The organism is Agrobacterium larrymoorei (assembly GCF_037722385.1).
Classification (GTDB): Bacteria; Pseudomonadota; Alphaproteobacteria; order Rhizobiales; family Rhizobiaceae; genus Agrobacterium; species Agrobacterium larrymoorei_C.
In genome coordinates, this window is the sequence record NZ_JBBKAQ010000006.1 from 287,600 (window position 1) to 345,270 (window position 57,671).

General features: G+C 58.4%; 50 protein-coding genes (2 of these 50 running past the window's edge). 32 read left to right on the forward strand and 18 right to left on the reverse strand.

Going from position 1 to position 57,671, the window contains the following annotated elements; translation table 11 throughout:
- From WKI41_RS11040 to WKI41_RS11065, 6 genes are all read right to left on the reverse strand, one after another.
- Positions 1-853 carry the start of a HAMP domain-containing methyl-accepting chemotaxis protein gene (locus tag WKI41_RS11040; protein ID WP_340193528.1) on the reverse strand. It extends 1,073 nt beyond the left edge of the window, so only the first 853 of its 1,926 coding nucleotides appear in the window; its start codon is at positions 851-853; the stop codon falls past the left edge of the window.
- Positions 854-1,672: 819 nt separating this feature from the next.
- The gene (locus tag WKI41_RS11045) at positions 1,673-2,593 is read right to left on the reverse strand and encodes an SMP-30/gluconolactonase/LRE family protein (protein WP_340193529.1); all 921 of its coding nucleotides are present in this window, start codon (positions 2,591-2,593) and stop codon (positions 1,673-1,675) included.
- A gap of 33 nt (positions 2,594-2,626) precedes the next feature.
- Positions 2,627-3,574, reverse strand: a complete 948-nt coding sequence (locus tag WKI41_RS11050; protein WP_340193530.1) for an ABC transporter permease — start codon at positions 3,572-3,574, stop codon at positions 2,627-2,629.
- Positions 3,571-4,512: an ABC transporter permease gene (locus tag WKI41_RS11055; RefSeq protein ID WP_340193532.1), complete on the reverse strand. Its 942-nt coding sequence runs from the start codon at positions 4,510-4,512 to the stop codon at positions 3,571-3,573. The genes WKI41_RS11050 and WKI41_RS11055 overlap by 4 nt, the downstream gene beginning before the upstream one ends.
- Positions 4,509-5,972, reverse strand: a complete 1,464-nt coding sequence (locus WKI41_RS11060) for an ATP-binding cassette domain-containing protein (protein ID WP_340193534.1) — start codon at positions 5,970-5,972, stop codon at positions 4,509-4,511. Before WKI41_RS11060 ends, WKI41_RS11055 begins: the two co-directional genes overlap by 4 nt.
- Positions 5,973-6,062: 90 nt before the next feature.
- Positions 6,063-7,076, reverse strand: a complete 1,014-nt coding sequence (locus WKI41_RS11065; RefSeq protein WP_340193535.1) for an ABC transporter substrate-binding protein — start codon at positions 7,074-7,076, stop codon at positions 6,063-6,065.
- A 293-nt stretch (positions 7,077-7,369) separates the two neighbouring features.
- Here WKI41_RS11065 and WKI41_RS11070 point away from each other — a divergent pair, with 293 nt between their 5' ends.
- Together WKI41_RS11070 and WKI41_RS11075 are read left to right on the forward strand one after the other, a co-directional pair.
- Positions 7,370-8,608 (forward strand): GAF domain-containing sensor histidine kinase, encoded by a 1,239-nt coding sequence (locus WKI41_RS11070; RefSeq protein ID WP_340193536.1) that lies wholly within the window; start codon positions 7,370-7,372, stop codon positions 8,606-8,608.
- 1 nt (position 8,609) lies between these two features.
- A complete protein-coding gene (locus WKI41_RS11075) occupies positions 8,610-9,332 on the forward strand; it encodes a response regulator transcription factor (protein WP_296015490.1) in 723 nt (240 codons plus the stop codon).
- 119 nt (positions 9,333-9,451) lie between these two features.
- Here the strand turns inward: WKI41_RS11075 and WKI41_RS11080 are convergent, their stop codons facing one another.
- From WKI41_RS11080 to WKI41_RS11090, 3 genes are all read right to left on the reverse strand, one after another.
- Positions 9,452-10,027 carry a hypothetical protein gene (locus WKI41_RS11080; protein ID WP_340193538.1) on the reverse strand — a complete coding sequence of 192 codons (576 nt, stop codon included), beginning with the start codon at positions 10,025-10,027 and terminating at the stop codon, positions 9,452-9,454.
- Positions 10,028-10,250: 223 nt separating this feature from the next.
- Entirely contained in the window at positions 10,251-11,687 is a 1,437-nt protein-coding gene (locus WKI41_RS11085; protein WP_340193539.1) for an NAD-dependent succinate-semialdehyde dehydrogenase, read from the reverse strand.
- A 236-nt stretch (positions 11,688-11,923) separates the two neighbouring features.
- Entirely contained in the window at positions 11,924-13,111 is a 1,188-nt protein-coding gene (locus tag WKI41_RS11090) for an acyl-CoA dehydrogenase (RefSeq protein WP_340193540.1), read from the reverse strand.
- 97 nt (positions 13,112-13,208) lie between these two features.
- Here WKI41_RS11090 and WKI41_RS11095 point away from each other — a divergent pair, with 97 nt between their 5' ends.
- From WKI41_RS11095 to WKI41_RS11185, 19 genes are all read left to right on the forward strand, one after another.
- Positions 13,209-14,123: a LysR family transcriptional regulator gene (locus WKI41_RS11095; protein WP_340193541.1), complete on the forward strand. Its 915-nt coding sequence runs from the start codon at positions 13,209-13,211 to the stop codon at positions 14,121-14,123.
- Positions 14,124-14,355: 232 nt separating this feature from the next.
- Positions 14,356-15,411 (forward strand): dipeptidase, encoded by a 1,056-nt coding sequence (locus WKI41_RS11100; RefSeq protein WP_340193542.1) that lies wholly within the window; start codon positions 14,356-14,358, stop codon positions 15,409-15,411.
- Positions 15,412-15,446: 35 nt separating this feature from the next.
- The gene (locus WKI41_RS11105) at positions 15,447-17,087 is read left to right on the forward strand and encodes an ABC transporter substrate-binding protein (protein WP_340193543.1); all 1,641 of its coding nucleotides are present in this window, start codon (positions 15,447-15,449) and stop codon (positions 17,085-17,087) included.
- An 18-nt stretch (positions 17,088-17,105) separates the two neighbouring features.
- Positions 17,106-18,173 (forward strand): ABC transporter permease, encoded by a 1,068-nt coding sequence (locus WKI41_RS11110; RefSeq protein WP_340193544.1) that lies wholly within the window; start codon positions 17,106-17,108, stop codon positions 18,171-18,173.
- Positions 18,170-19,096: an ABC transporter permease gene (locus tag WKI41_RS11115; RefSeq protein WP_340193545.1), complete on the forward strand. Its 927-nt coding sequence runs from the start codon at positions 18,170-18,172 to the stop codon at positions 19,094-19,096. Before WKI41_RS11110 ends, WKI41_RS11115 begins: the two co-directional genes overlap by 4 nt.
- A complete protein-coding gene (locus tag WKI41_RS11120; RefSeq protein WP_340193546.1) occupies positions 19,093-19,941 on the forward strand; it encodes an ABC transporter ATP-binding protein in 849 nt (282 codons plus the stop codon). The genes WKI41_RS11115 and WKI41_RS11120 overlap by 4 nt, the downstream gene beginning before the upstream one ends.
- A complete protein-coding gene (locus WKI41_RS11125) occupies positions 19,938-20,687 on the forward strand; it encodes an ABC transporter ATP-binding protein (protein ID WP_340193547.1) in 750 nt (249 codons plus the stop codon). The genes WKI41_RS11120 and WKI41_RS11125 overlap by 4 nt, the downstream gene beginning before the upstream one ends.
- Positions 20,688-20,774: 87 nt before the next feature.
- Positions 20,775-21,674: a LysR family transcriptional regulator gene (locus WKI41_RS11130; RefSeq protein ID WP_340193548.1), complete on the forward strand. Its 900-nt coding sequence runs from the start codon at positions 20,775-20,777 to the stop codon at positions 21,672-21,674.
- Positions 21,675-21,805: 131 nt separating this feature from the next.
- Positions 21,806-23,341, forward strand: a complete 1,536-nt coding sequence (locus WKI41_RS11135; RefSeq protein ID WP_340193549.1) for an ABC transporter substrate-binding protein — start codon at positions 21,806-21,808, stop codon at positions 23,339-23,341.
- A 217-nt stretch (positions 23,342-23,558) separates the two neighbouring features.
- A complete protein-coding gene (locus WKI41_RS11140; RefSeq protein ID WP_340193550.1) occupies positions 23,559-24,509 on the forward strand; it encodes an ABC transporter permease in 951 nt (316 codons plus the stop codon).
- The gene (locus tag WKI41_RS11145) at positions 24,506-25,330 is read left to right on the forward strand and encodes an ABC transporter permease (protein ID WP_340193551.1); all 825 of its coding nucleotides are present in this window, start codon (positions 24,506-24,508) and stop codon (positions 25,328-25,330) included. The genes WKI41_RS11140 and WKI41_RS11145 overlap by 4 nt, the downstream gene beginning before the upstream one ends.
- A gap of 72 nt (positions 25,331-25,402) precedes the next feature.
- Positions 25,403-26,356: a sugar-binding transcriptional regulator gene (locus WKI41_RS11150; protein ID WP_340193552.1), complete on the forward strand. Its 954-nt coding sequence runs from the start codon at positions 25,403-25,405 to the stop codon at positions 26,354-26,356.
- A 141-nt stretch (positions 26,357-26,497) separates the two neighbouring features.
- Complete coding sequence (locus tag WKI41_RS11155) at positions 26,498-27,811, forward strand: ABC transporter substrate-binding protein (protein ID WP_340193554.1); 1,314 nt, start codon at positions 26,498-26,500, stop codon at positions 27,809-27,811.
- A gap of 120 nt (positions 27,812-27,931) precedes the next feature.
- Positions 27,932-28,804, forward strand: a complete 873-nt coding sequence (locus tag WKI41_RS11160; protein ID WP_306928961.1) for a carbohydrate ABC transporter permease — start codon at positions 27,932-27,934, stop codon at positions 28,802-28,804.
- Positions 28,805-28,815: 11 nt separating this feature from the next.
- Positions 28,816-29,640, forward strand: a complete 825-nt coding sequence (locus WKI41_RS11165) for a carbohydrate ABC transporter permease (RefSeq protein ID WP_306928959.1) — start codon at positions 28,816-28,818, stop codon at positions 29,638-29,640.
- Between the two features lie 11 nt (positions 29,641-29,651).
- Positions 29,652-30,656, forward strand: a complete 1,005-nt coding sequence (locus tag WKI41_RS11170) for an ABC transporter ATP-binding protein (protein WP_340193555.1) — start codon at positions 29,652-29,654, stop codon at positions 30,654-30,656.
- Positions 30,657-30,753: 97 nt separating this feature from the next.
- On the forward strand, positions 30,754-32,238 hold the full coding sequence (locus WKI41_RS11175) for a mannitol dehydrogenase family protein (protein ID WP_340193556.1): 1,485 nt from the start codon (positions 30,754-30,756) through the stop codon (positions 32,236-32,238).
- A gap of 4 nt (positions 32,239-32,242) precedes the next feature.
- Positions 32,243-32,947 (forward strand): HAD-IA family hydrolase, encoded by a 705-nt coding sequence (locus WKI41_RS11180; RefSeq protein ID WP_340193557.1) that lies wholly within the window; start codon positions 32,243-32,245, stop codon positions 32,945-32,947.
- Positions 32,948-33,015: 68 nt separating this feature from the next.
- The gene (locus tag WKI41_RS11185; protein WP_340193558.1) at positions 33,016-34,590 is read left to right on the forward strand and encodes an FGGY family pentulose kinase; all 1,575 of its coding nucleotides are present in this window, start codon (positions 33,016-33,018) and stop codon (positions 34,588-34,590) included.
- Between the two features lie 32 nt (positions 34,591-34,622).
- On the opposite strand, the gene WKI41_RS11190 is transcribed toward WKI41_RS11185, so the two are convergent.
- The 8 genes from WKI41_RS11190 to WKI41_RS11225 form a co-directional block, all read right to left on the reverse strand.
- On the reverse strand, positions 34,623-34,811 hold the full coding sequence (locus WKI41_RS11190; RefSeq protein WP_340193559.1) for a hypothetical protein: 189 nt from the start codon (positions 34,809-34,811) through the stop codon (positions 34,623-34,625).
- A 144-nt stretch (positions 34,812-34,955) separates the two neighbouring features.
- Positions 34,956-36,083: a pyridoxal-phosphate-dependent aminotransferase family protein gene (locus WKI41_RS11195; protein WP_340193560.1), complete on the reverse strand. Its 1,128-nt coding sequence runs from the start codon at positions 36,081-36,083 to the stop codon at positions 34,956-34,958.
- Positions 36,076-36,864, reverse strand: coding sequence for an ABC transporter ATP-binding protein (locus WKI41_RS11200; protein WP_340193561.1), 789 nt, complete (start codon positions 36,862-36,864; stop codon positions 36,076-36,078). Before WKI41_RS11200 ends, WKI41_RS11195 begins: the two co-directional genes overlap by 8 nt.
- A complete protein-coding gene (locus WKI41_RS11205) occupies positions 36,861-37,667 on the reverse strand; it encodes an ATP-binding cassette domain-containing protein (RefSeq protein WP_340193562.1) in 807 nt (268 codons plus the stop codon). The genes WKI41_RS11200 and WKI41_RS11205 overlap by 4 nt, the downstream gene beginning before the upstream one ends.
- Positions 37,664-38,491: an ABC transporter permease gene (locus tag WKI41_RS11210; protein WP_340193563.1), complete on the reverse strand. Its 828-nt coding sequence runs from the start codon at positions 38,489-38,491 to the stop codon at positions 37,664-37,666. The genes WKI41_RS11205 and WKI41_RS11210 overlap by 4 nt, the downstream gene beginning before the upstream one ends.
- On the reverse strand, positions 38,491-39,480 hold the full coding sequence (locus tag WKI41_RS11215; protein ID WP_340193564.1) for an ABC transporter permease: 990 nt from the start codon (positions 39,478-39,480) through the stop codon (positions 38,491-38,493). The genes WKI41_RS11210 and WKI41_RS11215 overlap by 1 nt, the downstream gene beginning before the upstream one ends.
- Before the next feature lies 1 nt (position 39,481).
- Positions 39,482-41,089, reverse strand: a complete 1,608-nt coding sequence (locus tag WKI41_RS11220; RefSeq protein ID WP_340193565.1) for an ABC transporter substrate-binding protein — start codon at positions 41,087-41,089, stop codon at positions 39,482-39,484.
- A 191-nt stretch (positions 41,090-41,280) separates the two neighbouring features.
- Positions 41,281-42,513: an AGE family epimerase/isomerase gene (locus WKI41_RS11225; protein ID WP_340193566.1), complete on the reverse strand. Its 1,233-nt coding sequence runs from the start codon at positions 42,511-42,513 to the stop codon at positions 41,281-41,283.
- 270 nt (positions 42,514-42,783) lie between these two features.
- On the opposite strand from WKI41_RS11225, the gene bcsN reads away from it, so the two are divergent.
- The 6 genes from bcsN (at position 42,784) to WKI41_RS11255 (ending at position 52,467) form a co-directional block, all read left to right on the forward strand.
- Positions 42,784-43,764: a cellulose biosynthesis protein BcsN gene (gene bcsN / locus WKI41_RS11230; RefSeq protein WP_340193567.1), complete on the forward strand. Its 981-nt coding sequence runs from the start codon at positions 42,784-42,786 to the stop codon at positions 43,762-43,764.
- A 108-nt stretch (positions 43,765-43,872) separates the two neighbouring features.
- Positions 43,873-46,065, forward strand: coding sequence for a UDP-forming cellulose synthase catalytic subunit (gene bcsA / locus WKI41_RS11235; RefSeq protein WP_340193568.1), 2,193 nt, complete (start codon positions 43,873-43,875; stop codon positions 46,063-46,065).
- The gene (locus WKI41_RS11240) at positions 46,065-48,590 is read left to right on the forward strand and encodes a cellulose biosynthesis cyclic di-GMP-binding regulatory protein BcsB (RefSeq protein ID WP_340193569.1); all 2,526 of its coding nucleotides are present in this window, start codon (positions 46,065-46,067) and stop codon (positions 48,588-48,590) included. The genes bcsA and WKI41_RS11240 overlap by 1 nt, the downstream gene beginning before the upstream one ends.
- The gene (locus tag WKI41_RS11245) at positions 48,587-49,636 is read left to right on the forward strand and encodes a glycosyl hydrolase family 8 (protein ID WP_425341016.1); all 1,050 of its coding nucleotides are present in this window, start codon (positions 48,587-48,589) and stop codon (positions 49,634-49,636) included. The genes WKI41_RS11240 and WKI41_RS11245 overlap by 4 nt, the downstream gene beginning before the upstream one ends.
- Positions 49,633-51,897, forward strand: a complete 2,265-nt coding sequence (locus WKI41_RS11250) for a tetratricopeptide repeat protein (protein WP_340193570.1) — start codon at positions 49,633-49,635, stop codon at positions 51,895-51,897. The genes WKI41_RS11245 and WKI41_RS11250 overlap by 4 nt, the downstream gene beginning before the upstream one ends.
- A gap of 126 nt (positions 51,898-52,023) precedes the next feature.
- A complete protein-coding gene (locus WKI41_RS11255) occupies positions 52,024-52,467 on the forward strand; it encodes an Rrf2 family transcriptional regulator (RefSeq protein WP_340193571.1) in 444 nt (147 codons plus the stop codon).
- A 27-nt stretch (positions 52,468-52,494) separates the two neighbouring features.
- Here the strand turns inward: WKI41_RS11255 and WKI41_RS11260 are convergent, their stop codons facing one another.
- On the reverse strand, positions 52,495-53,016 hold the full coding sequence (locus tag WKI41_RS11260) for a flavin reductase family protein (RefSeq protein ID WP_340193572.1): 522 nt from the start codon (positions 53,014-53,016) through the stop codon (positions 52,495-52,497).
- 281 nt (positions 53,017-53,297) lie between these two features.
- Here WKI41_RS11260 and WKI41_RS11265 point away from each other — a divergent pair, with 281 nt between their 5' ends.
- From WKI41_RS11265 to WKI41_RS11285, 5 genes are all read left to right on the forward strand, one after another.
- A complete protein-coding gene (locus tag WKI41_RS11265) occupies positions 53,298-54,365 on the forward strand; it encodes a LacI family DNA-binding transcriptional regulator (RefSeq protein ID WP_340193573.1) in 1,068 nt (355 codons plus the stop codon).
- Positions 54,362-55,384, forward strand: coding sequence for an ABC transporter substrate-binding protein (locus WKI41_RS11270; protein ID WP_340193574.1), 1,023 nt, complete (start codon positions 54,362-54,364; stop codon positions 55,382-55,384). The genes WKI41_RS11265 and WKI41_RS11270 overlap by 4 nt, the downstream gene beginning before the upstream one ends.
- An 85-nt stretch (positions 55,385-55,469) precedes the next feature.
- Complete coding sequence (locus WKI41_RS11275) at positions 55,470-56,297, forward strand: ABC transporter permease (protein WP_340193575.1); 828 nt, start codon at positions 55,470-55,472, stop codon at positions 56,295-56,297.
- On the forward strand, positions 56,294-57,073 hold the full coding sequence (locus WKI41_RS11280) for an ABC transporter permease (protein WP_340193576.1): 780 nt from the start codon (positions 56,294-56,296) through the stop codon (positions 57,071-57,073). The genes WKI41_RS11275 and WKI41_RS11280 overlap by 4 nt, the downstream gene beginning before the upstream one ends.
- On the forward strand, positions 57,066-57,671 hold the 5' portion of the coding sequence (locus tag WKI41_RS11285) for an ABC transporter ATP-binding protein (protein WP_340193577.1). It continues 420 nt past the right edge of the window; only the first 606 of its 1,026 coding nucleotides appear in the window; it begins with the start codon at positions 57,066-57,068; its stop codon lies off the right edge, out of view. The genes WKI41_RS11280 and WKI41_RS11285 overlap by 8 nt, the downstream gene beginning before the upstream one ends.

The following is a 57,671-nucleotide window of genomic DNA, read 5'->3' on the forward strand; positions in this document are numbered from 1 at the left end:
TGCCAAGCGTGTCCTTGTCGGAGAGAGGCTTCACGTCTTTGGAGAGGTCACCAGCGGCGATCAAGCTGGCAATCTCGGCCGTCCCGCGAAGATTCGTGGTCATGCTGTTGACGGTCCCGACGAGATCCTTGATTTCGTCGTTGGTTTTGACAGCCACATCATTATCGAGATTGCCGATCGCGACGCTTTGCAACACCGCCTTGATCTTGCCGAGGCCACTGCTGATGCCGATCGCGATCCATGCCGCGATAATCAGGCTGATGATGATAGCTACCCCGACGGCAACGATCAGAGTCATACGCACCTGCTCGTAAAGGCTGTTGGAATCTGCGAGCATCGACGCTACGCGCTCTTCCTGAATCTTGACGAGTTGTTGCGTCCCTTTGCCCACCTCTCTTGCCAACATTCGCATTTCACCATTGGAGAAGGCGGTTGCGCCAGCCGCGTCGCCGGCAAGAAGCATTTGATCGTGCTTGGTAGAAGCCACATCGAACTTTTCGAAGTCGGCGGCCGTTTGGAGCCAGTACGGCTTGCCCTCCTGGGAAACCCCATCAAGGCCGGTCTTAATGGTTTCGGTGGTATCGCGCATAAGGTCGGTTACGACTTTCAGGAAGCCATTCGCCTCTTCCATGGACCGTGCCATGACAGCGTTCTTCTGTTGCCGAATAATTTCCGAAAGGTTGCGGTCGATCTGAAGCGCTATCTGCAGACGTTTCTCCGGCCCGCTCACCACTTCACTAAGAGCTTGATTAACTGTCCCCAGGCTCAGGATGCTGTAGGTCGAAATCCCTGCGAGAACGAGTAGGATGAAGGCAAATGCCAAGATCAGTTTTAGCTTAATCGTAAACCGCATATTAGATGTCCCTTGCGCGCTTTATGATGGTGTCGCGGCCACCAGCGACGATCGAGTGCCAATCGACATTGCCGGCCGCTCTTGATGAGATGAGATTTTGGCACGAGCCGCGGGTAGGTGTGAGTAACGTTCGCCATGTCAGGCTGCAGCAAACGATGCTACAGGACGGCTTCGAGACGTTGCTCTGGGGATAGCCGGCTCGCGAGACGTAAAACTAAGGGCCTTCGACGAAATGGCTGAGATGAAGAGTTGGTGGTTGCAACTTGCCGAGCGCGAGGCCGAACGTAGCGCGACGTGCAAGGGAATTGTTTATAGCGACCAATTTGATCCGCATAATTTTCTCATCAGCAAGGCTTAGTGGAATTCCCGATCAAAGCCAGTGGCAGCAGTTGTGGGGCTGGTCGGGTGTAACGACATCTTTCGGGAAGGCCCGCGCATCATGCGGTGGGAAAGACTTAAGTCTTCTGAAGCTCAAGATCGAAGCTTTGATGAAAGACAAGCTAGGTCGATATGGTAAAAATTACGTTACTGCTTTTGAGAAATAACGATTATTTTAATCGCATGAATTGTTGAGATTACAATTGCGCGAAAATCCCCTGCCTAGCGCTATGTAAGGCAATGTGTTGCAAATCCAAGCTGCCAATCAACAGGTTATTTGCTGATATCTGCAGACATACAAAGATTGATAGATATATCGACAGTTAGATCGTGGCAGCGTCAGTACCGCGATAAAGTAAGGTAAGCCTCCGCAACTGCCGGAGGTTCAACGTTGGGCGCTGATCACCAGCGACCATGGATTTGATCGCCTCGGAGCCACTGTTACGGCGTTTGCGCACCCGTCGTTGCGAGATAGACGGAGTACAGCGATTTGGTCGCGGTGATGAAGAGCCGGTTCTTCTTTGGGCCGCCAAAGGTCAGGTTGGCCACCGTCTGCGGCACCTTGATCTTGCCAAGAAGAGTGCCTTCCGGCGAAAAGCAATGGACGCCGTCGCCGGCGCTGGTCCAGAGGTTTCCGGCTGTGTCGATACGGAAGCCATCGGGTAAGCCGCTGTCCAGGTTGCAGAACTCCCGACCATTCGTCAGCTTGACGCCATCGACTACGTCAAACACCCTGATATGGCGCGGGCGCGAAACGTCGTGACTATAGGAGCTGTCGGCGACGTAGAGCTTCGTTTCGTCGGGGGAGAACGCTAGTCCGTTCGGCTGCACGAAGTCGTCGACGGCGATCTGCACCTCGCCGGAGATAGCATCGATCCTGTAGACATTGCGGGTCTTCTGCTCAGGTTCAGACTTGTAGCCCTCATAATCGGAGAGAATCCCGTAGGTGGGATCGGTAAACCAGATGCTGCCATCGGATTTGACCACCACATCATTGGGTGAGTTCAATCGCTTGCCGTTATAGCTGTCAGCCAGCACCGTGATCGAACCGTCCACTTCGGTCCTCGTCACGCGGCGACCGCCGTGTTCGCAGGAGACCAGCCGGCCCTCGCGGTCGCGGGTGTTGCCATTGGCGAAGTTGGAGGGCTGGCGGAAGACGGAAATTCCGCCATCCGGCACCCACCGAAGAATACGCTGGTTGGGGATGTCGCTGAAGAGCAGGCAGTTGAGATCGGCAAACCAGACCGGACCTTCGCTCCATCGGCAGCCGGAATAGAGTTCTTCGAGTTCGGCGTTGCCGACGATCAGGTGACGGAAGCGGTCGTCGCGAATGTCATAAACGGAGCTTTGATCTTTGGTCATGAGCGTCAATCGGCTTGAGAGTGGTGAGTTGATTCAGCGAGTAGCCTTCGGGCCGCTCGCCAGGAAAATCACGGAAATGATAATCAGGCCAGTGAGGATAAGGCGGGCACCTGCTCCAAAGCCATAGGTGTTCAGCATCGAAACGACCAGGAACATGAAGAGCGACGCCCCCCAGATGCCGGGCACGTTGGAATCGCCGCCCGCAACCGCCGTACCACCAATGACGACGACGGCGATCGACATCAGCAGATATTCCGACCCCATGTTGAGCGCAGCACCGCCCGAGAAGCTTGCCAGAAGATAGCCGGCGATGGCTGCGAGAACCGAGCAGAAGACGTAGGTGATAAAGCGTGTGCCATCGACGGGGATGCCGGTCATGCGGGCTGCAAAGGTGCTCTGGCCGATCGCCGAAATCCAGCGTCCGTAAAAGGAGCGGTCAAGCAGCACCCAGGCAATCACCGAGAGTAAAAGGGCGACGAGCGCGACATTCGGTATGCCGAAAGTGCTGGAGATGGCGAAGTTCGCCAGCATCTCCGGCGGCTTGATGCGAAGTCCGCGATTGGACCAGATGGCGATCGACTGGACGATAAAGCTCATTGACAGTGTCGCGATGATCGGAGGGATGCGCAACAGCTTGATCAGCGTGTAATTGCCGATACCGATGGCGATGCCGATCAGGATGGCAACGATCAGCCCGGGCAGGATGAGACCGTCGGAGACATCCATGAATTTCAGCGCCAGCGTGCCGGACAGCGTCATCGTGGCCGGAACGCAGAGATCGATATTGCCTGGCCCAAGCGTGATGACAAACATCTGGCCGATGCCGACGATGACCGAAAACGCGGCGAATGTCAGTGCCGCATGGGAAAGACCGAAGGAGCTTGCGCCGCCGGTGAACATCACGGTGATGATCCAGACGGCCACCGTCGCGGCAAAGGACCAAATCCACGGCTTTTTGGTGAAGGCAGCGAGGCGGCTCATTGGTTTTTCTCCCGCTTTTCAAGACGGTTGAGCAGAATGCGCAAGGCAAGCACGATGATGAGGATCGCGCCCTGCGCACCGATCTGCCAGTCCGGCGAGATGCGCATGAAAGACAGGAAAGAACCTGCAAGCGTCAGCGTCAAGGCACCGATGACCGCGCCGATCGGAGACACACGCCCGCCGACAAACTCACCGCCGCCCAGGATGACGCCGGCAATCGACAGAAGAGTATAGCGTAAGGCAATATTGGCATCGGCTGACGTCGTCAGGCCAACGAGTGCGATGCCTGACAGTATAGCAAAGAAACCGGCCAGCGCAAAGGTCGCAGCACGAATGCCGACGACCGACCAACCGGACCGCTCGACCGAGCGCAGATTGCCGCCAACGCCGCGCATCAGAACGCCAAAGGAAGAGCGCATGACGATGTAATGAGCGACAAACGCGATAACGATGCTGGCAATGATGGCGATCGGTACCAAAGGCGGCTTTGCCGTCATCAGGGCGCGGATAAAGGCGGGTGCCTGTCCGCCGGGCGAGGGTAGGATCAGCACGGCAAGACCGCCCCATACGAAGCTCATGCCGAGTGTCACCACGATGGAGGGCAGGGCGCGCAAGTGAATGACGGCGCCAAGCACCGCATAGACGGCGATGGCTGCTGCAAAAATACCGATGCCGACGACCGGGGACTCCTGCAGAAACGTCGCGGTCACGCAGGCACAGAAACTAACGAAGGTACCCATCGATAGGTCGAGGTCGTTGACCGACATGATCAGCATCTGCGCGATGGTCGCAAGCGCGATTGGGACTGCCAGATTGAAAAGCAGATTCATGCCCGTGTAGCTCATCGCCCGCGGCTGCATGTAGAAGACGGCAGCGAGCAGGAAGGCAAGCGATGCGGCGGGAATGATCAGGCGAAGCGTGTTGGCCGAGATCTTCATGCATGCGCCTCCCCGGAAAAGGATGCAGCCAGCACATTCTGTTCGGTAATGTTCTCGCCAACAAGCTCGGCCTGGATGGCGCCGTCGCGGAAAACGTAAACGCGGTCGCACAGGCGAATTTCGTCCATTTCCGTCGAGTACCAGATGAAGGTCCGACCGTGTGCCGCTTCCGTCCTCAATATGTCGTAGACCTCCTGCTTAGTGCCGATATCGACGCCGCGCATCGGGTCGTCCATCAGTACGGTGCTGGCCGTTGTCGCCAGTGCACGGGCAAAGAGCACCTTCTGTTGGTTGCCACCAGATAGGGATAGGATCTTGTTGCCCATATCGGGCGTGCGGATTTCGATCCGCTTCTTCCACTCAGTGCCGAGTTCGGTCTCGCGTGATCTGTCGACCATTCCAGCAGATGAAATATCCCGAAGCGATGCTATGGAGAGGTTTTTTAGAATGCTCCAGAGCGAGAAGGTGCCGTTGAGGCTTCGGTCTCCCGCAACGAAGGCAAGGTCCGCCTTGCGGCTGGGCAGCCAGCTGTTGTTCTTTGCCAGATACAGATCGAGCAGCGCTTCTGTCTGTCCGTGGCCGCCGAGACCGGCAAGGCCTATGATCTCGCCGCGATAAGCCTCAAAGGTAATCTCCGAACCGCGACGCGGCGCCATGGAGAGGACCTTCTCGCTGGAGCGAAGACGGGTGATCTTCTGTTTGTCCTGATCCTTGACGACACTGCCCATGGCTTCGACCAGCGTGCGGGTCGTAAAGTCGCTGGCCGCCCGATTGGCAACGACGCGGCCATCCTTCATCACGACGATGCGGGTGGCGGTCGAGAGGATTTCGCCGAGAATATGGGAGATCAATAGTACAGAGCCGCCGTCGCCCACGAAACGGCGCACATAGGCCATGAGCCGTTCGGCAAGACCCGCGTCGAGCGAAGAGGTGGGTTCATCGAGAATGACGAGCCGCGGCGCGTCCGGCGTTCGGCAGAAGTTGATCGCAATTTCCACCATCTGGCGTTCGGCAATCGTGAGGTCTGAAATCGTCGCTTCGCAGTCGATGCCGTTGCCGGGAAAGATCTCATCGATGGTCTGGCGTATCGCGGCAAGCGCACGGCCGCGCCAGTTGCGTCCGCTCATCCCGGGATGCATGATCCGTACATTCTCACTGATCGTCAGGTTGGGGCAGAGCGACAGTTCCTGGAATACGCAGCGCACCCCACCGGCGCGTGCTGCCGAAATGCCTAAGCGTCCTGGCGCACCGCCATAGGCAATCGTCCCCTCATGCGGCGTCAATCCACCATTGATGACATTGACGATGGTGGATTTGCCTGCGCCATTATGGCCGACAAGACCAAGACATTCGCCTGCGCGAATGATGAGATCGGCGCCGTCCAACGCCTTGACGGCGCCGAAGACGACTTTGACGTCGCGTACGGCGACGACTTCTTGCCTCTCGATGATGTCATTCATGAGCAACGCCAATGGTCTGAGATAGTCGATAAAATGGATGCCCGCTGCGGCGACAAGTAAGCCGCAGCGGATAGGAGGTGATGCCTGGCCTTACTTGCCCGCAATTACCTTCTGCGCATCAGCCTGGGAGTAATCCACATTGGCAACGCCACCCTTCTGGGTGTTCTTCAGGTTCTCTTCGAGATTGTCCTGATCGATCCGGAGGAAGGGAACGGTGAGGTCCTTCTTCACCTCCTTGCCGTCGAGAATCTGCTGCGCCACCCAGAAGGCGAGCGTCGAGACACCGGGCGCAATCGAGACCGACATGGTCTTGTAACCGCTGGCGTCCTTCTGTTGCTTCCACCATTGCAACTCATCTTCACGGTTGCCCATGATGATGGTCGGTGTCGGGCGCTTGGCAGCCGCAAAGGCCTGGGCCGCGCCATAACCGTCTCCGCCCTGGGTAACGACAGCCGCAATGTTCGGAAGGCTCGGCAGAATGCCGGCGACAGCGCGCTGCGCAACGTCCTGTGCCCAATCGCCATTGACGGAGCCAACGATCTTGAACTGCGGGTTCTTGGCAACGCCGGCTGCAATGCCGGCATGGATTTCGTCATCGACAGACACGCCGGCGAGACCGCGGATTTCAAGAAGGTTGCCACCCTTCGGCATGGCCTTAGCCAGATAGTCGATCTGACTTTCACCCATGGCCTTGAAGTCGACGGCGATGCGCCATGCACAAGGCTCGGTCACTGTGCCGTCGAAAGACACGACGATGATACCTGCATCGCAGGCTTCCTTGATCGCGCCGTTCAGCGCCGTGGGAGAAGCAGCATTGATGACGATGGCGTCATAGCCCTGCAGAATGAGGTTCTGGATCTGTGCGGCCTGTTCCGTTGCCTGATTTTCGGCAGTCGTAAAGGCGTCCGCGGCTGCAACCTGCTTGTCGGCGACCGCCTGCTTGGTGATCTTGTCCCAGCTCGTCAGCATCGCCTGACGCCAGGAGTTGCCGGCATAGTTATTGGAAAGCGCGATTTTCTTCGCCGAGGTATCGGCATGAGCGGTGATCGGCATCGCGGCGCATAGGACAGCCGCCGACGCGAGAAGCATCTTTCTAAAAGCCATTGATTTTCCTCCCTGTGGCTTGCTCTTTTGGAGCCTGGAATATGTTTCGCCGCAAACCTTCCCCACGGCGCAAACGCAATTCCGTTGCACTGGAGCTCCTTTCCCCAGTAAGAGCTAAAATGACCAAGAAGGGCCGGCTTGTATAGGCGCATCACGGCAATCTTCGTGCGGATTTACGCATAAAGCTTGCGGGTTCCCGCAAGACGGAAAGCCTCGCGGGGCGCAGAATGCCGAGCGGGCTCGTCCTATACGTCGCCGCCCGTTATGGGAGATGCTTGGGAGGGCATCGGTACATGCTGGATACACCGAGCAGCACGCTGTTTCACCACTATATGGGCATATCGCGTCTGCTCGCCGGGCAGCTCGAATTCAACGCCATCATTCAGGCGGTAGCGACCGAGATCAGTCATATCATCCCGCACGACCATATGGATGTCTGCATCAAGCAGCTCGATGACAAATACCACATTGCCTATGAAAGTGGCCTCGCCAGTGCCTGGAGCCGCCAGCCGCCGGCGCTTCTGACTGGCAGCCCAATACGGTCGGTCCTGTCGGGAGAGGTCGATTATCTCTTAAGCGGTGATGCCTGCGCCGATCCACGCTTTCATTTCGACGGCGCGTTCTCCAGTCCGATCCACGACCTCGATTTGCATAGTCGTCTGCACGTGCCGATGAAAGTGCATGGCGACATCATCGGAGCACTCAGCTGCTCCTGCCATCAGTCCAACGCCTATGCGATGGATGATGTGGCCAATGCGCGCGCCGTTGCCGATCTTTTGGCGCCGTATTTCTACGCGATCCGCGCGGCGGAGCAAGCCAAGCGCTCGGCCATCGAAGAAGCGCAGGCCAATGCCCGCGAAGAGGGTTTGCGTCTGGGCGCGCTGCAGCTGACCGAAGCTCTGGAGGCCGAGCGTCAGCGCATCGGCATGGATTTACACGATCAGACGCTCGCAGATCTGACGCGGCTTGTCCGTCGTATCGAGCGCATGAGCCGCGCGACCGAGGTGTCGGGCGAAATGCTGGAGCCGGTCATGCGAAGCCTGCAACAATGCATGCAGGACCTGCGCGGCATCATCGAGGAAGCCAAGCCTTCCATTCTGCAGCTTTTCGGTCTGGTGCAGGCGATCGAGACCTATCTCGACCGGTCTGTGAGAGACAGCGGTTTGGCGATCGACTGGTCTGTCGCCGACACCACGAATGGCCTTGTCGATACCCTCGATAACTCGGTGGCCGTCTCATTGCTGCGCATCGTTCAGGAGGCGGTCAACAATGCCATTCGCCACGCACAGCCGACGAAGATCGAGGTCGAGCTTTCGCAGGCCCATGACGCCCTGCGTGTCACCGTATCTGATGATGGTTGCGGCTGCCCCGCAGATATCAGCTCAGGTGGCGGGCTCGGGATTGGCAACATGAAAACCCGTGCGCGACTGATTTCTGCGGATTTTCATCTCGGCTCTCACCTGGAGGGGACTGGCACCTGCATCACCCTGACGTTGCCGATAGGGACCAGCGAAAGGCCGGAGGAGGCATAAGATGGATGTTTTGATCATCGAGGACGACGTTCTGCATCGCGCCTATCTCAACGAGGCGGTGAGGGCGGCTTTGCCGGAATGCGGTACGGTGCTGGAAGCGGAAAATGGCCGTGCAGGTGAGAAGCTGGCGCGAGAAAATCGCGCTGCCCATATCGTCATGGACCTGCAGATGAATGAGCGAAACGGAATTGAAGCAGCCCGCACCATCTGGAAAGAGAGACCGGATACCCGCATCCTCTTCTGGTCCAATTATTCGGATGAGGCCTATGTTCGCGGCGTCTCGCGCATCGTGCCCGAAGGGGCGGCTTATGGCTACGTGCTGAAATCCGCCTCCGATGACCGCTTGCGGCTGGCGCTGCGCAGCATCTTCATCGAGGCCCAATGCGTGATCGACCGCGAAGTCCGCGGCTTGCAGGAAAAGAGCCTTGGCAAGGCGCATGGTTTTTCTGACACGGAATATGAAATTCTGATCGATATGGCGCTGGGGCTGACCGACAAGGCCATTGCAAAGCGCCGGAATCTCTCGCTGCGCAGTGTCCAGAACCGCTTGCAGAGCCTTTATGAGAAGCTGAACGTGCATCAGTCGACGGGTGAGGACGATGCCGAAGGCCGATATAATTTACGCACACGGGCGATCACCATCGCGTATCTGCGCAAGCTTTTGAATTACAGCGCGTTGGAGAGAGCGGAACGCGAGTTGGCCGAGTGGCATGGGGGGAAATGACAAAGGCCCGGCTAGTTTGCCCCACTTCTTCAGATAAGGAATATTCTGCTATGGCGGAATTGGTCGTTAAACTCCGAGCACTACGGCCGATCTTCTCAGCGCTGTTTAGCTTTCTAATGCTAAATGCCGCGTGTTGAACTGGCATCTTCCAGCGCCGCCGCTCCAGTTTCTAATCTCAATTTTTTCACTTCTCCCATGATATCCAGGTCGACATTCTTATCGGAGACCCTGAAATTCCACGGTGGTTCAACACAGGTTGACCAGAGCTTTTCGCCGGTCTTTCTCCAGACCCCGAACTCCAACTCCGCAGACATGAGAACGTAGTCCTCATGCCGTGTCCAGCGCAAGAAGCCGTAATCGGTGCGATCCTCGAAGATCCTTTCTCGTTTATGGATGTTATAGCCCAAGAGACGCTCTCCCGCTCCGATGAATAGAATCGAGGTCTCCGGAACGACGAGGAAGCCGGGATGGAATGTTCCACTGGCATCCTCATATTTCTGAGTAATGACGATCTCAGGTAACCTGTGCGGATTGCCTCCATCGCATAACACCCCCAAGAACAGATCGCGTCCTTCTAGCGCATTCGGCTCAATTTGATCCACGAAGGCGGCACTTTTCACATAGCTGTCGTAAATTGGCGGAAGGCTTCCGTCTTCGATCAACAACGTCCAGGTTCCGACCGCAACCGAATGCAACTAGCGCCTCCTGTAGATGACTGTTCTGCGCCTTAATCGACGAGGTGGCAAAAAATTGAACAATTGCTTCCTTCGCGCGATGGTTCAAGAAAATATTTGCAATGAGAAAAGCGCCTTCAATGTCGCCACTGTAGGCGCTTCAGCATCATTGTTGGTTCCACCCTCAAGTCTCGGTAGGTGGTTGGAGTTTGAATCAGGTCTGCCGGTTTTCGATCAGTAAGGATCAGTTCATCTGGCTGACGAAGCGGGTTTCGAGATAGGCCTCGACCGCTTCCGAACCACCTTCCGTGCCGTAGCCGGAATCCTTGACGCCGCCGAAGGGCACTTCCGGAATGGCGAGACCATTGTGGTTGATTGTCAGCATGCCGGCTTCGACGCGCTGGCCGAGAGCATGAGCCGTCGTCACCGAACCGGTAAACGCGTAGGACGCCAGGCCGAAGGGCAGGCGGTTTGCCTCTTCGATCGCATCTTCCATCGTGGAGAAGCGGTTGACGATCGCCACCGGACCAAAGGGCTCTTCGTTCATGATCTTTGCGCTTGTCGGAACATCCGTCAGAACGGTTGGCTCGAAGAAGTTGCCCTTGTTGCCGATACGCTTGCCACCAGTCTTCAGCGTGGCACCATGCGAGACGGCGTCATGGATCAGGTCCTCCATCGCGGGGATACGGCGCTCATTGGCCAATGGTCCCATGCCGGTGTCGGCATCGAGACCATTGCCGACCTTCAAGCCCTCGGCATATTTGACGATGCCGTCGATGAACTTGTCGGCAATGCTATCCTGAATGAGGAAGCGTGTGGGTGCAACGCAGACCTGTCCCGCGTTACGGAACTTGGCTGCAGCCGAGACTTCGACCGCCTTTTCAAGATCGGCATCCTCGAACACCAGCACGGGTGCGTGGCCGCCGAGTTCCATCGTGGCGCGCTTCATGTGCTTGCCCGCGAGTGCCGCAAGATGCTTGCCGACGGGAGTGGAGCCGGTGAACGAGATCTTGCGGATGACCGGATGCGGAATGAGATATTCCGAAATCTCGGCCGGAACGCCATAGACGAGGTTGACGACGCCAGCTGGAACGCCCGCATCGGCAAACGCGCGAATAAGTTCTGCCGGCGAGGCTGGTGTCTCTTCCGGTGCCTTGACGATGATCGAACAGCCGGTTGCGACCGCTGCCGAAAGCTTGCGCACCACCTGGTTGATCGGGAAATTCCAAGGCGTGAAAGCCGCGACCGGGCCCACGGGGAATTTGATCGCCAGGTTGGAGACGCCGCCGAAACGAGCCGGGATAACTAGGCCATATGTCCGACGCGCCTCTTCGGCGAACCAGTCGATGGTGTCGGCAGCATTATTGATTTCGCCTTTGGACTGAGCGATCGGCTTGCCCTGTTCGCGGGTCATCAGCCAAGCGATGTAGTCAATGCGCTCGCGCAGAAGATCGGCAGCCTTGCGCATGATTTTCGAACGCTCGAAGGCGGAGGTGTCGCGCCAAACCTTGAAGCCCTTATCAGCTGCGGAAAGTGCCAGATCAAGGTCTTCCTTCTCCGCATGCGCGATGGAGCCGATGATTTCATCGGTTGCTGGGTCGGAAACGGCGATTGTTTTGCCCGAGAGCGCGTCGCGCCACTCGCCATTGATGAAGAGTTTAACGTCGGGATAGCTGTGCATGTGAGGACCTTCGCGATTTTTTCCGGCCGGCAGGGCGCCGGTGCTATTCGTCAATCAGCAAATCGATTGCCGCATGAAGCGGAACGGGATGTCCTCGGCGAAACCAAGGACGGCGGTGAGCCCCTTATATTATTTCGCTGGTCGCCGGTTTCAACCGCTAAGGTCTAAAAGTATGACTTATTTTGCAATGCAAAAGACCCGGCACAACGGCCGGGTCTTGAGGATAATGGCCATGCTTAGAAGAACGCCTGAAGTCCCGTCTGCGCTCGGCCGAGGATCAGCGCATGAACATCATGCGTGCCCTCGTAGGTGTTGACCGTTTCCAGGTTCTGCGCGTGGCGCATGACATGATACTCGATCTGAATTCCGTTGCCGCCGTGCATGTCTCGTGCTTGGCGCGCGATGTCGAGCGCCTTACCGCAATTGTTGCGCTTTATGATGGAGATCATTTCCGGCGCCATGCGATGCTCGTCGAAGAGACGACCGACGCGTAGCGATGCCTGGAGACCAAGCGCGATTTCCGTCTGCATGTCGGCAAGCTTCTTTTGATAAAGCTGCATGCCAGCCAGCGGCTTGCCGAACTGCTTGCGGTCAAGCCCGTATTGTAGTGCGCGGAACCAGCAGTCTTCCGCGGCGCCCATCACGCCCCAGGAAATGCCGTAACGCGCCCGGTTCAAGCAGCCAAACGGACCCTTAAGCCCAGAGACGTGGGGCAGCAGCGCATCTTCGCCCACTTCCACACCATCCATGACGATTTCGCCGGTGATGGAAGCGCGCAGCGACAGTTTGCCGCCGATCTTCGGTGCCGATAGGCCTTTCATGCCCTTTTCCAGCACGAAGCCGCGGATCTCATTGTCATGCGCTTCCGACTTTGCCCAGACGACGAAGACATCGGCGATCGGTGCGTTGGAAATCCACATCTTCGAGCCGCGCAGACGATAACCGCCGTCGATCTTCTCAGCACGCGTCTTCATGCCGCCAGGATCGGAACCGGCATCTGGTTCGGTCAAGCCGAAGCAGCCGATGAGTTCGCCTGAAACCAGACCCGGCAGGTACTTGTCCTTCTGCTCTTCCGATCCGTAGGCAAAGATCGGGTAGATGACGAGCGACGACTGAACGCTCATCATCGAGCGATAACCGCTGTCGATACGCTCCACTTCACGCGCAACAAGACCGTAGGCGACGTAGCTTGCATCGGCTGCGCCGTATTTTTCCGGTAGCGTCACGCCGAGCAGACCGGCCTGCCCCATCAGGCGGAAAAGTTCCGGCTCCGACGTTTCGGACAGATAGGCTTCCTGAACGCGTGGAAGAAGTTCGGCCTTGGCGAAAGCGGCGGCGGAGTCACGGATCATCCGCTCGTCGTCGTTCAGTTGATCCTCAAGCAGAAAAGGGTCCTGCCAGTTGAATGATGCACGTTCGCTCACGGTGAAGTCTCCACTTTTGTTGAAGCGATTATTGGCAATCGATCGTCGCGGGGCAAGCTATGTTTACTCATCCAGCTATTACCGATAGGAATGCGCCATGACCTCACTCAGCCGCAAACTCCTGCCCTCCACCAGTGCGCTCGCCGCCTTTGATTCCGTGGCGCGGCTTGGCAGTTTCTCACTGGCGGCAGACGAGCTTTCCCTGACCCAAGGGGCGATAAGCAGGCAGGTCATGTCGCTGGAAGAGCAGCTTGGGGTCCGACTTTTCGAGCGAGGCGCGCGGGGCGTATCGCTGACGCGAGAGGGCGAAACCTATGCCAAAGCTATTGGTATTGCGCTTGGCGATATTCGCTCAGCTTCACTTCAGGTCATGACCAAAACGCATGCCAACACGCTCAATCTCGCCATGCTGCCCACCTTCGGCACGCGATGGCTGTTGCCGCGCATCCCAAAATTCGTTGCGGCCCATCCGGAAATCACGCTGAACTTCGCCACGCGCATCGGCCAGTTCGATTTCGAAAAGGACGGGCTGGATATGGCCATTCATATCGGCCAGCCGGATTGGCCAGCGGCGGAAAGCGTTTTCCTGATGGACGAAATGGTCGCGCCTGTCTGCAGCCCGTCTTTCCTTGGCAGTCATCCGATCGCTAAAGCTGACGACATCGCCGGTCTTCCGTTGCTGCACATGGCATCAAGGCCAGGCGCGTGGGATCACTGGTTCAAGAGCGTGGGTATCGTCGCGCATCAAGCGCCCGCCATGCGCTTCGAACAGTTTTCCAGTGTCGCCCAAGCCTGCATTGCAGGTCTCGGCGTCGCCCTGATGCCGCTGTTCTTGATAGAAAACGAGCTCAAGTCTGGGCAACTTGTCCAGGCTGTCGATCAATCGGTCAAAAGCCCCAGTTCCTATTATGCCGTCGCTCCGCTGTCGCGCATCAACCACATCCCGGTCGTATTCTTCCGGCGCTGGCTGCTCAGCGAAAGTGAAACGTTTCGCGCGCAGGCCTCTGGCTAATTCTCGCTCTGTTTGTAGAGTTTCCCCAGCAAGCTGATGCTTGTGGCGAGAATTTCATCCTGCATCAATTTTAAGCTTGCGAAGACCCGAAATATGGTCCTAGATCGCGTGCGACGAGGAATGGTTGAATTGCGGCACGACGAACTACATCCTTTTCTCGCTTCATCCCATCTATCGATAAGCCTCTGGTTTGAAACGATAAAGTTCTGCGTCACTCCTGGAATAACTTGAAATGCAACTGGTTTTCGACGGTCATAATGATGTGTTGCTGCGTCTGTGGCACAATGGAAAAAAAGGCGGGGACCCTGTTGCGGAATTCGTCGACGGAACGTCGCAAGGCCATATCGATGCACCGCGTGCCAGGACTGGCGGCCTCGCTGGTGGTTTCTGTGCCGTCTACATCCCCTCTGGCGATTTGATTCTACAGGAGCCGGACGAAAACGGCCATTACGTGACACCGCTCGCCGCACCTCTTCAGCGGCAGCCCTCTCTCGATGTAGCCATGGAAAAGATGGCGATTGCCTATCGTGTGGAGCGCGCGGGCGGGTGGAAGATTTGCCGCTCTACAGCCGATATCCGCAAGGCGATGGACGAGAACATCTTTGCCGCCGTTCTTCACATGGAAGGCTGTGAAGCGATCGATGAAGATCTCGATGCGCTGGACATCTTCTACGCTGCCGGTCTTCGCTCGCTTGGCCCTGTCTGGAGCCGCCATAACGCCTTCGGCCATGGCGTTCCTTTCGCTTTTCCCATGTCGCCGGACACCGCGCCTGGCCTCACCGCTGCCGGTTTTGAACTCGTCAAGCGCTGCAACCAACTCGGCATTCTGATCGACCTTGCCCACATTACCGAAAAAGGTTTCTGGGATGTGGCAAAGACCAGCGATCAGCCGCTGATCGCAAGCCATTCCAACGCGCATGCTTTGACGGGTGTCGCCCGCAACCTGACTGACGTTCAGATGGATGCCATCAAGGAGCGAAATGGTCTCGTCGGCTTGAATTACGCTGTGACGATGCTGCGTGCCGATGCGCGCGACGACGCAAACACGCCGCTGTCCGACATGGTGCGCCACATCGACTACATGGTCGAGCGCATGGGCATCGATTGCGTCGCTCTCGGTTCCGACTTCGACGGCGCAACCGTGCCAGCAGAAATCGCCGACGCCGCTGGCAATCAGAATCTGGTTGCCGCTCTCAAAGCTGCTGGCTACTCTGAAGTAGAGCTTGCTAAAATTTGCCGGGAAAACTGGCTGCGTGTTCTGGCTCAAGCTTGGCATGAGCCGACCTGATCAAGAGTGATACCAAACCTATAAAGGGGAGAACAATGACGAAGTCGCTCAATAAAATGGCCCGTATTCTGGCAACCAGCGCCGCATTGTCGCTGATTGCGCTATCCGCGCCACAGGCCTTTGCCGCTACACCTGCCGATACGCTGGTCGAAGGTTTCGCTATCGATGACATCATCACGCTCGATCCGGGTGAGGCGTTCGAGCTGTCGGCCGCAGAAGTCACCGGCAACACCTATTCCAAGCTGGTCTCGATCGATCTCAACGACACGTCCAAGGTTGTCGGCGATCTGGCCGAAAGCTGGACGACGTCGGATGACGGTCTGACCTATACTTTCAAGCTGAAGCCCGGCCTTAAATTCGCTTCCGGCAATCCCGTTACGGCGGACGATGTGGCGTTCTCCTTCGAGCGTGCCATCAAGCTCGACAAGTCGCCTGCCTTCCTGCTGACGCAGTTCGGCCTGAAGGGCGACAACGTCACGGAGAAGGCCAAGGCGACAGCACCCGATACCTTCACGCTGACCGTCGACAAGCCCTATGCGCCAAGCTTCGTCCTGAATGTTCTGACTGCAACGGTTGCCTCGGTTGTCGACAAGAAGCTCGTGATGGAAAAGGCAAAGGCCGTCACGCCGACAGCCGACTACAAATACGATACCGACTTCGGCAATGAATTCCTGAAGACCGGCTATGCTGGCTCCGGCCCGTACAAGATCCTCGGCTGGAAAGCCAATGAAGCCGTCATCATGGAGGCCAACCCCAATTACTATGGCGAGAAGCCGAAGCTGAAGCGCGTCGTCTATCGCCACATGAAGGAAAGCTCAGGCCAGCGTCTGGCACTTGAAAACGGCGATATCGACGTGGCTCGTAACCTGGAGCCGGGCGACATGGAGGCCGTTTCCAAGAAGGAAGGTCTCTCCATCACCTCCGCGCCCAAGGGCACTGTCTATTACTTCAGCCTCAACCAGAAGAACGAGAACCTGAAGAAGCCGGAAGTCGTCGAAGCTTTCAAATATCTCGTCGATTATGACGCGATTGGCGCGACGCTGATCAAGGGCATCGGCGAAATTCACCAGACCTTCCTGCCGAAGGGCCAGTTGGGTGCGCTGAATGACAATCCTTACAAGCTCGACGTGGCGAAGGCCAAGGAACTGCTGGCCAAGGCTGGCCTGAAGGACGGCTTCACCGTCACCATGGATGTGCGCAACACCCAGCCCGTGACCGGCATTGCGGAAAGCGTGCAGCAGACGCTGGCCCAAGCCGGCATCAAGCTTGAAATCATTCCGGGCGACGGCAAGCAGACGCTGACCAAGTATCGCGCCCGCACGCACGATATCTATATCGGCCAGTGGGGCTCGGACTATTTCGACCCGAACTCCAATGCTGAAACCTTCACGATCAACTACGACAACTCCGACGAAGGCAAGAACAAGACGCTTGCGTGGCGCAATGCCTGGGACGTTCCGGAACTGACGAAGGAAACGCAATCTGCGTTGCTGGAGAAGGATAGCGCCAAGCGCGCCAAGATCTATGAGGATCTGCAGAAGAAGGTTCTGGAAACCGGACCCTTCGTCATCATCTTCCAGCAGACGGAAGTGGCGGGGTACTCCAACAAGCTTAAGGGCCTCAAACTCGGCCCGAGCTTCGACACCAACTATGTCTTCAACATCGGCAAGGAATGATCCGGCAGGATCGGTCCATTGAGTATCGTTGAAACTTCCGCAAGGGCGAGGCACGGCAAACGCCGTCCCAACAGGCGCCTCATGGCCGTTCTTGGCTTCATCGTTACCGTCGTCACCACCTTTTTGGGGCTGCTGGCGGTAACCTTCTTCATCGGTCGCGTCATTCCCATCGATCCGGCGTTGGCGATCGTCGGCGATCGCGCGCCTGCGCACGTGGTGGAACGCGTTCGAGAAGAACTGGGTCTGAACCTGCCGCTTTGGCAGCAGTTTTTCATCTATCTGAAACAGGCTCTCACGGGCAATTTCGGCACGTCGGTGCTCACAACCAATCCGGTGATGGACGACATCAAGCGCGTCTTCCCGGCAACCATCGAGCTTGCAACGCTTGGTACATTGATCGGTGCCATCTTCGGCGTTCCGCTTGGCGTGCTGGCGGCGGTCAAGCGCGGCAGCATCATCGACCAGATCGTGCGCGTCATCGGCCTCATTGGCTATTCGGTGCCGATCTTCTGGCTTGGCCTTCTGGCGCTTCTCTTGTTCTACGCCAAGCTGAACTGGGTCGCCTATCCGGGCCGTATTGATATCGTCTACGAGTTTACCTTTACGCCCACGACCGGATTCTATCTGTTCGACGCCTTGTGGCAGGGCCAGTGGGATGTGTTCTGGGATCTCTTCCGCCACATCATCCTGCCCGCCGGACTGCTCGGATATTTTTCGCTTGCCTATATCAGCCGCATGACGCGCTCTTTCATGCTGAACGAACTGGCGCAAGAATATGTCGTTGCAGCACGCGCCAAGGGCTTATCGGAAACGCGCATTATCTGGTTCCACGCATTGCGCAACGCCGCAGTACCGCTGCTGACCGTGATAGTGCTCTCCTATGCCGGCCTGCTGGAAGGCTCGGTTCTGACAGAGACGATCTTCTCCTGGCCAGGGCTGGGCCTCTACATCACTAACTCCCTGCAGAATGCGGATATGAATGCCGTTCTCGGCGGCACCATCGTGATTGGCGCTGTCTTCATCGGCATCAATCTTCTGTCCGACCTGCTCTACCGGACGCTCGATCCAAGGACGCGCAGCCGATGACGGATGCTCTACTGAAACCCTATAGCCGCGAATGGCTTCTGTCCGACCGCCCGACCTCGCGAAAGCAGGCCCGGCTTGGACGTGCCTACGTCATCTGGCGACGCTTTTCCGAAAACCGACTTGCGCTTGCCGGTCTCGGCATCATTCTGGCGCTCGTGCTCGTCGCAATCTTCGCCGATGTGTTAGCACCGCACTCCGCAGTGCAGGGCGATCTGCGCAATGCTCGCCTGCTGCCTCCGGGTACCGATGGCTATTGGCTGGGTACGGACGATCAAGGTCGAGACATTCTGTCCCGCCTGATCTACGGTTCGCGTTTGACGCTTTTCGTCGTTGTGCTTGTCGCCATCATCGCCGCCCCGATCGGGCTCATCGTCGGCACCGTGGCAGGCTATGCCGGTGGATGGATCGATGCGGTGCTGATGCGCATCACCGATATCTTTCTTGCCTTCCCCAAGCTCGTTCTCGCGCTTGCGCTTGTGGCAGCCTTGGGACCCGGCATCGAGAATGCGGTGCTTGCTATCGCCATCACCTCATGGCCGCCTTATGCCCGTATCGCGCGCGCCGAGACCATGACGTTTCGCAATTCCGATTTCATCGCGGCAGTGAAGCTGATGGGCGCGTCTCCGTGGCGTATCGTGCTCAAACACGTCATCCCATTGTGTTTCTCTTCTCTCATCGTGCGCGTGACGCTCGATATGGCCGGTATCATTCTGACCGCCGCCGGTTTGGGCTTCCTCGGTCTCGGCGCCCAGCCACCGCTTCCTGAATGGGGTGCGATGATTGCGTCTGGCCGCCGATTTATCCTCGACCAATGGTGGGTCGCCGCCATGCCGGGCGCTGCCATTCTCATCGTCAGCCTTGGCTTCAACCTGCTGGGTGACGGTCTTCGCGATGCGCTCGATCCGAAGGAGGCCGGCCAGTGACCACATCTGCGACGACACCTCTTCTAACCGTCGATAATCTGCGCGTCAGTTTTCCAACCAGAACCGGCCTCGTCGAGGCCGTGCGAGGCGTGTCCTTCACCCTTGGCAAGGAACGTCTTGGCATCGTCGGCGAGTCCGGCTCCGGCAAATCGCAGACCGGTCGTGCCATCATGGGCCTGACACCGAGCCACGCGAAGATCGAGGCGGATGCACTTCGCTTCGGCGATATCGATCTTCTGAAAGCACCCGCAAAGCAGCGCCGCGCCATTCGCGGCAAGCGGATCGCGATGATCCTTCAGGATCCGAAATATTCGCTGAACCCGGTCATGACCATCGGTCGCCAGATTGTCGAGACGCTGAAGACGCATGAGCGGATTGGATTTTCCGAAGCCAAGAAGCGCGCGCTCGATATGCTCGAGGCGGTGCAGATTCGTGATCCCGAACGTGTCTTCGGTCTCTATCCGCATGAAGTATCCGGCGGCATGGGACAGCGTGTGATGATCGCCATGATGCTGGTATGCGGTCCGGAACTCCTGATCGCCGACGAGCCGACATCGGCGCTCGATGTGACGGTGCAGCTGGAAGTGCTCGATATTCTAGACAAGCTAGTGCGTGAGCGTGGCATGGGCCTGATTTTCGTCTCGCACGATCTGCGGCTTGTCTCTTCCTTCTGCGATCGCGTGCTGGTCATGTATGCAGGCCGTGTGGTGGAAGAGCTTCCATCCGCCAATCTGCAGAACGCCAAACACCCCTACACGCAGGGGCTTCTCAACTGTCTGCCGAAGATCGGCGAGCACCGGCATCCGCTGCCGGTTCTTCAACGCCAAGTGGAGTGGCGTCTATGACGGTCGTACTGTCTGCCAAGGATATGGTCGTGGACTTCGACGGCTATTTGGCGCTGGATCGCGTCAGCATCGAGGTCGCCAAGGGCGAATCCTTCGGTCTCGTGGGCGAATCCGGTTCCGGAAAGTCTACACTCTTGCGCGCGATCGCCGGTCTCAACCACTTTGATGAAGGCACCCTCATGGTCGACGGCCGGACATACAGCAAAAAGTCGCGCGACAAGACCTTCTACCGCAATGTCCAGATGGTTTTCCAGGATCCCTATGGTTCGCTGCATCCGCGCCAGACTGTGGATTCTATTCTGCTGGAGCCATTGGTAATTCACGGGATGGATAACAAGGAAGCGCGCATCACCCGCGCATTGGACGAGGTAGGGCTCGGCACCGGTTTCCGCTTTCGCTATTCGCACCAGCTTTCGGGCGGCCAGCGCCAGCGTATCGCGATTGCCCGCGCTCTGATCCTGGAGCCGAAAATCCTGCTGCTTGATGAGCCGACATCGGCGCTCGACGCGTCGATCCAGGCGGAAATCCTCAATCTGCTCGAACAGGCGCGCAAGGACAGGGACCTTACCTTCGTCATGGTCAGCCACGATCTCGGGGTGATCAGTCATATGTGCGACCGACTGGCGGTGATGAAAAGCGGCAAGATCGTCGAGTCGATGGATGTGCATCAGCTGGAAACGAGAGAGTTTTCCGCTGATTACACACGGCAGCTGATGGTGGCGAGCGAAGGTTTCCGGCGCGATTGAGTTCGTCATGATCCTGGCCTAAGACCTGATCGTGCTGGATGGTCGATCAGGTCCAGCCCTGACGCAACGGCTTGGACAGGAAACGCCATGCATTTACGCGCTCTGATGTATTTCGATGAGCTGGTTCGAAGCCGTTCCATGCGCGCAGCCGCCGAAAAGCTGAATGTCGCGCCGACGGCGATCAGCCGCCAGATCGAAAATCTCGAAGAGCATTTCGGCACGCCCTTGGTGGAACGGTCCAGCCGCGGGGTGACGCTGACTGCGGCTGGCGAGCTTCTGGCAGCGCGTGCGGGCAAGACGCTGCGCGAACTCACGCTCGTCCATCAATTGATCGATGATCTCAAAGGCCTGGAACGCGGAGAGGTGACGGTCTTTGCCAATGGCGCGGCCCTCAATCTTCTGGCGCCCGTACTGTCACGCTTCACCCTCCGATATCCAAAGATCCACTTTCACGTGGAAATCACCAGCGCAAATCAAGCCGTGGAGGCTCTGCAGACGGCTGAGGCCGATGTCGCCTTGATGCTGTTTGCTCCGCAGCCCTCGCAGGTGAATGTCCTCGTCAGCAAGGATATCGCCTACGACGTTATTGTTGCTGCCGATCATCCGCTGGCCGGAGCAAAGATTGCTTCGCTTGAGGAACTAACGGGCTTGGCGCTGGCGCTGCCGGCAAAATCCTTTGCCGCCCGACAGGCGATAGACGAGATGTTTTCAAAGGCCGGGATCGAGATCGATCCGGTCTTTACTGTCAGTTCACTGGAACTGCTGCGCGAACTGGTGTTGGACAAGGCGGCCATCACGCTGTTGCCCGCGCTTTCGGTCTCACGCGAGATCCGGATAGGCCAAATGGTGGCCGTGCCGCTTTCTGGTTCGAACGCCGTAAGCACTGCGATCCAGCTTTGCACCGCGCCTGATCGAGAATTGTCTTTTGCGGCTTCAAGCTTCGTTGCCTTTATGGAGGAGACCATGCGGAACGGCGACGCGAAATAGCGACTTGATTCATCCCCTTCCTTTCGTGTAGCGATTAGCGCAACGCGGTGAACACATAAATTGATCACCGGGGGAACATTGTCGCAGGCGGGCGGTTCTGCTCCGCAGATGCTGCATCGTGAGGGGACGTCATGACACTTGGTTCGGTCTTCAACTGTTTTCGCCTTTGCCGTCGGGTCTTGCTGGGTGCAGCATTGGGGGCAGGGCTTGCCGTCGCCGTTGGCGTCTCTCCGGCCTATACGGCGCAAAAGACCAGCATCGTGCTTGGCATGGGGATCGAGCCGCAGGGGCTGGATCCGACGATCGCGGCACCCGTCGCTATTGGTCAGGTCACGTGGCAGAACATATTCGAAGGCCTCACGACCATCGACAAGGACGGCAAGGTGCAGCCGCAACTGGCAGAAAGCTGGACGATTTCCGAGGACGGAAAGCTCTACTCGTTTCACCTTCAGCAAGGTGTGACGTTCCATGACGGCGAGGCGTTCGATTCCTCTGTCGCCAAGGCATCGCTTGATCGCGCCCGCGGCGAGGCATCGGTCAACCCGCAGAAGCGGTTCTTCGCCGCGATCGACACGATCGAGACACCGGATGCGAACACGCTGATCCTGAAGCTGAAACAGCCGGCGGGGAGCCTGCTTTATTGGCTGGGCTGGCCCGCCTCGGTCATGGTCGGTACAAATTCCGCGGAAAACAACAAGACGACGCCTGTCGGAACGGGCCCATTCAAATTCGTCAGTTGGGCCAAGGGCGATAAGGTCGAACTGGCGCGCAACCCCGAATACTGGAACAAGGATGCGGATGTGGCGCTCGAAAAGGCGACCTTCCGGTTCATCCCGGATGCGCAGGCGCAGGCGGCAGCCCTCAAATCCGGCGATATCGATGCCTTCCCGGAATTCGGCGCGCCAGAGTTGATGGGCTCGTTCGAAGGCGATGCCCGTCTCGGCATCGTCATCGGCAACACCGAACTCAAGGTCGTTGCCGGAATGAACAATGTCCGCAAGCCTTTCGACGACAAGCGTGTGCGCCAAACTCTGATGATGGCCGTAGATCGCAACATGGTTATCGAAGGCGCATGGTCCGGCTTCGGCACGGCGATCGGCAGCCACTACACGCCGAACGATCGCGGCTACGTCGATATGACCGGCGCGATGCCCTACAATGTCGAGAAGGCTAAGGCGCTGCTTGCGGAAGCCGGCTATCCGAACGGTTTCAGCTTCACCATGAAAGCGCCGCAGATGGCTTATGCGCAGCGAAGCGCGCAGATACTGCAGGCGATGTTTGCCGAGATCGGCGTGACCATGACGATCGAAACTACCGAGTTTCCGGCAAAATGGGTCTCCGATGTCCTGAAGGGTGGCAATTATGACATGACCATCGTTGCTCACGCGGAGCCGATGGATATCGATATCTATGCGCGCGATCCCTATTACTTCAACTACAAGAACCCGACATTCAACGAGATCATTCGCAATATCGAACTGACGTCCGATACCGACGTGCAGGACGGTCTTTACGGCGATGCACAGAAGATCTTGGCGGAAGATGTGCCGGCGCTGTTTCTCTTCGTTATGCCCAAACTTGGCGTCTGGGATAAGAAGCTGCGGGGCCTTTGGCAAAACGAGCCGATCCCGTCCAACGTGCTGACGGATGTTCGCTGGGAAGACTGACCGGCATGGAGCAAGGCTCACTCATACCCCTCTCCATCAGTCCGCACACCTCGGCCTCAAGGTTGCAGATCGGCGAATGGCGTGGGCTTGACCTCTCTTGCGCGTCCAACTTGGGCGAGAGGGTTATCACAGGTCAATCTCCCTCCTTGCGGGGTCGATGCGCGGAAGGGCAGAGGGGGATGAGACATCTCCTCGCAGTTTGCGGTCATCTCGCTCCATGACCGCCCTCATCCTCAAACGCACGCTCGGTCTCATCCTCACGCTGCTCGCGGTTTCGCTCCTGATCTTCCTTGTCATGGGCCTGTTGCCTGGCGATCCGGCAGCGATCATGCTTGGAACCTCGGCAAGCCCGGATACGCTCACCGCCCTGCAAAAGCAGATGGGGCTCGATCAGCCGTTGATGCTGCGCTATGTCAGTTGGCTGGGTGGTGTTCTTGCCGGTGATATGGGGCAGTCCTACACCTATGGCGTTCCGGTCATGGGCCTGATCGTCGAAAGACTTGCCGTCACACTTCCGCTTGCCTTGATCGCTGTCAGCCTCTCTGTTGCGATCGCAATTCCGCTAGGCGTGGTGGCCGCGCATCGGCGGGGGGGCGTATTCGATGTTGTCGTGGGCCTCTTTTCCCATGCCAGCATATCCGTGCCCGGCTTTTGGGTCGGGTTGCTGCTCATCATGTTGTTTTCAACCACGCTTGGATGGATGCCGTCCGGTGGTTTTCCGGGTTGGGGGGCGGGGATCTTCGGTGCCTTGAAAGCGTTGATCCTGCCGTCGCTCGCTCTCTCGATGAGCCAGGCGGGCGTGCTGATCAGGGTATGCCGTGCGGCGGTGCTGGAGGTGCTGAATGAAGATTTCGTTCGCACGGTCCGGGCCAAGGGTATCGGCAACGCCGCCATTCTCTGGAAACATGTGCTGCCCAATGCGCTGATCCCGGTCGTCACGATGATCGGCCTGCAATTCACCTTCCTGATCGCCGGTGCCGTTCTGGTGGAGAACGTCTTCAATCTACCGGGTCTCGGAAGGCTCGCCTATCAGGCGCTCACCCAGCGCGATCTTGTCGTCATGCAGTCGGTGGTTCTGTTCTTCTGCGCACTGGTCATCATCATGAACTTCCTCGTCGATCTGACCTATCTGATCATTGATCCGCGCCTGCGAGGCTCGACGCGATGAGCAGCGCTGCAGCGAGGCGTCGAATTCCCCTCATCCTGGGCGGTGCCGTGATCGGCATTCTGTTTTCAGTGGCACTGCTGTCGCTTGTCTGGACGCCTGTTTCGCCGACGAAAATCCAGATTCTCGCCAAGCTGAAACCCCCGCTTGCGCAGGGGTTGCTCGGGACGGATCACTTCGGTCGCGATGTCGCGTCGATGCTGATGGCGGGCGCCTGGAATTCTCTTTCCACATCCGTCGTCGCGGTGGCGATCGGCGCAAGCACCGGCACGCTTCTCGGCGTCGTCGCCGCAGCGCAACGCGGCTGGCTGGAAGCCGCCATCATGAGGCTTTGCGACATCGTTTTTGCGTTGCCTCCCATTCTCTCGGCCATGATGCTGGGCGCTTTCATCGGCTCCGGTCGCTTCACCGCCATCATCGCTATCGGTACTTTCATGGTGCCGGTTTTCGCAAGACTGACCTGTGGCGCGGCGCGGCAGATGTGGGCGCGCGATTTCGTGCTGGCGGCTGAGAGCATAGGCAGAAGTAAGGCGGGCATCACGCTTTCGCATGTCCTGCCGAATATCGCGCACCTGATTATCGTGCAGATCAGCATACAGCTCGGGCTCGCAATCCTGACTGAAGCGGGGCTCAGCTTCCTTGGTCTCGGCATGCCGCCGCCGACACCCACCTGGGGACGCATGCTTTGGGAGTCGCAGACGTATCTTGCCACCGCGCCATGGCTCGCCATTCTACCGGGACTGGCAATCGCCTTGACGGTCCTCGGGTTCAATCTTCTGGGCGATGGATTGCGCGATCTGCTTGATCCCCGTTTAAGACGATAGCCTCCTTCCCGGGTTTGACAGGTCGGCGCAAAAAATGTCAGCACTTGGGAATGAAAAGCTTGAGGCAAAGACATGGCCAGACGATCCGATAGCGGTGGGCGGTTAGACGATGCGGCACGTGCCGGATGGCTCTATTATGTCGCCGGTCGCACGCAGGACGAGATCGCTGCCGCCATGGGCATATCCCGCCAGTCGGCGCAGCGGCTCGTCTCGCTTGCTGTGGCCGAGCGTCTGATCAAGGTCAGGCTCGACCATCCGATCGCCGCGTGCCTGGAAAAGGCGCAAGCGCTGCGCGAGCGTTTTTCCCTCAAGCATGTCGAGGTGGTTCCAAGCGATCCCGCTGGTACCTCGTCTACGGTGGGAATTGCCGAAGCGGGCGCTGCGGAAATCGAACGCTGGCTGCGACAGCCGGACCCGATCGTACTCGCTATAGGGACCGGACGAACGCTGAAAGCGGCTGTCGACCAGTTGCCGCCCATGGAATGTCCTCAGCATCGGATCGTTTCGCTCACCGGAAATATCGGTCCGGATGGGTCGGCGGCGTATTACAACGTCATCTTTTCCATGGCCGATGCGATCAAGGCCAGGCATTTTCCGATGCCTTTGCCGGTTCTTTGTTCATCCGCCGAAGAACGCGAACTGCTGCACGACCAAACGATGGTGCGCTCCACGCTAACGCTTGGAGCGGCGGCGAATGTCACCTTCGTCGGAGTTGGTGAACTGGGAGAAAACGCGCCCCTCTGTCTCGACGGATTCCTTGCCGTCGACGAGATGAAGCGGCTGATTGCAGAGGGCGCGGCCGGCGAAATCTGCGGCTGGTTCTTCGACGGCGACGGAAAGATCATGGCCAATCCCATCAATGACCGCGTCGCCTCGGTTCCAGTTCCCTCGCGCGAGACATGCACCGTTGTAGGCATTGCGCAGGGGCGGAAGAAATCGCCCGCCATGCTGGCCGCCTTGCGAGGCGGTTTGCTGAACGGGATCATCACCGACGAGCAATCTGCCGAATATATGCTCACACATTGAGCAAAAATATCATATCAAAATCAGAGCATTAGCATCTCCTTGTGCATTGCAGCGCAGGATGATGCTTGACTTTATGTGCTCGAAAGTGAGTAATTGCCCTCGAGCAAAGCGAATGCTCATTTTTCTTCTGGGAGGAAGATCATGACATTGAAGACACTTCTGCTGGGCGCGTGCTCGGCTCTCGCATTTTCGGGCCTCGCGTCTGCAGAAACACTGACCATTGCCACCGTCAACAACGGTGACATGATCCGCATGCAGGGACTGACGAAGGAATTCACCGACAAGAATCCGGACATTCAGATCGAGTGGGTCACGCTGGAAGAAAACGTTCTGCGCGAACGCGTAACGACGGATATCGCCACCAATGGCGGCCAGTATGACATCATGACGATCGGCAACTACGAAGTTCCGATCTGGGCCAAGCAAGGCTGGCTTCTGCCGCTCGAAAAGCTCGGTGACAAGTATGACGTCAACGACATGCTGCCATCGATCCGCGGCGGCCTGACGGTCGAAGGCAAGCTCTACGCGGCGCCATTCTATGGCGAATCCGCCATGATCATGTACCGCAAGGACCTGTTTGAAAAAGCCGATCTGAAGATGCCGGAAAACCCCACCTGGGAATTCATCGGTGATGCAGCCCGCAAGATCACCGATCGTAACGCCGACATCAACGGCATCTGCCTGCGTGGCAAGGCCGGTTGGGGCGAAAACATGGCCTTCATCACCGCGCTCACCAACTCCTTCGGTGGCCGCTGGTTCGATGAAAACTGGAAGCCGCAATTCGACCAGCCCGAGTGGAAGAACTCGCTGCAGTTCTACGTCGATCTGATGAAGGATGCCGGCCCGTCCGGTGCAGCTTCCAACGGCTTCAACGAAAACCTGACGCTGTTCCAGCAGGGCAAGTGCGGCATGTGGATCGATGCGACTGTCGCTGCATCCTTCGTGTCGAACCCGAAGGACTCGACGGTTGCAGACAAGGTTGGCTACGCGCTGTTCCCCACGCATGGCGAATTGAAAAACCACGGCAACTGGCTGTGGTCCTGGAACCTTGCGATCCCGAAGAGCTCGCAGAAGGCTGAATCGGCAGAGAAGTTCATTGCCTGGGCAACCAGCAAGGACTACTCCGAACTGGTCGCTTCCAAGGAGGGCTGGGCTAACGTTCCTCCGGGCACGCGTACCTCGCTCTACAAGAATGCTGACTACGAGAAGGCAGCACCTTTCGCCAAGACGACGCTTGCGGCCATGAACGCAGCCGACATCACCAAGCCGACGGTCAAGCCTGTGCCTTATACCGGTGGTCAATTCGTGGCGATCCCCGAGTTCCAGTCGCTCGGCACCACGGTTGGGCAGCTCTTCTCGGCGGTCGTTGCAGGTCAGTCTTCCGTTGATGATGCGCTCGCAGGCGCTCAGTCCACCGCAACTCGTGAAATGACCCGCGCCGGTTACATCAAGTAATCCTCCCGAAGCCCGCCGTCCGGCGAAAGCCGGGCGGCGGAGATTCTCGATCGTCTTTATAATCAAAAAAATGCACCGCCTGCGGTCTTGATGCCGCGCGCGACTCTGGGAGGGCAGCGAATGGCAACGCAGAACACCAGGAACCTGGCGCGCGTGATGATGGCGCCTTCCGTTTTCCTGCTTCTTATCTGGATGATCGTACCACTGGCGATGACGCTGTGGTTTTCCTTCCAGAACTACAATCTCTTGAATCCGGCCAATGTCAGTTTTGCGGGCCTCTTCAACTACAAATTCTTCTACACCGATCCGGCCTTTTTCCAGTCGATCTGGAACACGCTGATCATCGTTGGTGGTGTGCTGCTGATCACCATCATCGGCGGCGTCGCCATTGCGCTTTTGCTCGACCAACCGATCTTCGGCCAAGGGATCGTGCGCATCCTGGTGATCTCGCCTTTCTTCGTCATGCCGCCAGTCGCCGCACTCATCTGGAAGAACATGATCATGCACCCCGGGTACGGTGTGCTTGCGGACCTGAACAGGTTCTTCGGCTTTCAACCCATCGACTGGTTTTCGCGCTTCCCGTTGCTATCCATCGTTATCATCGTGGCGTGGCAATGGTTGCCCTTCGCAACGCTTATCCTGCTGACTGCCCTCCAGTCGCTGGATGGCGAACAGAAGGAAGCGGCAGAAATGGACGGCGCGAACTTCTTCAACCGCTTCATCTATCTGACGCTGCCGCATCTGGCGCGTGCCATGACGGTTGTCATCCTCATCCAGACGATCTTCCTGCTGGGCGTCTATGCGGAAATTCTGGTCACCACCAATGGCGGACCCGGCTATGCCTCCACCAACCTGCCGTTCCTGATCTACCGGACTGCGCTGCTTGGTTATGACGTGGGCGGTGCTTCGGCCGGCGGTATCATCGCCATCGTGCTCGCTAATATCGTCGCCATCTTCCTGATGCGCGCCGTCGGCAAGAACCTCGATCGATAAGGAGACGTTTCATGGCTCGCAAAGTCTCTACCCGTTCGAAGATCGGCTTTACCATCGCGGCATGGGTGGTTGCGCTCATCCTGTTCTTCCCGATCCTGTATGCCTTCCTCACCTCCATCAAGACGGAGCCGGAAGCCATTGCAGGCTTCAGCCTGTGGCCATCGGGGACGCTGGAAAACTACGTGACGGTGAACACGCAGCGCGACTACTTCAAGCCCTTCATGAACTCGGTGGTTCTATCTGTCGGCTCCACGATCCTGGCACTGCTCATCGCCATTCCCGCCGCCTGGGCCATGGCCTTTTCGCCGACGAAGCGCACCAAGGACATCCTGATGTGGATGCTCTCCACCAAGATGATGCCGGCCGTCGCCGTGTTGGTGCCATTCTATCTGATGTTCCGCAATGCCGGACTTTTGGATACGCGCATTGGCCTGACGCTGATGCTGACGATGATCAACCTGCCGATCGTGGTGTGGATGCTCTACACGTACTTTCGTGAGATTCCAGGCGAAATCCTCGAAGCTGCCCGGATGGATGGCGCGTCGCTGTGGAACGAGATCGTCTATGTGCTCACCCCGATGGCGGTCCCTGGCATTGCCTCGACGCTGCTTCTCAACATCATTCTGGCTTGGAACGAGTCTTTCTGGACCATTCGCTTAACGACCACCAATGCAGCACCCCTGACGGCGTTCATCGCGTCCTTCTCCTCGCCTCAGGGCCTGTTCTGGGCGAAGCTTTCTGCCGCTTCGATGATGGCAATCGCTCCAATCCTGGTGCTCGGCTGGTTCAGCCAGAAACAACTCGTGCGCGGCCTGACCTTCGGCGCTGTGAAATAAGGATCATAACAATGGGCAGCATTTCGCTTAAAAATGTTTCGAAGGTCTTTGGCGAAGCCAAGGTCATCCCATCCATCAATCTCGATATTCAAAACGGTGAGTTCGTCGTCTTTGTCGGCCCGTCCGGCTGCGGCAAGTCCACACTGCTGCGCCTGATTGCCGGGCTTGAGGATGTGAGCGGTGGCCAGATCATCATCGACGGCAAGGACGTGACAGAAAAGGCACCGGCCGAGCGTGGCCTGGCCATGGTGTTCCAGTCCTATGCGCTTTATCCGCATATGAGCGTGCGCAACAATATCGGTTTCCCGCTGAAGATGGCGAAGATGGAAAAATCCGCCATCGATAAGAAGGTCAATGACGCCGCCGCCATCCTCAATCTAACGGATTATCTCGACCGCCGTCCATCGCAGCTCTCAGGCGGCCAGCGCCAGCGCGTTGCCATCGGACGCGCCATCGTGCGCGAGCCCTCTGCGTTTCTATTCGACGAACCGCTGTCGAACTTGGATGCAGCGCTGCGCGGCACAATGCGGCTGGAAATCTCCGAGCTGCACAACACGCTGAAGACGACGATGATCTACGTGACCCACGATCAGGTGGAAGCCATGACGATGGCGGACAAGATCGTGGTTCTGAACCGCGGCAATATCGAGCAGGTCGGTTCGCCGCTCGATCTTTATCGCAGCCCGGCCAATCTTTTCGTCGCCGGCTTCATCGGCTCGCCGCGCATGAACCTGGTCAAGGGCGCCTATGCCTTTGGCAAGTCTGCCGAGACGGTCGGTGTGCGCCCGGAACATCTGCTGCTGTCGAAGGACAGCGGTCTTTGGAAGGGTAAGGTCAATGTGGCCGAGCATCTTGGCTCAGACACCTTCCTGCATATCGATGTCGAGAACATTGGCATGATTACCGCGCGTGCCGGTGGGGAGTTCGCGTGCCAGCATGGCGACATCGTCTACATCACGCCGGACGAGACCAAGGTCCACAGGTTCGACGACAAGGGTCTGGCAATCCGGGCATAGCGCTTGGCTGCTGCGATTGGGCAAAAGCCATCACGACTGGACCGTGAGCGCGTCTCCGTCGCGCAGGTTCGATTAGGAATTACTTGAGGATTGTCTCATGACATGCAAACTCTCGCTTGCAACGCTTGATCAGGCCAAGGCCACCGCTGAGGTCCCATCCTATTCGAGGGACGACCTTTCGGCGGGCATCGTTCATTTCGGCGTCGGCAACTTTCACCGGGCGCATCAGGCGATCTATCTCGACGATCTCTTCAACACCGGCGCCGATCATGATTTTGCAATCATCGGTGCTGGCGTGCTGCCATCGGATGCCGCGATGCGCGAGAAGCTTGCCGATCAGGATTTTCTGACGACCGTCGTCGAGCAGGACAATAATCGCACAGGCGCTCGCGTCACCGGACCGATGATCGACATCCTGCCGGTCGGTGACGCCAAAGCGATCATCGAGGCGCTGGCCGATCCAAAGATTCGCATTGTCTCGATGACGATCACTGAGGGTGGCTACTTCATCGATGCGTCCGGCTCGTTCAATCCACAGCACCCGGCCATAGCCGAGGACGCCAAGAACCCGGATGCGCCGAAGACGGTTTTCGGGCTCATCGTTGCAGGGCTTCGAGCACGCCGCGACCAAGGCATCCCGGCCTTCACGATCATGTCCTGTGACAACATCCCCCACAATGGCAAGGTCACGAAGAATGCCGTCGTCGGCCTTGCAGCCCTGTCCGATCCAGCCTTCGCAACCTGGATTGGTGAGAACGTTTCCTTTCCCAATTCCATGGTGGACCGCATCACGCCGGCCACCGGCGATCGCGAGCGCTCCATTGCCCGCGACGATTTCGGCATCGAGGACAACTGGCCGGTCTTCTGCGAAGAGTTCAAGCAATGGGTCATGGAGGACAACTTTCCCGCCGGGCGCCCGGCGCTGGAGAAAGTCGGTGTTCAGTTCGTCGCCGACGTAGCGCCCTACGAACACATGAAGATCCGCATCCTGAATGGCGGACATGCCGCGATTGCCTACCCCGCCGCACTTCTCGATATCCACTTCGTGCATGAGGCGATGGAGCATTCGCTGATCCGCGCCTTCCTCGCCAAGCTGGAAAAGGAAGAGATCATTCCGATCATTCCACCGGTGCCGGATACCAATCTCAACGAATATTTCGACCTGATCGAGCGCCGCTTCCTCAACCCGAAGATTGGCGACACCATTCCGCGCCTGGCGCAGGATGGCTCCAATCGCCAGCCGAAATTCATCCTGCCTTCGACTGCGGACCGCCTGGCCCAGGACCTTGACATTGTCGGTCTCTCGCTGGTCTCTGCCCTTTGGTGCCGCTATTTCTACGGAACCTCGGATAGCGGTAAGCAGATCGTCTTCAACGATGCGAGTGCTGAGCGCTTGCAGGCGGCAGCGATCAAGGCAAAGGACGATCCGATGGCGTTCCTAGCATTGAGCGACATTTTCGGTGACGTTGCGAACTCAGACCTCTTCCGCAAGCGCTTCGCGCATGCTCTAAACACGTTGTGGCAGCAGGGAACGGCAAAGACGCTGCAACTCTATCTGGACGATAAACTCATCGAAAGCTGACATCATGCCAACCGAGACCGGCCCTTTGGTGATCTTCGACTGTGATGGCGTTCTCGTCGATAGTGAGCCGGTTTCAGTCGCCGTCCTGATCGACATGCTGGCGCATCTGGGTGTGCAGATGACCGAGGAAGAGGCCTACCAGCGGTTTCTCGGCCGCAGCCTCGCCAATATGACCGCAACGCTTTGGGAAGAATACGGTATTGAAACCGATATCGATTTTCTCGAACATATGCGAAGCGCGCTTTTTGAACGCTTCCGCCTGGAATTGAAGGCCATCGAAGGCATTGCCGAGACGCTGGACCGGCTCAACGTACCGCGCTGTGTGGCATCCTCCAGCCAGCCGGAACGCATCCGCTACTCTTTGGGCCTGACAGGCCTCGTCGAAAAATTCGAGCCGCATATTTTTAGCGCGACCATGGTGAAGAACGGCAAGCCGGCACCGGATCTTTTCCTGCATGCCGCACACGAGATGGGCGCGGAGCCCGCCAATTGCATCGTTATAGAAGACAGCCCGGCTGGCATCGTCGCGGCCAAGGCAGCCGGAATGCGCGTTTTTGCTTTTACAGGCGGCTCTCACGCACGATTTCCCGCCTTCCGCCAACAGATCGCAGCGCTCGAACCTGATCTCGTGTTTGACGCCATGCCGGATTTGGTCCACCTTGTGCGCGACCGACGGGGCCGCCAAGGCTTTAGAGCAGAGGCTGGTTGACGTGCAGGTGACGACACGGAACGGTTCTCTCCCCGCTTTCGGCAAGACAGGGATGGGAAACTAGCTTCATGCGCCAATATCTCGTTGCGGTCGATGTCGGAACAGGCAGCGCGCGCGCCGGGTTGTTCGATCGCCATGGTGCAATGCTGTCTCGCGCGACCCATCCCATCATCATGCAAAGACCGAGAGAAAACCACGCCGAACACGATTCCGAGGACATATGGAAGGCCGTCTGCCTGTCAGTACGGTCTGCCATGGCCGAGGCGGCGGTCCAAGCTGAGAGTGTCGCTGCCATAGGCTTCGATGCCACATGTTCGTTAGTAGCGCGCGGCAAATCCGGCGAACAGGTGTCTGTATCGACCACCGGCGAAGACCGGTTCGACACGGTGGTGTGGCTTGATCACCGGGCCATCGACGAGGCGGACTTGCTGACTGCGTCCCGTCATCCGGTCCTGGATTTCGCCGGCGGATCGATATCGCCAGAGATGCAGATGCCAAAGCTGATGTGGCTTAAGAAACATCTGCCTCAAAGCTGGTCGAGAACCTCTTACTTTTTCGATCTTGCCGACTTCCTCACTTGGAAGGCGAGCGGCAGTGCTGCTCGCTCCAACTGCACATTGACGGCGAAGTGGAATTTTTTGGCGCATGAGCGGCAGGGCTGGCGTCAGGATTATCTTGACCTTGCCGGACTTGGCGATCTGCAAGAACGTGCATCGCTCCCTGCAAGCACCGTAGCACCAGGTCAAGCCGTTGGTACACTTTCGGCCAAGGCCGCCGGTGAATTGGGACTCGATACGCAGTGCCGGGTCGCGACTGGCATGATCGACGCTTATGCCGGTGCGCTTGGTGCGCTTGGCGGTAGCCTTAACAACAACGTAGAGAGCAATGTGGCGCTGATCGCCGGCACATCCAGTTGCCTTGTCGCGCTCACGCCCAACCGCATGCATGGTCGCAGTCTGTGGGGACCTTACTGGCAGGCGGTCCTGCCTGATCACTGGCTGGTAGAGGGCGGACAATCGGCAACCGGCGCACTGCTCGATCATATTGTCCGGATGCATGCTGCGGGCGGCGAACCGGATGCAGCACTTCACCGTCGCATCGTCGACCGCGTCATGACATTGCGGGCAAAGCAGGGCGATGGTTTTGCCAGCCGGCTGCATGTCCTGCCGGATTTTCATGGTAACAGATCGCCGCTTGCCGATCCGCATGCCAGGGGTGTGATTAGCGGCCTGACGCTCGATACCTCGTTCGACAGCCTCTGCGCCCTTTATTGGCGCACGGCCGTTTCGATCGCGCTCAGCACGCGCCACGTTCTCGATGCAATGGAGGGATTCGGATATCGAACCACCACGCTTCACGTCGCGGGCGGGCATATCCACAATCCGTTGCTGATGGAACTCTATGCTGACACGACAGGCAAACGGGTCGTGGTGCCGCAGACCAGCGATGCCGTGCTGCTTGGGACCGCTATGACCGCCGCCGCAGCGGGTGGCGTTCATGTGAATTTAGCGGAGGCCGGTGCTGCCATGTATCCCGGCCACGAGGAACGCCAGCCGGACAGGTCGCGTGCTTCGGTCTATGAAAGCGACTACAGAAAATTCCTCGCAATGTATCGACATCGCGAGGAACTGGATCGTCTTTGAGAGAATCGGTGGAGCGCCTTTGAGTGCGTGCTTCAGATCACCGGGTAAAGCGACCAGAAGAACAGATCATGTTCCTGATCGCGATCGCGCTGCTCGGACTCGTCACGCGCGACATGATCCTTTTTCGACCCGCTCTCACGCTTGAGCTTTTCCTCCTGTGCTCGACGGCCAAGGCCGAAGAGATCGAAGGAAAGCATGTTGTAGCCTGCAACCATTTTCATTCCTCCTGTCACCGAACTTAACAATGTGTAAAGTTTCGCGCGTTGCCACGATTTCGTCAAGATTGAGGGAGGGATTCCTGTGTCACTGCTGTGGACGAGATAGAAAGATCCTTCCATAAGCAGCGTTTGATCGAGAGCATTTTTTCAGACGCTTGGATTTGTCTGCTTCGCAGCCGTGGATGAATATAGTGTGTCCACCACCACCAAAGCTTCAACTGCCGGTGTTGAGTTGCCTTGGAATTCCAGCGCCTGGGCCAAGGCCTGGATGTTGGCAATCACCGCCTTCTTGCTGGCGCGTCGGCCCGTATGGTTGAGGCGGATCAGGCGATCTGAGCCGGGACCGACGGCGGCGCCGATATCTGCTCCATCAAGCCTTGCGGCCTGGAGAAGATCGCTGCGGTCGATGTCAGCGGGAAGTTTAACGGCGGTGACCAGTGCCGAAGCCAGCTCGTCAGTCACCCAAAGTTCGACGCCGAGCGCCACCACGGCCTCGCGCGTCGCCCGCGCCGCCAGACGATGCCGCGCTTGAACCGAATCTATCCCTTCCGCTTCCAGGCGCTCAAGTGCGGCATCTAGCGCGAAGAATTCGAGCGGCGCGGGCGTGCCCGGCAGAGCACCTCTGCCGCTATCGAGCCATTGCTCTTTCTGATCGAGAAGAGAGAGCATCGAGTTGCGCGGCGCGCCTCCATGCTGCAACATCTCCCAGGCGCGGTCGCTGACGGAAATCGCCGAGATGCCTGCGGGTCCTGCGAGCGACTTTTGCGGGCCTATCACGACAATGTCGATGCCTTGCTCATCCACATTCAGCGCATGGCCGCCAATCGACGCGACCGCATCCACGACGGTGAGCACGCCTCTTTCTCTTGCAAGTCCGACGATGTCCTCCAACGGGTTGAGAATACCGGTGGCGGATTCGGCGTGGACCAGCGAAAGTACAGCGATATCGGGATGTTCATCCAATTGCTGGTGCACTGCCTCTATCGCGATCGTCCGCCCTGGCTCTGCCACCAAATTGATGACGTCGCTGCCGCCACGCTTAAGCCAGTCTCCGAACCATGCGCCGTAGGGGCTGGTCACAATGTTCAGGGCTTTCACGCCCGGACGTGCGAGGCTGGTGGCAACGGCTTCCAGCGCCAGAACCGCCTCTGCTTGAATGAGGAGCACATCGTTTTGCGTCTTCATCAGAGCCGCTAATCTATCAGCAAGCTTTGCATAACGCTCCGGCGGGAACGCGGGCACGTCGAGCAAATGGCTCCAATTGCGATCAGGCATGGCTTTGGTCCTTGCGAAGTGTTGGAACGGCTGCGATCAACCGTCTTGCTGTGTCGGACTGCGGGTTCGAGATCACGCTGTCGGTCGCTCCATATTCGACGATCCGACCCGTCTCCATGATCGCAACGCGATGGCAAACGGCACGAATGACCGCCAGATCGTGGGAGACAAACAGGCAGGAAAGGCCGGTTTGGTTCTGTAGGGACACCAGCAATTCCAGGATCTGGGCACGGACGGAAACATCAAGCGCAGAAACGGCTTCATCCATCACCAGAAGGGACGGGCGACTGGCGATGGCGCGAGCGATCGCGACCCTCTGCCGCTGTCCGCCCGACAGTTGCAACACAGGGCGCGTGCCGTATTCCGCGCCGAGCCCCACCCGTTCCAGCAATCGGGCGATCTCTGCTTGCCGATCGCGCGGTTCGACGATCCTGTGGATTCGTAACGGCTCGCCGATCGCTTCTGAAACCGTGGCGCGCGGATTGAATGCCCCATGCGTATCTTGAAACACCATCTGGATGTGACGCCGCGCGGCTCTCAATTCCTGTCCCGACAGGGCCAGCCAGTTCCGACCCTGGAACCGCACCTCGCCGCCATCCGCCGGCGAAAGCCGCATGATGACGCGCGCCAGCGTTGATTTTCCACAGCCGGAGGGACCTGCAAGCCCGAGCGTTTCGCCGCGCGTCAGCGTGAAGCACACATCTTCGAGCGCCTGCACGGTTCGTCCCCGCGATTGATATCGCTTGGATAGATGACTGACGGAGAAGAGCGTTTCCATCAACTCGCCCTTCGGATCATTAGCGGGGTGGTCATATCAAGGTGCGAGGAAAGCAGACGCTTGGTGTAGCCGCTTTTCGGATGGAAAAGAACCTCCGGCGCCATGCCTGATTCCACCAGTTTGCCCGATTGAAGCACCGCGATCTCGTCGGCGAGGCTCGAAGCCAGCGCTATATCGTGCGTGATGAAGATCAGCGTCATGCCATTGGAGCTGACAAGGCGGTCGAGAAGCCGAGCAATCGCGGACTGGGTAATTGTATCGAGAGCGCTTGTCGCCTCATCGGCAATCAGGATTTTTGGAGAGGCGGAGACGGCGGCGGCGATGGCCACACGTTGCCGCTGCCCGCCGGAAATCTGATGTGGATAGGCCGAAAGCAACGCATCGGGATTCGGCAGTTGCACCTCGGCCAGCAAATCTTGAGCATGAGCCCGCGCCTGCGCTCGGGTGAAGCCAAGATGACGAACAGCCGCCTCCGCCACCTGCTCGCCGATCGTCAGCACCGGGTTCAGGCTGGCGCTTGGGTCCTGGAACACATAGCCGATATCGCGCCCTGGCGCCGGAAACAGTGATTGGCTGCTCTTATCTTGTTTTCCGTTCCAGATAAAATGACCTTCTGTCCTCGCGCCGGGCGGCAGCAAACCGGCGATACAACGTGCCAGCGTGCTTTTGCCAGACCCGCTTTCACCAATAATTGCCAGCCGTTGTTTTTCCTGAAGCTGCAGCGATACCTCGCCCAGGGAAGGTTGCGCAGCCCTGGCATAGGTGACGCTGAGCCCTTCGATGTTCAGCAGCGGAGCGCGGCTCATTGTACTTCTCCCCGAACGGCGAAGGCCTTGTTGATGCCTTCACCCAACAGATAGACCCCAAGAACCGTCGCAAGCAAAGCCGTCCCCGGAATGATGGAGAGGTATGCCGCAGACCGAAGCACGTTTCTGCCTTCCGCGATCATCCCACCCCAGGTGACGATGTTCGGGTCACCAAGCCCGAGAAAGGAGAGGGCGGCTTCAGTCAGTATCGCGGCCGCGACGATGATTGCGGCGAGCGCCATAACAGGCGGCAAGGCGTTGGGCAGAATTTGTCGGAAGGCGATTTCCATCGGGTGCATGCCGATGGTGCGGGCGGATGAGACATAGTCGCGCTCACGGATCGACAGCACTTGCGCGCGCGTCAAACGCGCCGGATCGGCCCAGGCGCCGAGCGCGATTGCAATTACGACGATGGGCAGAGAGGAGCCGATGGTGCTGACGAAGGCGAGTGCCAAGAGAAAACTCGGCACGATCTGAAATGCATCGGTAACCCGCATCAGCGCCTCATCGACGATCCCGCCTGCAAAGCCTGCAAGCGTTCCCATGACGGTGCCGATCAGAAGGGCTGCGGCGGCCGCGGAGAGGCCGACAAGCAACGAACTGCGCGCGCCGTGGAACAGGCAGGCCAGAACATCTCGGCCGAGCGTATCGGTGCCGAGCGGCAAAGCCGGATCAGTAAACGGCGCAATCAATGGCGCTGCGACGATGGAAAGCGGGTCGTTCGGGAAGACCAAAGGCGCCGAGAGCCCCGCGACAGCCACGATGATCAGGATCGCGAGCCCGACAAGGCCTTCGGGACTACGGTACACTTGGCGAAGAACCATCACGCTGTTTCCTCTCCGCTGCCGATGCGCGGATCGAGAAGCGCGTAGAGCAAATCGACGATCAGGTTAACGAGGATGACGAAGACGGCGCTGACAAGGATGATGCCCATCAACAACGGTGTATCGCGTCCGGCAACCGCTTCTTGAGCCAGCCTTCCGAAGCCCGGAATTGCAAAGACGCTCTCGATCACAACAGAGCCGCCCAGCATCGTCGCAGATTGAAGGCCAAGCACCGTGAGGAGGGGAAGGGCAGCATTGCGTGCAACATGGCGTAGCACCACCCGGCTGCGTGATAGCCCTTTCGATTGGGCAAACGTGACGAAATCCATTCGCCAGATCTCGCCCATGGCGCTGCGCATCACGCGCAGGAAGAGGGCGAGATAGATAAGGCCAAGACTGGCAACAGGAAGCGCCAGATGTCGCGTAATATCCATTGCCCGGGCGAAGCCTTGCTTGCCGGAAGCGATGGTTTCCAGACCCGAGGTAGGGAGCCAGCGAAGCTTGACGGCGAAGACGAGCACGAGGACGAGGCCGAGCCAGAAACCCGGCACGGCATAGAGTGCGAGCGATAATGATGATAGCGCCCGGTCCAACAGGCTCCCGGGCTTCGCTCCAGCGAGAATGCCCAGAGCAGTACCAATCATGAAGGATAGCAGCGTGGCGCTTCCCATCAACAAAAGGGTGTTCGGCAAACGCTCGATGATCAGCGAGAGAACGGGCCTGTCGAAGGCGACCGACCAGCCAAGATCGAGTTTCAGGACAGACGTCGCATAAAGCCAGAGCCGCCAGAGGGCCGAGTGATCCAGCCCATACTGCGCCCGCAGACTGTCGCGAAGGCTGGCATCTCCACCCCCGATGGACACCAGATAAGCATCGACGGCATCGCCCGACGCATTTTCCAACAGCAGGAACGTGAAGAGAAGCACGATGATCAGAACCGGAATGGCGCTGATCAGCCTGCGACGGAGAATGCGGCCCGCGCCTCCCACCTTACTCCTCGACGGCGGTGTCCGCCCAGTTTGAAACTGCCCACCTTGGATTATCTGCAACGTTTTTCACCGTATCGCGGGCAACCGTAATGAAGCCCCACTCGGCAACGTTGATGATTGGAAGGTCTTCTTTCACCTTCTGCTGGAAGGTCTTGTAGAGGTCGGTTCGCTGCTTCTCGTCTACCGTTTCTGCGGCCTTGTCGATAAGGGCGTCCAGTTCCTTGTTCTCGTAACCGCCCTGGTTGGAGAAGGGCACGCCAGCGGGTGTCCCTGACTTCACCAGGATAGTGGTGGAGATGGCGGGGTCGCCGCGAAAGACGGTCGGTGCAACGGCGAGATCGAATGCATGGTCAGTGTAAACCGCCTTTTGATGCGCAGCAGCGTCATTATTTACCAGCTGCGCGTCGATGCCAACAGCGGAAAGCGCCTGGCGCAGATAAGCGCCGAATTGCTTGGTCTCATTGAAGTAGGGCGCTGGCAGCAGCTTCAGTGAGAAGCGGGTTCCATCGGCACCACGTGGATAGCCGGCCTCGTCCAGAAGGGCATTGGCCTTCTCGACGCTGAAATCGTAGAGCTTCACGTCGGGCGTATAGAACTGCGGCGCGTTCTTCGGCACAGGACCAGTCGAATTCGTGGCGTAGCCCAGGAAGACCGTGTCAACGACAAGCTTCTTGTCGATCGCGTGAGCAATGGCTTGCCGCACCTTGAGATCCGCAAGCTCCTTGCGGCGGTGGTTGATCTCCACCACGAGCTGATAGGTCAGCGCTTCGTAGCCATCGGCAATAACCTTGATGCCGGGTTCCTTCGCGATACGGGCAAGATCCGTCAGTGGAACGGCGGAGAAGGCTGCAAGCTGGATTTCGCCAGCTTCAAGTGCGGTTGCGGCACCTGCGCGATCAGGGAGCACGCGATAGATGATTTCGCTGAGCTTCGGCTGACCCTTGCTCCAGTATTTGTCGTTTCGCGTCAGACGGTAATATTCGCCGGGTTTGTATTCGGCAAAGACGAACGGCCCGGTACCGACCGGTTTGGTATTCAGCGGGTTGGTGGCGATATCGGTGCCGTCATAAAGGTGTTTCGGCAGAACGCTCGTCACCACTGGAAGCGCGTTGCGGATAAGCTGGAACGGTGTGGGCTTGGAGAAATGAAAAATGGCTGTGTGCTCATCCGGCGTTTCCACGCGATCGAGATTGGCGAATACCAGCCGACCGAGATTCTGAAGTGGCTTCCAAACGGAAAGTGCGGAGAAGGCGACATCGGCGGAGGTGAACGGCTTGCCGTCATGCCAGGTCACGCCCTGGCGCAACCTGAAGGTCGCACTCAAACCGTCCCGCGATCCTTCCCAGGACGTCGCAAGCCGCGGTTCCAAACCGTTCTTGCCGTTGAAGGAGGCTTCGGCCAGCGGCTCGACGATCTTGCTGGCAATGTAGAAAACACCATTGGACGCCACGATTGCCGGGTTGAGGTTCTTCGGCTCCGAATCCGCTGCCACAACCAGTCTCTCGCCGCTATCCGCAGCCCAAGTCAAATCTGCCCGCATCAGCGTGGTGGAGGCTGCAAGCAATGCTGCGGTTTTCAGGAGAGAACGGCGCGAGAGGGAGGACGGCATGAGGGACTCCGGGTTCGGATGGCGGGCGGCGTCATGCTGCCATTTAGGACCATGACGGCTTCAGTGTCCATGGGAAGTCTTTGCATTGACAGCAATGTTTTCACACTGCTGCCAAGGTCAAAGACAATTCTTTTCATGGCCGTCTTTTAAGCCGCGAAAAATCTTTCGCGGCAGCAGAAAAGGTGTGGGCGTCATTGCGGGGCTGAAGAGCCGACGTCTTGTCGCGGTCCTGCTGTCTTGGCGCTTAGTGCTTTTAATACGCTATCGGCTTCGTAAATGGCGCAGACGATATGGTAGAAAGTGCTGGCCGGTGCCGGTTCGTCGAGCATCGGCGCATCAGCCGGCCACTTGTCGAACCAGAGGCCTTTGACCGGAGTGTCGAGAAAGGGCTGGATCGCCATCACGGCTCGCGAGGCTGAAGTGAGATAACGGTGGCGTTCCTCACCTTCGGTGGCGCTTGCCAAACGAACGGCGGCCTTAAGCCATTCCGTCTGCGGCCAGAAGCGTGCAAGCGCATCATGGACACTGAAATCGTCGAGAAGGCTCATCACCGCGACTTTCCGGCGCGGGCAAATACCGTGGCTTTCGCCGATTTCGAACATCCGCTTTGCCTTTTGAATGGCATCGAAGCTGTTGCGCAAAAGCCCCCATCTGACCAGAAGCCAAGCCCACTCGAACTGGTGACCGGGCTCCATGATGCGGCCTTTTTCGCCTGGTGCAGGGGCCCAATTCTTGTCGAAGAATTCGCGCAGACCGCCATTTTTCTGATCGATGAAACGTGTCATCGCGAGATTTGCAATCTCGTCGGCCACAGCGGTCCAGGGACCGGTCGGGTCCACCGTTTCCCAGGCCAGCATGGCTTCGAAAAGATGCATATGGGGGTTAGAGCAGAGCGGATAGCGAGATGGATTGTCTTCTTCAAAACCCTGTTCGGAATGAGCATAACGCTCTTTGAGCAACGAGAGAATGCCGAGCGCCCGCTCCAGCATCTCGTGCTTTCTCTCCGGCAAAGCGGTCGCCGTCTGGGCTGCAGCAAAAAGGGCGAAGGCCTGATTGTAGAGATCGAAGGATGGATCGATCAGCTTTCCGGAGGCATCGGCGAGATTGCCATAGAGTCCGCTTTCCAGAAGATATACCTTATCGAACCAGTCGAGACCGTGATTGATGGCGCGCTGCCACTCGCCGTTCCAACCGTTTTCGCCAGCTGCCGCATAGCAATAGGCTTGGCGGGGCTGTACTCGGGCGCGACGATTATCGCCCAAAACCGGCTTGCCATCTTGACCGACCCTCTCGTGAAAGCCGCCGTCGGGTTTGGCCGCGCCGGCCTCCCACCATAATGGCAAAGCAGCCTCTTCCAGCCATCTCCTCAAAGCGGTGACTTCATCCGTCAGTTGTGCTGTGGCGCTCAAGGTCTGGTCTTCCATGCTGTTGCTCTTTCCGTATTTTCATTTCGTCGCGCCGCGCGTCAACTCGTCATAGCGGCTGTCGCCCAAAAGGGGAACCATTGGCCCAATCTTGGTCAGAGGATAAAGTTCCCGTGAGGGAAAATGAACGTCGTGCCGCAACGAGCGGCATCAATCTGTGTCATCGACATTTCGGATTGCTAATTCATGCCGCTCACGTATTTCGTAACCATGATTGTGTCACATGTGATTCGTGATGTTCGGACCCCGTCAAAGGGGCGTGGCGGGGTGATGAACACCGCCATTGCGATAGCATTGGCATGCGGCGTGGCCATGACGCTCTCAGGTTGCAATACGCCGGCAGGTGTCCAGCAGTCCGGGGTGCCGAAAATGCTGACACCGGAAGAAGCGCTGATCTTTCCACCACCCGGCGGCCCGGAAGTTCTCACCGTCATCAATCGCAACTATGCCAACGCCGTTCAGCAAGACGTGATTCTGCGCTCGGATGCGGCGACGCCCGGTCAGAATTATCTCAAAGTACAGCTTTACGGACCGCAAAAAGCTGAAGATACGGGCAGAGGTGGACTGTCGGAGAGCAGCCTGCGTGCCTCTTCGATCTCGCGTGAGATCAGAAGTGCGTTTCCCGGCGTGGCGATGTCGACCTCCGCCGAATATCTGCAGAACAATTACGGCACTTTCTCCTACGCGTCGGGCAGAGGTTATGGCAACGACGCCTGCATTTACGGATGGCAGCAGATTCGATCCCCGGAAAGCGCGCGACAGGGCTTCAAAAATCTCGGCCGCATCAATGTGACGCTCCGGCTCTGTCAGTCCGGCGTTACGACACGCGACCTCCTGACGGTGATGTATAATTACACGATCACCGGCAACTATCTGTCTACCAACTGGAATCCGTATGGAACCGCCCTAGACCCCGACAAGAGCCTCGGGCGCGCAGGCAATCCGATCTACCCGGTTTCGGGTGCTGCTCCCATGCAGCCTGGCACCCAGACACCTCTAGCGGCTCCCGTTCGAGCGCGGCCACGCACCTCTGTGACGGTCTCGCCAGCCCAACCGCCTGTCGTTGTCCAACAACAGCAAGCTGCCCCAGCCAGACCGGCTGTTCTCATCCCGTCTCCGGCAGCGCCAGCGGCGGCGGGCAGCAGACCGGCAGACGTGCCCCCGCCGGTACGGCGTATCGAAACGAAACGGGTTGCCATTCCTTCGCCTGCCTGCGTCACAGGTCAAGCGAACGGGCAAACCTGCAATTAACTGTTTTAAGTGTAACTGATCCACCTGGTCTTCTCGTTGCAGTTAGGGCCAGTGGCATGAGGCCAGGGAGCGGTCCGCTTCTTATCGACTTGATGTAAAGGTTCGCTGATGAGCAAGGTCATCGCTTTCACCCTCTGGCTGTTCGTATCGGCCTGTGTCTTGCTGATCATCACGTTACCCGTCAGCCTACAGACGCACCTTATCGCGACTGCCATTTCGCTGGCTTTGCTTGCCACCATCAAATCGCTGAACGGCAAGGGTGCATGGCGGCTGATCGGTCTCGGCTTCGGCACCGCAATCGTGCTGCGCTATGTCTATTGGCGTACGACCAGCACCTTGCCGCCCGTCAATCAGCTCGAAAACTTCATTCCAGGCTTCCTGCTCTATCTCGCCGAGATGTATAGCGTATTGATGCTGGCCCTCAGCCTTGTCATTGTCTCGATGCCGCTGCCCTCGCGCAAGACACGTCCCGGTTCGCCTAGCTATCTGCCGACGGTGGATGTGTTTGTGCCGACCTACAATGAGGATGCAGAGCTTCTCGCCAACACGCTCGCCGCCGCCAAGAACATGGATTACCCCGCAGAGAGGTTCACCGTCTGGCTGTTGGATGATGGCGGCACCTTACAAAAGCGCAATGCGCCGAACGGGCTGGAAGCGCAGGCCGCCACCAGGCGGCATACGGAGTTGCAGAAGCTTTGCGCCGATCTTGGCGTCAACTACCTGACGCGTGAGCGCAACGTCCACGCCAAGGCGGGCAATCTCAACAATGGTCTCGATCACTCTACCGGCGAACTCGTCACCGTTTTCGATGCCGACCATGCGCCCGCGCGCGATTTTCTTCTCGAAACCGTCGGCTATTTCGAGGAAGACCCGAGATTGTTTCTCGTCCAAACGCCCCACTTCTTCGTCAATCCGGATCCAATCGAGCGCAATCTACGCACCTTCGAGACCATGCCGAGCGAGAACGAGATGTTCTACGGCATCATCCAGCGCGGATTGGACAAATGGAACGGTGCCTTCTTCTGCGGATCGGCAGCGGTCTTGCGCCGCACCGCGCTGAAGGAGACCGACGGATTTAGCGGCGTCAGCATCACCGAGGATTGCGAGACAGCACTCGCGCTCCATTCGCGCGGCTGGAACAGTCTCTATGTCGATAAGCCACTGATTGCCGGTCTTCAGCCGGCGACCTTCACCAGCTTCATCGGTCAGAGAAGCCGGTGGGCGCAGGGCATGATGCAGATCCTGATCTTCCGTCAGCCGCTTTTCAGACGCGGGCTCTCCTTCACCCAGCGGCTTTGCTACATGTCGTCGACGCTGTTCTGGCTTTTTCCGTTCCCGCGCACCATCTTCCTGTTTGCGCCGCTCTTCTATCTCTTCTTCGACCTTCAGATCTTCGTTGCATCCGGCGGCGAGTTCCTCGCCTATACAGCCGCCTACATGCTGGTGAACCTGATGATGCAGAACTTCCTCTATGGAAGTTTCCGCTGGCCGTGGATTTCCGAACTCTACGAATATGTCCAGACGGTGCACCTCTTGCCTGCTGTCGTGTCGGTACTCTTCAATCCCAGCAAGCCGACCTTCAAGGTAACGGCCAAGGACGAGTCGATCAGCGAAGCCCGCCTGTCGGAAATCAGCCGGCCCTTCTTCGTCATCTTCTTCGTGCTGATCATCGCTATGATCTTTGCGATCTATCGTATCTATGCCGAGCCCTATAAGGCGGATGTCACGCTCGTCGTCGGTGGTTGGAACCTGCTTAACATCATCTTTGCCGGTTGTGCTCTCGGCGTCGTTTCCGAACGCGGCGAGAAATCGGCGTCGCGGCGCATCACCGTCAAGCGGCGGTGCGAGCTGCAGCTGGAAGAAGGCGGCCCCTGGCTCCCGGCAACGGTTCAGAACGTGTCTGTCCATGGGATGCTGATCAACATCTTCGAACAGAATCTGGACGCTCTGGAGAAAGGTCACAAGGCAATTATCCGTGTCGAACCGTATAGCCCTGGCGCGCCGTCATCGATGACGATCGACATCGTCCGCACCGTCAAGCAGCAGGGCTTTACCTCGGTTGGCTGCACCTTTGCGCCGAAGGAAAATATCGAACATCGCCTTATCGCGGATCTGATCTTTGCCAATTCTGAACAATGGACAGAGTTCCAGCGTGCGCGCAGAGGCAATCCCGGACTGATCCGCGGCACGATTACCTTCATGGGCATCGCGGTGTTTCAAACACAACGCGGCCTTTACTACTTCATGCGCTCTTTCCGATCGAGAGCGCGGCAGAAGGCTGCGGCAGGAGTGGCCAAGTGATGAGAAAATCGCTCCTTCTTGCAGGCTTTTACGCAATGGTATCGGCGAGCGCGCTTGCGCAAACCGCACCCTTCGACATGTCGCCAGAACGTCCGGCCAGCCCGCCTCCGGCTAGACCGGTGCCGATGCAGCCGATGCCGCAGCCAGCTCCTCAGGCAGTGCCGCAGGCGCCTTCTGTATCGCCCCCCGCTACGCCACCCACGGTCGTGCCTCCTGCACAGCAATCCTCGCCTCCGCAGCCGTCGCTCGTTCCGGCTACCCCTGCGCAAGTTCCTCCGGTTTCTCCTCAACCAGCGCCCTCGCAGCCCCAAACTTTGCCACAGCCTCAGGCCCAGCCTGCACCGGCGGCGCCTCAGCCGGTCCAGACCTCGGTCGATCCGCGCCGTCGCTACATATTGCCCTTCACCGAGCTCAGCCTCTCTGGTGAGATTGATCAGCGGCAATGGACGATCTACCTGACGCAGCAGCAGGCTCAGGCAGCCCAGGCTATTACGATCGCGTATCAGAACGCCGTGGTGATCGCGCCGGAAAGCTCGAACCTGGAAATCTCGATCAACAGCGTGCCGCTGGAAAAAAAGAGCGTGGCGTCGCCTGATGCGGAGGGCAGCCTTTCAATCCCTATTCCACCGGGCACGCTTCAGGCGGGCGCAAATGTCGTGACACTTGGTGTCAAGCAGCGTCACCGCACGGACTGCACGATCGAGTCCACCTACGCTCTGTGGACCGACATCAATCCCGCTGGCACCTTCATCACGCTCAACGCCGATGTCGCGAACCGTTTTGAAACGATCGAAGACATTCAGGCGATCGGAGCTGGCAGTGAGGGCCTGACCTCCATCGACATCGTGGCTCCAGGTCTGGCAAACCCGGTTATGGCGGAATCTTTGCTGAAGCTTTCGCAGGCGCTCGCGCTGCGCACGCAGATGCCCAATCAGGAGATCGCCTTCCACACAGCGGTGCCGAAGGAGCGAAAGGCAGGGTCTCTGATCGTACTGGCAGGCACGTCGCGCGAGATTGCCGCGATCGCAAGCTCTGTTCCGCCGGAAGTCCTTGCCGGCCCCTATGCGGGTTTCGAAAGCAACATCGTCAGCAATCTTTCGGCTTTGATTGTCGGAGGCCCCACGCCTCAGGCACTGCAGACGGCGATCGACAGTCTTGCGGCATCGGCTGAGCGCCCGACAGGTTCGCTCCGATCGTTCTTGTCGACGCGCAATTGGCATACGCCGGATGCGCCGTTGGTTTTCGGTGACCGTCGGCTTTCGCTGTCATCCCTTGGCGTTAAGAGCGCCGAGTTTTCAGGACGGCGGTTCAGAACCGATTTCACCATAGGCATTCCTGCCGATTTCTACGCCGCCGCCTATGGTGAGGCCACGCTGCTTCTCGATGCAGCCTATGCCAGCGACGTGCTGCCCGGAAGCCATATCGATGTCTATGTGAACGGAAACATTGCCTCCACAGTGCCGGTTTCAAACCGCGGCGGCGGCATCTTCCGGCACTTGCCCATCAAGGTGACGCTGCGGCATTTCGTGCCAGGCGCCAATACGGTCGCTATCGAAGCGGTTATGCAAACGCAGGCGGATTCGGACTGCCTACCGGGCACGACGGCAAGCGCAACGCCGCGTTTTGCGCTGTTCGATACGTCCGAATTCCACATGCCGAATTTCGCACGCATCGGACGAGCCCCCGATCTGGCCGCCAATCGCGGTGTGATACAGCCCTATCACGCCTCTCAGCAACCGGTTGCGGTCTACATGGAGCGGATCGATCCAGACGTCATGTCGTCTGCGGCGACGCTTCTCGGTCGCATGGCGCTCGCCGCGGGTCAGCCTGTCGCAATCGATCTCGTCAGTTCCATTGCTGCCGTAGGAGACAGAGACGCCGTCTTCATCGGCACGCTGGCCCAGATTCCGCCTGCTCTCGCGGCCCAATTCAACATCGCTCCTGCCAGCCAGACAAGCTGGGGAGAAGGGGGAGGACGTGCGACGCCACCGGCCGAGCAGACCGATGAGTTGTTCGAAAACTGGCGCGAGCGCGTCGACGGCGGCGTGTGGCAAGGGCAAATCTCTTCCTTCGAGGAGTGGATCAGGCGCAACTTCGATATCAGCGAGGAAACTTTCCGGTTTCTCCCCGGAGCGGAGCAGGTCTATACGCCGCCCGGAAATGTCAACTTCATGCTGGCACAGGGCTTGAGCCCTGGAGGCGAGGGCGTGTGGACGCTTGCCACGGCACCGGCCATCGATACCTTGAGGTCCGGTGTCAAATCGATGACCGAACTGAAGCGATGGACGGGCCTGTCCGGGCGTATCGCCACCTATGATCCGGCTGCCGACAAGGTCGAGACGATCGTTGCCGAACAGCAGACCTTCTTCGACACCGGTCCCGCGACTTTTTCCAATTGGCGTTTGATCGCAGCCAACTGGCTGTCCAGCAACACGCTCTCCTACGCACTGGTGTTCATCGGCTTTCTGTCGCTGCTCGGATGGGTTACCTTCCTTCTTCTGCGGGGGCTCGGACGCAAACCATGATGACCATTGCTCGATCGCTGACACGAATGGTTTTGCTGCTGGGGGTGCTCATGGTTCCGCTAAGCGTCAAGGCAGCCTCCATAAACGCGGCGGACTGGCAAAGTTACAGGACGGCATTTCTCGATGCGTCTGGCCGGATTGTCGATACTGGCAATAACGGGATCAGTCATAGTGAAGGTCAAGGCTACGGCATGTGGCTTGCCGTTCTTGCCGACGATCAGGCGAATTTCGAGCTGATCTGGTCCTTCACCAAAACCGAACTTCTTGTGCGCGACGATGGTCTTGCGGCTTGGAAGTGGGATCCGCGATCGACACCGCATGTATCCGACATCAACAACGCGACCGATGGCGATATCCTGATCGCCCAGGCGCTGGCGCTGGCAGCCCGGCAGTGGGGCCGCCAGGATCTTGAAGATGCCGGGCGCACCATTGCCAAGGCGGTGCTCGACAAGGCGGTCGTGGAACGCGGCGGGCGAACCCTGCTTCTTCCCGCCGTTTCGGGATTTGCCGATAACGACCGACCCGACGGACCAGTCGTCAATCCGTCCTACTATATCTTCGAAGCCTTTCCGCTTCTCAACGCGCTTTCGCCGTCGCCCCTATGGAACAAGCTTGCAGCGGATGGTCTCGCCGCGATGAACGGCTTTGCCTTCGGTCCACGCAAACTTCCAGCCGACTGGGTTTCGGTTCGGACAAAGCCGCGCCCAGCCGATGGATTTGCCCAGGAGTTCGGCTACAATTCCGTGCGCATTCCCCTTTATCTGGTCAGAGGCGGTGCGGGCACACCCGATCTCTACACAAAAATGGCGGCTGGCATGTCGCTTGAGAACGGCAATGTCGCCACCTTCGATCTTAAATCCGGCACACCAAAGGACGTGCTTTCTGATGCTGGCTACCGGATGATGCCGGCACTTTTGGCCTGCAAAGCCAGCAAAACGCCTATTCCGCCGGACCTGAAGACCTACGCGTCAACACTTTATTATCCATCTACGTTGCATCTCTTGGCTTTGTCTTTCGTAGCGCAAGCGAATCAGGAGTGCCTATGAACAAGAAGCCACTGTTGCTGTCCGCTGCCGTCCTGGCACTGTGCGCCGCTGGCATCTACCAGTCGCGCGATGCCCTTCTTGGCCGAGTGAGTGCTGTTCATTCCGCTCCGACGCAAGGAGCCGGAACACATGCGTTCGCCGCTGGCTTGAACAACGCCGACGTCCAGAAAGGCGATGGCCCACTTGCGCTTGGCAACAAACAGCCATCATCCTCCGCTACCTCTTCGGCCGATGTTGCACAGGCACCCAGAACGACTCAGCAGGCACCTCAAAACACAGTGCCGACGCCTCAGGCTGGTGCAGGTGCTGCAGCGCCGGTCGTCGATGAAAGCGCGCTTCGCTACTTCGCCGCACGCGGCGACACGGCACGTCTCCAGGCCGAAATCGCGCGACTGAAAGCACTTTACCCGAATTGGACACCGCCTGCCGATCCTGCTGCGGCCGCGCCCACCGGGGATCCGCAGTTGGAGGGGATCTGGCAACTGTATGCAACCGGCCGATATTCGGAAGCCCGCAAGGCGATCGCCGATCGCCAAGCTGCGGAAGCCGGCTGGCAGCCGCCGGATAATCTGACGCAAATGCTTGACCTTGCCGAAGCGCGCCAGCGTCTGGTGAACGCGTCTGACTTGAAGCAATACAGTGCGGTGCTCGGCGTCGCATCCGAAAATCCAGGCCTCTTGACGTGTAGCGAAGTCGATGTTCTCTGGAGAGTGGCAGAGGCCTTCGCCAGGACGGAGAAGCCCGAGCGTGCACGCGACGCTTATGGCTATGTCCTGACCAATTGCCAAAATCCGGCTGAGCGTCTGGCAACCGTGCAAAAGGCCTCGACCCTTCTGCCGCTTGAGATGATGGAAGACCTCCTCTCGCGCGAAAAACCGGGACCCGATGGTCAGCTCGAGTTCGAGCCGGTCAAGGACGATCTTGCGCGGCAATTCGTGGCAAAGGCGGGAGAAGACCCCAAGGTCAAAGTCCCACCTGCCTATCTCTCACGCATGGAACGTCTGGCGGAAACCAACAAGTTGGCCAGCGACGCACTCCTGCTCGGCTGGTACAACGTCGAGCGTGAAAAGATGGACGACGCGGAAAAGTGGTTCCGCCGCGCGAAGGAGGTGGAGGATTCCGCCTCCGCCTCGGAAGGCTTGGCGCTTGCGCTGGTGGCACGCGGAGAACCGCGTGAGGCTGAGGACATCATGTTCAAATGGCGTGATGCTTCGGACGGTGCGCGCGCAACCTATCTGGCTGCCGCCGCTAACCTTCTGGCCCTTGACCCTCCCGTCACACTGGAGCCTGATGTTCTCCAGCGCATTGCAACGGAAACCGTTGCACGAAAGGATGCAGCGACCGCACAGGAATTCGGCTGGTATTCGCGCGCCTTCCAGCAGCCGCAGATGGCGCAGCAGTGGTTCTCCACGGCTTTGCAATGGAAGCCGGACGATGAACCATCGGCCTACGGCCTTGCACTGACGTACCAGGAACTTAACAATCTGGCGGAGGTTCGTCGTCTCCAGAGCCAGTGGGGTTCGCAGTCGCAGCGCATCCTGGAGATAGGCCGACCGACAGCTCAGCCGGGTGCTGTCACTAGCGCGCCCGCGGCCACGGCATCAGCGCCTGTGCAGTCCCAACCTCGCGCTATTGCCGCTGCGCCGCGCATGGTCGCGCCGCAGTCGACTACCGTCGCTTATGAGGCTGCGCCGCCACCTCAAGCGCGTGCAACACGGGGTACGCGTCAGTCCGGTCGCTGCTCCGTGCATTCCAATCCGGAATCCCTCTCTGCTCAGGCGGCACTTCAGCAGGCCTGGTGCCTGATGGAGGCCAACCGGCCGGCCGAAGCGGTGAAAGCCTTCTCCGCTGCACTCAAAAATGGCGAGCCGACGGTTCGCGGCGACGCTGCCTATGGCCAGAGCCTCGCCTATCTTCGCATGGGGTTGACGGACAATGCCGCCGTTTCAGCAACGAAGTCGTCTATGGATCGTCAGAAGGCAACAGAGCTTCAGGTGGCAATCCTCACCGACCGCGCGCTCGCGGCCTACGAGAGCAAGCACTATGAAGAAGCGCTGATACTCCTCGACCAACGGGCACGATATGCCACCGAGCGCGTCGATCTCATGGTCATCCGCGGTTATGCCTACCTCAACATGAAGCGTTACGGCGAAGCGGTGCAGATTTTCGAGGCCTCTGCGGCAACAGGCAATGCGGATGCCATCCGTGGCCTTGCAACTGCGCAGAACGCTCGGCCGAGCCGTGGTCCACAGGGCGGTTGAGTCGTCCGGCTAAAAATCTGCTAATCGATAATTTTCATGGAATTCATTGAAAGTTCAGGTACCGGGCAGTATGTCGAGTGCAGACGCTGCTTGATGAATGCGACCTGCTGGATGTGAAAGACGCCAATGCTAACGAAAAAGGGTAAATACGGCCTCAAGGCCATGATCGACCTTGCAAACCTCGAGAAGGGTCAGACCGCCTTCGTCAGCGACATCGCAGCGCGCAACAATATTCCGAAAAAGTTCCTCGACGCGATTTTGTTGGAATTGCGCAACGAAGGAATGCTGCGTTCCAAGAAGGGACCAGGTGGCGGTTATGCGCTGTCCAAGCCGGCTTCCGATATCTACATCGGTCAGGTCATTCGGGCCCTCGACGGGCCGCTTGCGCCGATCCGTTGCGCCAGCCGCACCGCCTTCGAAGCCTGCGAAGACTGTTCCGATCCGGCGGCCTGTCAGGTTCGTCGGTCGATGACGGATGTTCGCGATGCGATAGCGGCGGTTCTCGACACGATGACGCTGGAGCAATTTGCTGCAAACACCGGTGAAGAGCTGGCGCACAAGAGCGCTTGAGGCAATCGGTTTGCGAACACCAGATCATCAGATCTGAAGATATCTCCCGGCGTGGTAGAGAAGCGGTCGTCCTTCGCCATGGGTAACGGACAGTACCCGGCCGATAACGATGGCGTGCGTGTGACGCTCCACCACATCCTCGACAGCACAGTCGATCACAGAGAGCGCGCCACGTAAGCCCGACGCACCGCTTTCCAGCTCAAACCAGTCCGCCCCCTCATAGCGCTCCTCACCTTTCAGGCCGCCAATGCCCGCGAAGCGAGATGCGACCTCTTCCTGGCTGCCGGACAGGATGTTGACGCAAAAGTGGTTGAAGCGCGCGATAACCGGCCATGTCGAGGACGACCGGTTGATGTTGACGATCATGGTGGGCGGCTCCATCGACAGCGCCGTGGCCGATGTGACGGTCGCTCCTGTGCGATGGGCACCGTGCCCCGCCGTGATGATACTGACGCCGCCTGCGACTTGGCGCATGGCCGCTTTCAGTTGCGCGGCTTCGAAAGCGATCTTTTCCCGCTCCTCGTGAATGTAAGTCACTGTGGCTGTCATCGTTTCCACCTTTCAGCGCCGGGTCTCACGCTTAAACGTAGCAATGGGTTCGCTCCCGCCACAGCCAAAAGATTTTATTGTTGATCGATTTTGTAGAATGATGTTGGCATGGGTTCTGGCTGAGCAGGGCCTGCTTTCCCGATCGTAAACCAGCGGACACACCAGACGTCCGATGATCGAGGACCGCAAACACGCGGTGAGACGTGAAAGCGCATTCGCGACTCGACATGCGAGCAAGTTTCCAGTAGCCTGGTTAAACGTTTAAGCAAGGGCGCTGAACCATGGCTTTGCAAAAGCCTGCCACAAATCTACACGGAATTGCCGCTGCGCTCGGAGTGTCGAGCGCAACCGTGTCAAATGCGCTTTCCGGCAAAGGTCGTGTTTCGGCAGAACTTGGCGAGCGTATCCGCAGGATGGCAGCGGAGGTGGGTTATGTCCCAAGTCCGGCAGCCCGCGCTCTTCGTACCGGACGCAGTGGCGTTCTCGGATTGGTCCTGCCGGATATCGGCAACCCTCTCTTTCCACAAATCGCTCAAGCCATCGAGAAGGCGGCCGCAGACGCCGGTTATGGCGTCCTGATCGCCGACTCTCATGGCGAGGTTGCCAAACAGACCGAGGCGATCACCCGGCTGATCGAACGTGGCGTCGAAGGCATGGTTGTCATCCCACGCCGCGGCACCCGGATCGCCGATGTGGATTGCCCGGTCGCGGTGATCGATTCACCGTCGACGCCTGGCAATACGGTGGCTGCCGATCACTGGGACGGCGGTGTCCAGATTGGTCGCCATCTGGCCGGGCTTGGCCACCGCAACGTCGTCATCATCGCCAGAAACCCGGATTCCAATGTGCAGAATGATCGCGTTGGGGGTATTCGTGCGGGGCTGACCGCGTCCTCCCGAACCGAAACACTATGGATCGCTCCACTCGAACTCCAAAATGGAGAGGGCTGCCGTCTCGGAGTAGCGGACAAGGTGCGACAGGGTTTCACTGCCTTTGCTGCAGCTTCGGATCTGCACGCCTTGCGCGTTCTCACCGAACTTCAGGATGAGGGCATTGCCGTGCCTGAGCAGGCGAGCGTCACCGGCTTTGACGATCTGATCTGGGCGCCGGTCGTCACGCCCTCGCTCACCACTATCCGTATGGATATGGCGCGCATCGCGGAAGTTGCTGTGACCGCGCTCGTCTCCGCCATTGATGCAGAGAACAAAGCGACCCCGCCTGCCTCAGGTGGCGTGATTGCGGACGTATCCAAAGTGGCGATGGAGCTCGTTGTTCGTCGCTCCACCGCCGCCAATAACAAGAAGCAGACTGAAGAAAAAACCCTCACAGCTGGAGAACACACATCATGAAAAAGATTATTCTCGCATCCGGCACCGCGCTGATGCTGTCCTTTGGTGCCGCGCAGGCGCAGGACAAGACATTGACGATCTCCGTCTATGCCTTTGCGCAGGATGAGTTCAAGGAACTCGTTTATACGCCCTTCGAGCAGAAATGTGGCTGCAAGCTCGTCGTCGAAACCGGTAACAGTGTCGAGCGTCTGGCGAAGATGGAAGCCAACAAGGCAAACCCGGTGGTCGATCTCGCCATCGTCTCGATGGCCGATGCGTTGGCCGCTGCTCGCAAAGACCTGATCCAGAAGATCGACACGGCGAAGGTGCCGAATATCGAGAAGCTCTACGACATCGCCAAGGACCCAAACGGGGACGGTATGAGCGTCGGTGTCAATCTTTATGCGACATCGATCGTCTATAGAACCGACAAGATGAAGATCGACAGCTGGGGCGATCTGCTGAAGGACGGCGTTGTCGATCACATCGCCTTCCCGAATGTCACGACCAATCAGGGCCCGCCAGCGCTCTACATGCTCGGAAAGGCCATGGGCAAGGATACGCCCGACCTCGCCGCGCCGATCGAAGCCGTCGGCGCGAAGAAAGACGATATCGTTACCTTCTATGTGAAGTCCTCGCAGCTCGTGCAGTTGATGCAGCAGGAAGAAATTTGGGCGGCGCCGATCGGTCGTTTCTCCTGGGCGCCCTTCACCAAGCTCGATTTGCCACTCGCATGGGCGACTCCAAAGGAAGGCCAGACCGGCGGCATGAATGTGCTTGTCGTGCCGAAGGGCACCAAGAACGAAGACCTGGCTCTGCAATTCATGGATTTCTGGCTTTCCACCGAGACCCAGAAGGCCTTGGCCGACAAGCTGGTGGATAGCCCGACCAACAAGGACGTCAAAGTCTCCCAAGAGGTCGCCAATAACATCACCTATGGCGAAGAAACGGTCAAAAGCCTGCAGCTCATTCCCTCCGCAAACACGCTCGACAACCGCGACAAGTGGCTGTCGGAGTGGAACGCCAAAGTCGGGCAGTAATCCTGTCTCCCGCGTCATCCTCGAACCAACCGTCGAGGATGACGTCGCATCTGTCATGGACCAGCCTGTCAAAGGATAGACCGTCATGTTTCAAAATCGGGCCGAGGCTCTGGCGCTTGCCTTGCCGGCCGCAATCTTTGCGGCGGCGGTCTTTCTCGTGCCGGTCTTCATTCTTCTGTCGGAAGGCTTTCGCACCGCAGATGGCTGGACGCTGCATGCCTATACGAGCTTCTTCTCCGACCCACTGAACCAGGCGGTGTTTTTGCGCACGCTGAAGCTCGGTGCTCTGGTCACAGTCGTTTCCGCCGTTATTGGTTACGCCGCAGCCTTCGCCATTGTCAGCCTGCCGCCAGGCTCGAAGGGGCACATGATCAATCTGGTCATCCTGCCATTGATGATTTCGCCGGTGGCGCGCACCTATGCCTGGATCGTCATTCTTGGCCGTACCGGCATTGTCAATGAGGCACTGACGTTCCTCGGCTTGATGGATAGCCCGATCCGCATCCTCTTCAGCGAGACCGCGGTCTTCATTGGTCTATTGCAGCTCTTCCTTCCGCTGATGATCATTTCGCTGATCAGCGCGTTGGAAAACATGCCCCGCGATGTCGTGGCTGCATCCCGCGTTCTCGGCGCCAATTGGTTTCAGGTCTTCTGGAAGGTCATCATTCCTTTGACGAAGGAAGGCCTTGTCGTCGGCGGCACGCTGGTCTTCACCGGCTCGCTTACCGCCTATATCACGCCCGCCATTCTCGGCGGCTCCAAGGTGCTGATGCTGGAAACGCTGCTCTACCAGCAGGTAACGGTGTCCAACAATTTCGTTGCCGCAAGTGTCATCGCCTTCATTCTGATCGTCATGAGCTTTGCCGCCAATATCCTGCTCAAGCGCATCGCAACGGCAAGGAACAGAAAATGACGCGCAATCTCTTCATCCCGTTGACGCTGGCGCTTGTCATCGGCTTCCTGATCGGACCGTTCCTGATCATCGTTGCGGCATCCTTCTCGGCAGGCGATACGCTGGCCTTCCCGCCGCAGGGCTTTTCGCTGAAGTGGATCGCCAAGGTCTTCACGGTCGAAAGCTTCCGCGACAGCTTTGCCATGTCGATGTTTCTTGCCATCGGCGGCACGTTTGCGGCACTCCTGCTCGGCATTCCGGCAGCCTACGCCATGTCGCGCTACAAGCTGCCCTTTTCCGAGACAATCCGCACTATCGTCTCCGCCCCGATCATCGTGCCTGGCATCATTGTCGGCTTGGCATTGCTGCGCTATTTCGTCGTGCCTTTCGGCATCGGCATTACCCTCGCCCTCTTCCTAGCGCATACCGCCCTGATACTGCCCTATGCCGTGCGGGTGGTGTCGGCCAGTCTCACCAATCTACGCTCGGATATCGAAGAGGCGGCGGTGCTGCTCGGTTCTTCGCGGCTTGGCGCTTTCTTCCGTGTCGTGCTGCCGAATATTCGGGGCGGCATTCTCTCGGCCTTCATTCTCGGCTTCGTCACCAGCTTCAATCAGGTGCCGGTCTCGCTCTTCCTGTCGGGGCCGGGTGTCCGCACGCTGCCGATCGACATGTTGGGCTATATGGAGATCGTCTTCGATCCCTCCGTTGCCGCTCTCTCTTCGCTCCTCGCCTTCCTGTCTATCGGCATCGTTTTTATGGCCGAACGTTTTCTGGGGTTCTCCCGCTATGTCTGACGCTCAGTATCTCTCCCTTCAAAATCTTTCGCTCGCCTATGGCGCCACCATGGCCGTCGAGAACCTCAATCTCGATATTCGAAAGGGCGAGCTGCTGGCTCTGCTCGGGCCGTCCGGCTGCGGCAAGACCACCACGATGCGAGCGATTGCCGGGTTGATGCCAATTGCGGGCGGCCGTATCGATCTGGACGGCGCTGACATCACGCGGGTCTCGGCCAACAAGCGTGCGGTCGGTCTGGTCTTCCAGTCCTATGCGCTCTTTCCGCATCTGACGGTCTACGAAAACGTAGCCTTCGGCCTCCGATTAAAAGGCATCAAGGGCGCAGAGCTCGATGCGAAGGTTGCGTCTGGTCTTAAATCCGTCGGCCTCTCAACCTTCGCCTCGCGTAAGCCCGCCGAACTGTCGGGCGGTCAGCAGCAACGTGTGGCTTTGGCGCGTTCCATGGTCATGGATCCCAAGGTTCTTCTGCTCGATGAGCCGCTTTCCAACCTTGACGCCAGGCTCAGGCTGGAAATGCGCACGGAGTTGCAGCGGGTACAGAAGGCGACCGGCGTCACGATGATTTTCGTCACCCATGATCAGGTCGAAGCACTGGCG

What these genes read in the sequence shown, in the direction of transcription:
- WKI41_RS11045 (WP_340193529.1), bottom strand. Translation starts at nt 2,593, where the DNA reads ATGACCAAAGATCAAAGCTCCGTTTATGACATTCGCGACGACCGCTTC.
- WKI41_RS11050 (WP_340193530.1), bottom strand. Translation starts at nt 3,574, where the DNA reads ATGAGCCGCCTCGCTGCCTTCACCAAAAAGCCGTGGATTTGGTCCTTT.
- WKI41_RS11055 (WP_340193532.1), bottom strand. Translation starts at nt 4,512, where the DNA reads ATGAAGATCTCGGCCAACACGCTTCGCCTGATCATTCCCGCCGCATCG.
- WKI41_RS11060 (WP_340193534.1), bottom strand. Translation starts at nt 5,972, where the DNA reads ATGAATGACATCATCGAGAGGCAAGAAGTCGTCGCCGTACGCGACGTC.
- WKI41_RS11065 (WP_340193535.1), bottom strand. Translation starts at nt 7,076, where the DNA reads ATGGCTTTTAGAAAGATGCTTCTCGCGTCGGCGGCTGTCCTATGCGCC.
- WKI41_RS11070 (WP_340193536.1), top strand. Translation starts at nt 7,370, where the DNA reads ATGCTGGATACACCGAGCAGCACGCTGTTTCACCACTATATGGGCATA.
- WKI41_RS11075 (WP_296015490.1), top strand. Translation starts at nt 8,610, where the DNA reads ATGGATGTTTTGATCATCGAGGACGACGTTCTGCATCGCGCCTATCTC.
- WKI41_RS11085 (WP_340193539.1), bottom strand. Translation starts at nt 11,687, where the DNA reads ATGCACAGCTATCCCGACGTTAAACTCTTCATCAATGGCGAGTGGCGC.
- WKI41_RS11095 (WP_340193541.1), top strand. Translation starts at nt 13,209, where the DNA reads ATGACCTCACTCAGCCGCAAACTCCTGCCCTCCACCAGTGCGCTCGCC.
- WKI41_RS11100 (WP_340193542.1), top strand. Translation starts at nt 14,356, where the DNA reads ATGCAACTGGTTTTCGACGGTCATAATGATGTGTTGCTGCGTCTGTGG.
- WKI41_RS11105 (WP_340193543.1), top strand. Translation starts at nt 15,447, where the DNA reads ATGACGAAGTCGCTCAATAAAATGGCCCGTATTCTGGCAACCAGCGCC.
- WKI41_RS11115 (WP_340193545.1), top strand. Translation starts at nt 18,170, where the DNA reads ATGACGGATGCTCTACTGAAACCCTATAGCCGCGAATGGCTTCTGTCC.
- WKI41_RS11125 (WP_340193547.1), top strand. Translation starts at nt 19,938, where the DNA reads ATGACGGTCGTACTGTCTGCCAAGGATATGGTCGTGGACTTCGACGGC.
- WKI41_RS11130 (WP_340193548.1), top strand. Translation starts at nt 20,775, where the DNA reads ATGCATTTACGCGCTCTGATGTATTTCGATGAGCTGGTTCGAAGCCGT.
- WKI41_RS11135 (WP_340193549.1), top strand. Translation starts at nt 21,806, where the DNA reads ATGACACTTGGTTCGGTCTTCAACTGTTTTCGCCTTTGCCGTCGGGTC.
- WKI41_RS11140 (WP_340193550.1), top strand. Translation starts at nt 23,559, where the DNA reads ATGACCGCCCTCATCCTCAAACGCACGCTCGGTCTCATCCTCACGCTG.
- WKI41_RS11145 (WP_340193551.1), top strand. Translation starts at nt 24,506, where the DNA reads ATGAGCAGCGCTGCAGCGAGGCGTCGAATTCCCCTCATCCTGGGCGGT.
- WKI41_RS11150 (WP_340193552.1), top strand. Translation starts at nt 25,403, where the DNA reads ATGGCCAGACGATCCGATAGCGGTGGGCGGTTAGACGATGCGGCACGT.
- WKI41_RS11155 (WP_340193554.1), top strand. Translation starts at nt 26,498, where the DNA reads ATGACATTGAAGACACTTCTGCTGGGCGCGTGCTCGGCTCTCGCATTT.
- WKI41_RS11160 (WP_306928961.1), top strand. Translation starts at nt 27,932, where the DNA reads ATGGCAACGCAGAACACCAGGAACCTGGCGCGCGTGATGATGGCGCCT.
- WKI41_RS11165 (WP_306928959.1), top strand. Translation starts at nt 28,816, where the DNA reads ATGGCTCGCAAAGTCTCTACCCGTTCGAAGATCGGCTTTACCATCGCG.
- WKI41_RS11170 (WP_340193555.1), top strand. Translation starts at nt 29,652, where the DNA reads ATGGGCAGCATTTCGCTTAAAAATGTTTCGAAGGTCTTTGGCGAAGCC.
- WKI41_RS11175 (WP_340193556.1), top strand. Translation starts at nt 30,754, where the DNA reads ATGACATGCAAACTCTCGCTTGCAACGCTTGATCAGGCCAAGGCCACC.
- WKI41_RS11180 (WP_340193557.1), top strand. Translation starts at nt 32,243, where the DNA reads ATGCCAACCGAGACCGGCCCTTTGGTGATCTTCGACTGTGATGGCGTT.
- WKI41_RS11185 (WP_340193558.1), top strand. Translation starts at nt 33,016, where the DNA reads ATGCGCCAATATCTCGTTGCGGTCGATGTCGGAACAGGCAGCGCGCGC.
- WKI41_RS11190 (WP_340193559.1), bottom strand. Translation starts at nt 34,811, where the DNA reads ATGAAAATGGTTGCAGGCTACAACATGCTTTCCTTCGATCTCTTCGGC.
- WKI41_RS11195 (WP_340193560.1), bottom strand. Translation starts at nt 36,083, where the DNA reads ATGCCTGATCGCAATTGGAGCCATTTGCTCGACGTGCCCGCGTTCCCG.
- WKI41_RS11205 (WP_340193562.1), bottom strand. Translation starts at nt 37,667, where the DNA reads ATGAGCCGCGCTCCGCTGCTGAACATCGAAGGGCTCAGCGTCACCTAT.
- WKI41_RS11210 (WP_340193563.1), bottom strand. Translation starts at nt 38,491, where the DNA reads ATGGTTCTTCGCCAAGTGTACCGTAGTCCCGAAGGCCTTGTCGGGCTC.
- WKI41_RS11220 (WP_340193565.1), bottom strand. Translation starts at nt 41,089, where the DNA reads ATGCCGTCCTCCCTCTCGCGCCGTTCTCTCCTGAAAACCGCAGCATTG.
- WKI41_RS11225 (WP_340193566.1), bottom strand. Translation starts at nt 42,513, where the DNA reads ATGGAAGACCAGACCTTGAGCGCCACAGCACAACTGACGGATGAAGTC.
- bcsN (WP_340193567.1), top strand. Translation starts at nt 42,784, where the DNA reads ATGAACACCGCCATTGCGATAGCATTGGCATGCGGCGTGGCCATGACG.
- bcsA (WP_340193568.1), top strand. Translation starts at nt 43,873, where the DNA reads ATGAGCAAGGTCATCGCTTTCACCCTCTGGCTGTTCGTATCGGCCTGT.
- WKI41_RS11240 (WP_340193569.1), top strand. Translation starts at nt 46,065, where the DNA reads ATGAGAAAATCGCTCCTTCTTGCAGGCTTTTACGCAATGGTATCGGCG.
- WKI41_RS11245 (WP_425341016.1), top strand. Translation starts at nt 48,587, where the DNA reads ATGATGACCATTGCTCGATCGCTGACACGAATGGTTTTGCTGCTGGGG.
- WKI41_RS11250 (WP_340193570.1), top strand. Translation starts at nt 49,633, where the DNA reads ATGAACAAGAAGCCACTGTTGCTGTCCGCTGCCGTCCTGGCACTGTGC.
- WKI41_RS11255 (WP_340193571.1), top strand. Translation starts at nt 52,024, where the DNA reads ATGCTAACGAAAAAGGGTAAATACGGCCTCAAGGCCATGATCGACCTT.
- WKI41_RS11260 (WP_340193572.1), bottom strand. Translation starts at nt 53,016, where the DNA reads ATGACAGCCACAGTGACTTACATTCACGAGGAGCGGGAAAAGATCGCT.
- WKI41_RS11265 (WP_340193573.1), top strand. Translation starts at nt 53,298, where the DNA reads ATGGCTTTGCAAAAGCCTGCCACAAATCTACACGGAATTGCCGCTGCG.
- WKI41_RS11270 (WP_340193574.1), top strand. Translation starts at nt 54,362, where the DNA reads ATGAAAAAGATTATTCTCGCATCCGGCACCGCGCTGATGCTGTCCTTT.
- WKI41_RS11275 (WP_340193575.1), top strand. Translation starts at nt 55,470, where the DNA reads ATGTTTCAAAATCGGGCCGAGGCTCTGGCGCTTGCCTTGCCGGCCGCA.
- WKI41_RS11280 (WP_340193576.1), top strand. Translation starts at nt 56,294, where the DNA reads ATGACGCGCAATCTCTTCATCCCGTTGACGCTGGCGCTTGTCATCGGC.